General features: G+C 39.2%; 32 protein-coding genes. 18 read left to right on the top strand and 14 right to left on the bottom strand.

Going from position 1 to position 55,547, the window contains the following annotated elements:
* Positions 1-135 precede the first annotated feature (135 nt).
* The 3 genes from CWB85_RS17090 to CWB85_RS17080 form a co-directional block, all read right to left on the bottom strand.
* On the bottom strand, positions 136-3,285 hold the full coding sequence (locus tag CWB85_RS17090; protein ID WP_138555534.1) for a DEAD/DEAH box helicase: 3,150 nt from the start codon (positions 3,283-3,285) through the stop codon (positions 136-138).
* A 416-nt stretch (positions 3,286-3,701) separates the two neighbouring features.
* Complete coding sequence (locus CWB85_RS17085) at positions 3,702-4,664, bottom strand: transcriptional regulator (RefSeq protein ID WP_016706540.1); 963 nt, start codon at positions 4,662-4,664, stop codon at positions 3,702-3,704.
* 15 nt (positions 4,665-4,679) lie between these two features.
* Positions 4,680-5,918, bottom strand: coding sequence for an AAA family ATPase (locus tag CWB85_RS17080; protein WP_016706541.1), 1,239 nt, complete (start codon positions 5,916-5,918; stop codon positions 4,680-4,682).
* Positions 5,919-6,691: 773 nt separating this feature from the next.
* Between CWB85_RS17080 and CWB85_RS17075 the strand changes: the two genes are divergently transcribed.
* Positions 6,692-7,906 (top strand): hypothetical protein, encoded by a 1,215-nt coding sequence (locus CWB85_RS17075; protein ID WP_016706542.1) that lies wholly within the window; start codon positions 6,692-6,694, stop codon positions 7,904-7,906.
* A 59-nt stretch (positions 7,907-7,965) separates the two neighbouring features.
* Here CWB85_RS17075 and CWB85_RS17070 read toward each other — a convergent pair whose 3' ends face one another.
* A complete protein-coding gene (locus CWB85_RS17070; RefSeq protein ID WP_138555533.1) occupies positions 7,966-8,841 on the bottom strand; it encodes a DNA replication terminus site-binding protein in 876 nt (291 codons plus the stop codon).
* Positions 8,842-10,199: 1,358 nt separating this feature from the next.
* On the opposite strand from CWB85_RS17070, the gene CWB85_RS17065 reads away from it, so the two are divergent.
* Positions 10,200-11,549 (top strand): class II 3-deoxy-7-phosphoheptulonate synthase, encoded by a 1,350-nt coding sequence (locus tag CWB85_RS17065; RefSeq protein WP_029215964.1) that lies wholly within the window; start codon positions 10,200-10,202, stop codon positions 11,547-11,549.
* A 106-nt stretch (positions 11,550-11,655) separates the two neighbouring features.
* On the opposite strand, the gene ppsR is transcribed toward CWB85_RS17065, so the two are convergent.
* Complete coding sequence (gene ppsR, locus CWB85_RS17060; protein ID WP_016706545.1) at positions 11,656-12,465, bottom strand: posphoenolpyruvate synthetase regulatory kinase/phosphorylase PpsR; 810 nt, start codon at positions 12,463-12,465, stop codon at positions 11,656-11,658.
* A 152-nt stretch (positions 12,466-12,617) separates the two neighbouring features.
* Here ppsR and ppsA point away from each other — a divergent pair, with 152 nt between their 5' ends.
* The gene (ppsA, locus tag CWB85_RS17055) at positions 12,618-14,993 is read left to right on the top strand and encodes a phosphoenolpyruvate synthase (protein ID WP_138555532.1); all 2,376 of its coding nucleotides are present in this window, start codon (positions 12,618-12,620) and stop codon (positions 14,991-14,993) included.
* A gap of 68 nt (positions 14,994-15,061) precedes the next feature.
* Here ppsA and CWB85_RS17050 read toward each other — a convergent pair whose 3' ends face one another.
* Positions 15,062-15,271, bottom strand: coding sequence for a PGPGW domain-containing protein (locus tag CWB85_RS17050; protein WP_080571507.1), 210 nt, complete (start codon positions 15,269-15,271; stop codon positions 15,062-15,064).
* A gap of 151 nt (positions 15,272-15,422) precedes the next feature.
* Here CWB85_RS17050 and ydiJ point away from each other — a divergent pair, with 151 nt between their 5' ends.
* A complete protein-coding gene (gene ydiJ, locus CWB85_RS17045; RefSeq protein ID WP_138555531.1) occupies positions 15,423-18,470 on the top strand; it encodes a D-2-hydroxyglutarate dehydrogenase YdiJ in 3,048 nt (1,015 codons plus the stop codon).
* Positions 18,471-18,548: 78 nt separating this feature from the next.
* On the opposite strand, the gene CWB85_RS17040 is transcribed toward ydiJ, so the two are convergent.
* Together CWB85_RS17040 and CWB85_RS17035 are read right to left on the bottom strand one after the other, a co-directional pair.
* Complete coding sequence (locus CWB85_RS17040; protein WP_138555530.1) at positions 18,549-19,745, bottom strand: cation:proton antiporter; 1,197 nt, start codon at positions 19,743-19,745, stop codon at positions 18,549-18,551.
* The gene (locus CWB85_RS17035) at positions 19,746-20,957 is read right to left on the bottom strand and encodes a tyrosine-type recombinase/integrase (RefSeq protein WP_016706549.1); all 1,212 of its coding nucleotides are present in this window, start codon (positions 20,955-20,957) and stop codon (positions 19,746-19,748) included.
* A gap of 132 nt (positions 20,958-21,089) precedes the next feature.
* Here CWB85_RS17035 and CWB85_RS17030 point away from each other — a divergent pair, with 132 nt between their 5' ends.
* The 3 genes from CWB85_RS17030 (at position 21,090) to CWB85_RS17020 (ending at position 22,937) form a co-directional block, all read left to right on the top strand.
* Positions 21,090-21,653 carry a lipid-binding SYLF domain-containing protein gene (locus tag CWB85_RS17030; protein WP_016706550.1) on the top strand — a complete coding sequence of 188 codons (564 nt, stop codon included), beginning with the start codon at positions 21,090-21,092 and terminating at the stop codon, positions 21,651-21,653.
* Between the two features lie 223 nt (positions 21,654-21,876).
* The gene (locus CWB85_RS17025) at positions 21,877-22,158 is read left to right on the top strand and encodes a hypothetical protein (RefSeq protein WP_138555529.1); all 282 of its coding nucleotides are present in this window, start codon (positions 21,877-21,879) and stop codon (positions 22,156-22,158) included.
* Between the two features lie 95 nt (positions 22,159-22,253).
* Entirely contained in the window at positions 22,254-22,937 is a 684-nt protein-coding gene (locus CWB85_RS17020; RefSeq protein ID WP_138555528.1) for a hypothetical protein, read from the top strand.
* A gap of 7 nt (positions 22,938-22,944) precedes the next feature.
* On the opposite strand, the gene CWB85_RS17015 is transcribed toward CWB85_RS17020, so the two are convergent.
* Together CWB85_RS17015 and CWB85_RS17010 are read right to left on the bottom strand one after the other, a co-directional pair.
* Positions 22,945-23,985: a patatin-like phospholipase family protein gene (locus tag CWB85_RS17015; RefSeq protein ID WP_138555527.1), complete on the bottom strand. Its 1,041-nt coding sequence runs from the start codon at positions 23,983-23,985 to the stop codon at positions 22,945-22,947.
* Positions 23,986-24,052: 67 nt separating this feature from the next.
* The gene (locus CWB85_RS17010) at positions 24,053-25,459 is read right to left on the bottom strand and encodes an alanine/glycine:cation symporter family protein (RefSeq protein ID WP_138555526.1); all 1,407 of its coding nucleotides are present in this window, start codon (positions 25,457-25,459) and stop codon (positions 24,053-24,055) included.
* 197 nt (positions 25,460-25,656) lie between these two features.
* On the opposite strand from CWB85_RS17010, the gene CWB85_RS17005 reads away from it, so the two are divergent.
* Entirely contained in the window at positions 25,657-26,367 is a 711-nt protein-coding gene (locus CWB85_RS17005; RefSeq protein WP_249314902.1) for an AraC family transcriptional regulator, read from the top strand.
* A gap of 83 nt (positions 26,368-26,450) precedes the next feature.
* Entirely contained in the window at positions 26,451-27,314 is an 864-nt protein-coding gene (locus CWB85_RS17000) for a DMT family transporter (RefSeq protein WP_138555524.1), read from the top strand.
* 43 nt (positions 27,315-27,357) lie between these two features.
* Here the strand turns inward: CWB85_RS17000 and CWB85_RS16995 are convergent, their stop codons facing one another.
* From CWB85_RS16995 to CWB85_RS16985, 3 genes are all read right to left on the bottom strand, one after another.
* Entirely contained in the window at positions 27,358-28,332 is a 975-nt protein-coding gene (locus tag CWB85_RS16995; RefSeq protein WP_016706557.1) for a patatin-like phospholipase family protein, read from the bottom strand.
* 195 nt (positions 28,333-28,527) lie between these two features.
* Positions 28,528-29,526 (bottom strand): LLM class flavin-dependent oxidoreductase, encoded by a 999-nt coding sequence (locus CWB85_RS16990; RefSeq protein WP_138555523.1) that lies wholly within the window; start codon positions 29,524-29,526, stop codon positions 28,528-28,530.
* A 75-nt stretch (positions 29,527-29,601) separates the two neighbouring features.
* Positions 29,602-30,360, bottom strand: a complete 759-nt coding sequence (locus tag CWB85_RS16985; RefSeq protein ID WP_138555522.1) for a rhamnogalacturonan acetylesterase — start codon at positions 30,358-30,360, stop codon at positions 29,602-29,604.
* Positions 30,361-30,788: 428 nt separating this feature from the next.
* Here CWB85_RS16985 and CWB85_RS16980 point away from each other — a divergent pair, with 428 nt between their 5' ends.
* The 7 genes from CWB85_RS16980 to CWB85_RS16950 all read left to right on the top strand — a co-directional run bounded on the left by CWB85_RS16980 (position 30,789) and on the right by CWB85_RS16950 (position 44,517).
* Positions 30,789-33,503, top strand: a complete 2,715-nt coding sequence (locus CWB85_RS16980; RefSeq protein WP_016706560.1) for a TonB-dependent receptor — start codon at positions 30,789-30,791, stop codon at positions 33,501-33,503.
* 455 nt (positions 33,504-33,958) lie between these two features.
* Positions 33,959-36,985, top strand: a complete 3,027-nt coding sequence (locus CWB85_RS16975) for a TonB-dependent receptor (protein WP_138555521.1) — start codon at positions 33,959-33,961, stop codon at positions 36,983-36,985.
* Positions 36,986-37,188: 203 nt separating this feature from the next.
* Complete coding sequence (locus CWB85_RS16970; RefSeq protein ID WP_138555520.1) at positions 37,189-38,658, top strand: glycoside hydrolase family 28 protein; 1,470 nt, start codon at positions 37,189-37,191, stop codon at positions 38,656-38,658.
* 31 nt (positions 38,659-38,689) lie between these two features.
* Positions 38,690-39,313, top strand: a complete 624-nt coding sequence (eda, locus tag CWB85_RS16965; protein WP_138555519.1) for a bifunctional 4-hydroxy-2-oxoglutarate aldolase/2-dehydro-3-deoxy-phosphogluconate aldolase — start codon at positions 38,690-38,692, stop codon at positions 39,311-39,313.
* Between the two features lie 91 nt (positions 39,314-39,404).
* Positions 39,405-40,853 carry a glucuronate isomerase gene (gene uxaC / locus CWB85_RS16960; RefSeq protein ID WP_016706564.1) on the top strand — a complete coding sequence of 483 codons (1,449 nt, stop codon included), beginning with the start codon at positions 39,405-39,407 and terminating at the stop codon, positions 40,851-40,853.
* A gap of 48 nt (positions 40,854-40,901) precedes the next feature.
* Positions 40,902-43,451, top strand: a complete 2,550-nt coding sequence (locus CWB85_RS16955) for a glycoside hydrolase family 88 protein (RefSeq protein WP_138555518.1) — start codon at positions 40,902-40,904, stop codon at positions 43,449-43,451.
* A gap of 109 nt (positions 43,452-43,560) precedes the next feature.
* Positions 43,561-44,517, top strand: a complete 957-nt coding sequence (locus CWB85_RS16950; RefSeq protein WP_138555517.1) for an alpha/beta hydrolase — start codon at positions 43,561-43,563, stop codon at positions 44,515-44,517.
* Positions 44,518-44,586: 69 nt separating this feature from the next.
* Here the strand turns inward: CWB85_RS16950 and CWB85_RS16945 are convergent, their stop codons facing one another.
* Positions 44,587-46,014, bottom strand: a complete 1,428-nt coding sequence (locus tag CWB85_RS16945; protein ID WP_138555516.1) for a pectate lyase family protein — start codon at positions 46,012-46,014, stop codon at positions 44,587-44,589.
* A 188-nt stretch (positions 46,015-46,202) separates the two neighbouring features.
* Here CWB85_RS16945 and CWB85_RS16940 point away from each other — a divergent pair, with 188 nt between their 5' ends.
* Positions 46,203-49,151 (top strand): TonB-dependent receptor, encoded by a 2,949-nt coding sequence (locus CWB85_RS16940; RefSeq protein WP_138555515.1) that lies wholly within the window; start codon positions 46,203-46,205, stop codon positions 49,149-49,151.
* A gap of 76 nt (positions 49,152-49,227) precedes the next feature.
* The gene (locus CWB85_RS16935) at positions 49,228-55,383 is read left to right on the top strand and encodes a pectinesterase family protein (protein WP_138555514.1); all 6,156 of its coding nucleotides are present in this window, start codon (positions 49,228-49,230) and stop codon (positions 55,381-55,383) included.
* Positions 55,384-55,547: the final 164 nt, after the last annotated feature.

Raw genomic sequence — 55,547 nt, 5'->3', positions numbered from 1 at the left:
AATCATTACTAAAACTAGTAACCAAATGGGAAATCAACATGATGCTTGGGTAAACTGCAATTTAACCACAAGCATAGTAATAGACTAAGCAAGTCAAATTTAGTTCAGAAAAAATTCAATTTTTTATAGATTATTCTAACTTTTAATTAAAGACAGCATTTGTTCTTCATCAAACTTAGTAAAACTCATTGATTTTTCAGTAAATAGTGCATCAACGAGTGCTTGCTTATGTTGCTGCATTTTAAATACTTTTTGTTCTATGGAATTAGCCATAATTAATTTATAGACAAAGACAGGGTTGGTTTGCCCAATGCGATAGGCACGATCTGTCGCTTGTTTTTCAACCGCGGGGTTCCACCAAGGATCGAAATGGATCACGGTATCTGCTTGGGTAAGGTTGAGTCCTGTACCACCGGCTTTTAAACTAATCAAAAACACTGAGCTTGTTCCGCTGGTAAATTCTGCAATCACTTTATCGCGGTGCCTTGTTTGCCCAGTTAATAAGCTGTAATTGATACCAAGCGAGGCTAGCTGTTCAGCAATAATATCGAGGGCTGAAGTAAATTGACTAAAAATAATAATATTACGACCTTCATCTAACATTACTGGTAAATGTGTACTTAACCAGTCAAGCTTTGCGCTTCTGGCCGTAGTACTTTCATCGAGTAAACGAGGGTGACAACATATTTGTCGCAATTTTAGTAAAGCTTCTAAAAACACCAACTTACTTTTTTGTGCGCCTTGTGAAGCAAATAGGTCGACTATTTTCTGTTCTAATGAATGAGTGATGCTTTGATAGAGCTCTTGTTGTTTAGCCTCAAACTCAAACTCTTTTACTAATTCAGTTTTTAACGGCAGTTCTTGGGCAACCTCTGCTTTAGTACGACGCAAAATAAATGGGAGAATTAATGACTTAAGTTCATTAGCACGTTCAACATCAGCATCTCGCTCTATAGGTGTTTGAAAATGTTCTTTAAAATGAGTCTGCGAGCCAAGTAAAGAGGGCATGGCAAAGTCGAGTAATGATTTTAACTCAAATAAGTTGTTTTCAATTGGCGTGCCACTTAAACACAAGTTAAACTGTGCGTTTAGCCGCTTAACCAAACGGGTTACTTGTGCACTGTCATTTTTAATATATTGCGCTTCATCAAGAATAATATTCTCAAAATATAGCGGCGCATAATAAGCGATATCACGCTTCAATAATGGGTAGGTCGTCAAAATACAATCAGCCTGGGCTAGATGCTGTAATTGCTCGACACGTGCAGCTCCAAAAATAGTGGTAACTTTAATACTACTGGCAAATTTACTTATTTCATTTTGCCAATTACTAATCAGACTGGTTGGACACACAATCAAGGTAGGCCCTGCTTGTTCTCGTTGTCGGGAGTTCGCTAAAAATGCAATTACCTGCAACGTTTTACCTAACCCCATATCATCAGCCAAAATTCCACCTAATTGATGACGCTTTAAAAACTGCAGCCACTGTACGCCTTGTTGTTGATATTCACGTAATTTCACACCATCATTTAGGCCATGCAAAGAGATGCTGTCATCGGTTTCAGAGCTATTAAGCTCAGTAAGGTAGGACTCTAAATGATCATCAACAAGCGTAATATCTAAACTACTGCAATCAATTAAATGCACTAAAAAGGACAGTGGCATTAGTAATTCGTCACGGGTTTTTATAAACTCAAAACGTTGCTTAAAATCAGCTAACACATTGAAAGCAGCTTTACTTATAACGCCAAACTTTTTGCCACTCGCATAATAATAAAAGTGTTCACTTTGGCGGTTTAACGATTCAAACTCAGGGTGATCGTTAGCAAGCACGAGTGAAGCTTTAACATCTGGGATCAATATTTTACTAACAATTTGATGACCTTTACCGCGCTTAACCTCTAAGCCAACACTGCTGAGCGACTTTTTAACAACTAGCTTTTTATCAGTTACTTTCCATCCACGTTGTTTAAGGCCTGGAATGACTTCATACTTAAACCAATGCTGATGTATAACTGATTGTTTGTTAAATATAAATTCATTTTGTAAAGCCCCTTTACAGAGTGTAAAGCCGAGGTTTGTAAGCTCAGTTATCACTGTATTTTCAAGCGAGCTATTAAGTAAGTGTACAGGAGCCTTATTAGGAGCGTAATGCTGATCTTGATAATTAAAGTTAAGCGTTAGCTTTAAATCATTATTGGTATTACTAACTTCAACAACCGCTGATGCATCAGCGACACGCTTTATTCTTTTTCGCTCAGATTGTTGATAATGAGGGATCACGCCATCCCCAAAATTAGCCGCTAACTGTTTATATACTCGATCAAAATTGGCGGTATGAATTGCTGGAATAGCACGTATATGTGCAACCTCTTCGCCGCTCAATGGGGTGCGTAAACGACCAATCCGCAATTTTTCAGTATCAAGATAAGTCGGTGGTGTAGTTTTTAATAATAACCAAGAGTCTCTGCTGTTAATAGATACATTAAGCTGTGTCAGGTCATTCTTGTGTGACCAAGAAAAAATAAGATCCTCAGCGCTATCCGCTTTAATTGCTTGTCTTGAGCGTCCAAAAAATAAACGCTGAGAACTGAGTAGCTGTTGTAATGCATTAAAACCCCATTGCCCTTTAAGCTCAAGGTTACCAAGCGCATTTTGCGAGCGTATCCAACTATACAAACGAAAATCAGCTTCGAGTAAATCCGAAGGAGTAACAAAACTATTAAGCTGTTGATCAGTTAAGTTGCGGCCAAGGGTGTAATTATGTTCAGCAGAGAATGCAGCAATTTTAGGAGTCAATATAACTCGTGAGTTTTCCACATCGAGTACAAACAATAAAACATTTTTTGCAGATTGTGATTGGGTTTGTTTAAGCGATGTAAGCTCAGTAAACCAATCATTCATAATATAATCTTGGCCATAATCACCTGAGTGATCAATCTTAAGTTTCAACAACACTGCAGCTAAATGTCGACAGTTAGTTTTAGCATTACAAGAACAATGACGATCAACAGCAAAGCCATTGGCTAATTTTCTGATTTCAATATGCTGAGAAAATGTTGTACCTTGATTGCCTAGCATCGACGCATCAATCACAGAAAAATCATGATTGTGCTCTAACCAGTTAATTTGTCCATTTGCGACATACTCTTTTGCTTTACTGAGCACATGCGGTTTAAATAGTTGTTTAATAAACCGTTCAGATAAAGGGAACTGAGTAGCTTGTTCTTGTTTTATCTCTTCGAAAATAGCGAGTAAGTCATTTTTAGATAAGTTAGCAGACATATTGCTCAAGGCAGTAAAAATCAAAAATAATTTCACCAGTATATGATTTATCGGCGTTGAGCTAAAGCATTAAAATGTTTAATCAGACTGGTTGGATCTGAGAACTTAGTAAAAAAGTGTTCTCAACAAAAATATTTGGCTACTTTTTTAGTTAATCACATTTAACCAACAACTAACACACAAGTTATAAACAACTAAGCAAGAAACGAGGGGGTTTACAGATCATATTTTTACTAAGCGATAAGTTATTTACCGGCAAAAAGTGAAAATAAGGGGTATAAGTTAGTAAAAAAATGATCTGAGAGTTAAAAAATAGGTATTTCATACACTCTAGATCATTATTTTACTAACTTAATGAAGGAGGGAGATCAGTATATTACTAACTAAACCTCACCTTCAGATCAGACTTTTATCAACTAATTAAACGCATTTAATAACTTAGTTAATTGCTCTAAGCGTTTGTCTGTCATCACTTTATTATCAATTTTAATGGAGACATCACCACTTTTTAAATTACGTTGCACACTGATATAGTCATTTTCTAACAAAGCCTCACGACGTTGAGTTGATTGTGGCTCAGTGGTCAGCAATTTAGTGATCGCCATAGCACGTTTATCATCGCCTGTGATCTCATCTAAACTTATATCATCAGTTAATTGATTAACGAGTTGATTAAAAGCGTGTTCATCTCGCTCTTTAGCTGCTATAAGCTTTTTGGCGACTTCTCGACCAACATGATTAGCAGTGGGGTATAACGAAAGCACAGCTGCAGGAAGCTTCTCATAGGCTTTAATTGCATCGGCAATGGCAGTATGTGACACACCTTCAATTGCTGCTACTTCACGGTATGACCCTTTTTTGCCTTGCTCAACTAATTCATCTTTAGTTTGTTGATAAGCTTGACCAAGCTCCCATAAGCTCGGAGCAATATATTGATCCGAAGAGATTGCTAAAATCTTAGCATCCTGTTCGGTAAAGTCCGTTGAACTTAAAACCATATAGTCGGCGTTACCTAAAATACAAGCCATACGACGACGTGAACCGGCCAGTACCAAGGTTTCATCGCCTTTATCCCAACATAGGGCTGGGTGTTGATTACGTCCGTCCTCGCTTATTGCAGGAAGAATATCAGCCACTGATTTTTCATTTAACAGGATCTGTACGCGGCGATTTTTAGCATAGACCTTAGTGCTAGTTTCAATTTCTGCATGAGGGATCACTTTACAAACAAGCGTGATCTGGCGGTTTGGATCACTTGGTGCAGGCATTTTAATTACATCACCAGCACTGGCTTGCTCTAACAACTCATCTAAACTACTGCTACCAATCGAAGTTGCAAAAGGATCTAAGCTGGTGTCATTTTTACGTTTTTTAGCCATTTTTTGTTAACTACCTTACTTAGGTTCATTCAATTGAGATTGGGTTGAAAGCCAATTTGAGCGGATCAACATTTCAAGTTCATCGACCACATCCTTGATATTTTCTTGCGCACGCAATAAAGACTCACGGCTGGCAAGACTGTCAGATGTTTTTTGATCAAAAATGGTATTAAATGATGATGAACTGGCGGTAATTGCTGAACTATGATTAATAGGATAACTCATTACTTGGCGACCGAATGCACTACGAACATCTTTTACAATGTCACGTTGTGAGTGATTACCTTTAACGTAATTAGTCACTAAAAATTGCATAAAATCCCAGCCCTCATGACCTAAAGAAGCCACAGTATGATAAATTTCACCTAATCGTTTAAGATATTTATTGTTTGCATCAAAGTCTACAGCTTCAGGATGAACAGGAATAAGCATAGCTGTTGAAGCCATTAAAGCATTATAAAACATAAAGTTAAGAGATGGTGCCGTATCTATTAAGATGATATCAAATTGATCTTTAACAGGCTCAATTACTTTTTCGAGCAATTTATGATAATGACGCGTAACATCATAACTTGAGCTATCTTTTAACAAGGTTGCTGTTTCGTGCTCAAAGTAAAAATCGTCCATACCAGAGGGTAATATACGAATATTTGGAATATGCGTAGGTAAAAATGCATTTGTAACCAATTGTTGCCAAGTCTCATCAGCATCTAAATCAATACAGTCACGCATTAAATCACCCACAGTGATTGGCTCAGGCTCACTAGGTGGGAAAAAACTTGAAGAAGAACCTTGTGGATCTAAATCAATAATACCAATACGATAGCGCTTGATGTTTGTAGTCGCTAAGGCAGCTGCAATATTAACCATACTAGTGGTTTTACCACAACCACCTTTAAGTGAGTTAATCACGATAACTTGTAATTTATCATCTACATTACGGTGATCAGGCTGAATATCCATGATATCTGCCATGGCAAAAATATTAACTAAGGTATAAGCATAATGACCGTTAGCACCTCGTTTAATATTCAGTTCATCAAAATCGCCATTATCATGTCTTCGTTTTAACGTACGATTATTACAACCTAAAAGATCTGCGGCTGCTTTTTGGGTATAGGTGCGCAGTTCTTTTTCTTCTGATTTTAAATGGGCACGATAATGCTGAATACGTCCTGCTAATGATTTTTCTGCTACTTCTGCAGTTGCTTTTAAAAGCCGATAAGTGGAGAGCGCATTATTATGAATTGACATACTTTCTTCCTCAAAGTTAGGCTTTTAGTATAATGTCCATTCAAATGACTGTAAACAACTATTTAAGGCGACATGGCTTTTAATAACAAGACATTAAATAAACTTATTGAAAATTTAAAATCGCTTAGTATAAATAAAGAAGTTTAAAGGTGGTTAAATATATAAGGTAGTAAAGGTTAAGAGCTTAATATTTACATATAACCATATGAAATATATAAATAATAGTAAAAAAAGCAGATCAGGTTTATACTTGGTTAAGATCAGATCTTTAGTTACTGACAGATCGCTATTTTACTAAGTAGAAATTTAGCTATTGAGTTATGCACAGTTTGAGCACAGTATTATGCACAAAAAATGCTGTTCAGATCAATTTTTTACTAAGCAAATTAAGATGTTATCCACTTAGCTCAGCTAAAAATAATGACTTTAATTAGTATAGATCTGATCTGTAGTAGGTATAGATCAGATCTATGCTAACTGATCGACTAATTATCCACAGCCTAATTAGAAAACACATGATTATGTCGTGTATTTTATTGTAAAAAATGAAAATAAACGGACAAAAATTTAGTTGAGTTAGTAAAATTTAGACTTATAACCGCTCAGTTAGTAAAAAAATGATCTCAAAACATCAAAGATCATGCTATGTTAGTAAAAAAGTGATCTGAAAATATATTTTAAACTCAGATCAAGTTTATACTAACTTAAACATTTAACTTTTACAGTTTAATGTGTTGTTATTAGCTGTCGCAACAAATTTGGAAATAAGAACAATGAACCGAAAGGTCAACATCTCGGTAGATAACTTGCCCGATACATTACGGGGACAGATCCACGGGGTGGAAAGTGCAATTGATAACGAAAGCCTCGCATTATTTACAGATAATAAAGATGTACGCGTATCGCTAGAAAATGCAGCGCATGGCTTACGTGCCTATTCAAATACATTCAATCATTATGATTTGTGGGGACGTTTTGTTCGCTCTGGTCATAAAAAATTACCTCTAGAAGAAGCCCCGAAAAAAACCATTATCACTCGAAAAATATCAGAGAAGGTTGATGGAATTTTATATGATGGTGAAATTAAGATCACACCTGCTGTAGTGAGTAGTCGTAAAGATGGTGAAGATGTTGAATATTTAGTTTGGCCATCAGATCGTGAAGAAAAAGTTGAGCGTGCTCTTATTCGTTTAGCATCAAAAGGCAAAATCGTTAAAATTAATTTTAAGTCCGGTATTCAATATGCTGTGGTTTTTTCGATGAACGAATTGGCCCAAGAACTTAAAGCGGTTGGCCAGTCTATGCCTTACCCGCAAATTAAAGAAGCATTAGAAGCACTGCAAGGTTCAAAATTATCATTTAAGTATTCTGCGACAGATACCAAAAATACAGATATCGATGACTCCTTTTATGAGTCGAATATGAACTTTTTGTCGTCACTTCATTTTAGTGGCAAAAAAGGGCAGGGCGGTAACGTAAAGTGTGTGGCATGTTTGAATGCGTTTGTTCATAACATGATCGATAATCTTGAGTACAAAGGGTATTATTTTAACAGTGCACAAGAATTAAAACGGGGTTTATCCCGATGGATGATGCTTCGCCTTTATCATTTATGGCGGTATGCAGCACCAGGTAAAACATATCACTTCAGATTACTTTCTATCATGGAAAAATATGGTTCAATATATTCGACCGATGATATTACTGAAAATAAGTTAAAAGCATTGCGCCGTGATATGACCACAACAATGAAAGACCTTATTGAGAAAGGGGCTATTTCGGAATATAGCATCACTAATGTGAAAGATGATAAAACCGGAAATATTGTTGATTACACCTATGAGATGCATCCGTCGGATCAATTCTGCGATGAAATACTTACCTTAAACAAGCATAACAAACGTATTGAAATTCAAGGTGGGAAACGTATTGTTGAGAATGCAGTTTTAATTGATGAAGATAAAATTGAAGCTATAGTAGAAGATTGATTTTTATAAATTACGTAATGATACTGTAAGGCCGCTATGTAGCGGCCTTTTTAACATAATCACTTTTCAACTTGCTCCAAGTATAATCTATCAACAAGAAAATCATATTCACGCTTTCGTGGGTGGCTTTGAGGTTTTTGATAGTCTGGTAATGTACCAAGTTTTACATCTGGTTCAGGATTAATCAAAATAAACGGTAAGGCAGCACTTACGTGATAACGGTTTTCTGCCGTGTATCTGACATTGACTTGAGGGCTAACTCGAGTTGGTCGACGAATTCTGAGTTTGTCTTTATCCCCTAAACTGGCAACTCTTAATTGCTCTTGAGCTACGAGCGCTTGCCAACTGTGTTGGTCTATCATGCGCGGATTAGAATAACCCGCTGATTTTTCGAGCATAGCAAGTGCCATTTTTTTGGTAAGTGTTTTTGTTGCATGCTTATGCATCCACGTAAAGCGAACTGAAAAAGGGGAGTTTACTTCAAAATGGATTTTACGATAGGCAGCAAGCGTAATTAAATTTGGGATGGCATTATGGACAGCTTCAAAGCGTGCATCATTGTTATCGATAGCTAAAATACATTCTTTAAATGAAGCCTTTGCTCTATTTAATTGTTGGATACGTGCAACAAGTTGTTCTTGATCTGCATTATCAATTACCAATAGTCCAGGATGACGTTTTAAAACGCGACTGCTTAGGTCTGCTTTTTTATATATATCTTTAAACGAATTTAATATTGATCTGTGAGCTTCATCACCGGTGATTTTATTTACCTGAATAGATTGAGGAATAACCTTCTCATCACGACTTTCAACATCGGGTAGTTGATAATATTCAGCCTTTTTGTAGCCACAAGATTGAAGCTCATCAATAAACAAGTTTGTTAAATCATTGAGCAAATCGAATTGACTTCGAATTTGTACTTTAGTTACCATGAGAACACATCATACTGATTTGATAACAGCAGTCTATCATACTGAATAAAGATTCTAAATTACCCTTCGCACATTCCTTTTGATTATTTTTAGTCAAGTTTTACTCAGTGTTAAGCTTATTTTAGTATTCAAATAAAGTATGATGTGTTCTTTGTTGTCTTTTAAATAAATCTTGTCTTACATGGCAACTGAGAGTTAAATTAAAATACCCATAAAGTGGCTGTTATGTATTGAGTTAAAATGTAATCAAAAAGGATTTATTAACGAGAGCAGATATAACAAAATACTTTAAAGGTGTATGGTAGGAATAATACAGAGCTTGTCGTAATCATTAAGCTAAAACTGTGCAAGAATGAGATTGGAAACAAATCTAGCATACAAACAAAAGTAAAAAGCTGTAAGACAAAAGTTAGTAAAACACAACTCAGTGCTTGGTAAGGCCTAGAGAGTAGGTGGTGGCATTTAACATATATACTGTGTTATCACTCATCATTTAACGTAATTCACCAACTAAACAATGATTATTAATATCGAGAAGCTGACAACGTGTTGAGCGAGGACTTCAACCCTATTTGGAAAATCTAGTTCCTCAGGTTCTGTGGCGTAATTAATATTCATGAAGCCTGGATGTATGCATTGTCCAACTGTAAGCTGTACATAAATCCGCTTAATACCACCAACTTAGCAAACAAAGTAATACTGGTGAAAAACAAAGGGCTTTACACTCCGTAGTAATATTTAAGTAGTAACGGAAGTTGTTATATAGTTCCTCACGACGCTAGTTAATGCTTACTGGGGTAATATTGTTGTAGAAACGTCTTCCTAATCATGATTTGGCTATTCAAGAGTCGCAACTTTGCAGAGAGTATATATAGTGCTGTAACCGCGTATTATCATTCTACAATATAAAGATTTACACACGAGCAATGATGAGTAGGTTCCTTTTAAATTGGATGACGATTATTTTAGCGTGTTGATCACAAGTTACACCACCCTTAGCACATAAAAACAAAACCATCCACAACGGTATTAAAATAAATCAAAGCTAGCTGTAAAGACAAGATTACATAGCAATGAATATATAGTATGATGTGTTCTTTTACGGTTGTATTGTGCAACTTACTCGAAAAACAATGCGTGGGAAGGAGTTAAATAATATAAATGTTTTAAAAAACATTGGCTTATTAGTAAGAATAAAAACCTTCTAGGCTAAAAAAAACCAATAAAATACGAGTAAAATTCAATAATATTTATCTCATAACTAAATAATTGATAATTAGCGAATATAGTCCTTGAACAGGGCCACTGCATACGTTAATTTTCACCTATCAGGTAAATGTAGGAATGAGGAAATTAATATGCAGTCGTGGAACCCAAATAGCTGGAGAGAACTCCCTATACTTCAGCAGCCACAGTATCCGGATCAAGAAGCACTGAAAACTGTTGAAAGCCAATTAAAAAGTGCACCGCCATTGGTTTTCGCAGAAGAGACCCGTAGCTTATTTAAGCAACTAGAAGATGTATGTGAAGGCCGTGCCTTTTTACTTCAAGGCGGTGATTGCGCAGAATCATTTAGTGATTTTAATGCAGCTAACATTCGTGACACTTTTAAAACAATTTTACAAATGGCCGTAGTCTTAACATATGGCGGTAAGTGTCCTGTTGTTAAGATTGCTCGCATGGCGGGTCAATACGCAAAACCACGTTCTGCTGATCTAGAGACTATCGATGGTGTTTCACTACCTTCGTACCGTGGCGATATTATTAACAACTTCGAGTTTACTGAAGAAGCACGTATTCCCGATCCGCAACGTTTAATGACAGCCTATCACCACAGTGCTGCAACATTAAACTTGTTACGTGCCTTTGCACAAGGTGGACTTGCTGATTTACATCAGGTAAACCGTTGGAATATGGGCTTTGTTGCTGCAAATCCTCTAAAAGAAAAGTATCAACAACTTGCCGATAAAATCCAAGATGCTCTTGAGTTTATGGAAGTGTGCGGTATTAACTCAACAATTGCACCGAGCTTAAAAGAAACTGACCTATATACTTCTCATGAAGCGTTACTACTGGGTTATGAAGAAGCGCTTACACGCCGTGATCACTTATCAGGTGATTGGTATGATTGCTCTGCACACTTTGTATGGATTGGTGAACGTACCCGTCAATTAGATCATGCGCACATTGAGTTCTTTAAAGGCATCAAAAACCCAATTGGCGTAAAAGTAGGTCCTGGTATGGACCCTGATGACTTAATTCGTTTAATTGATGCATTGAATCCAGATAACATCCCAGGTCGTTTAACGTTAATTACACGAATGGGCGCAGACGTGCTGCCAGAAAAATTACCTGCACTTGTCCGTAAAGTACAACAAGAAGGCCGTAAAGTCATTTGGAGCTCAGATCCAATGCATGGTAATACCGAAAAAGCGACTTCGGGTTATAAAACGCGTAGCTTTGATAACATCCTACGTGAAATCAGCCAATTCTTCGCTGTACATAAAGCCGAAGGTTCATATGCCGGTGGTGTTCATTTAGAGATGACAGGTCAACATGTAACTGAATGTACCGGTGGTGCCTATGGGTTATCGGATGATGATTTAGCACAGCGTTACCGTACGCAATGTGACCCTCGCTTAAATGCTGACCAAGTATTAGAGCTTGGTTTCTTAGTGGCAGATCTGTTAAAAGACGCTCGAAAGTAAGCTATATACAAAAGTAAAAAGCCGCAACAGCGGCTTTTTTTATGTCCGATACTAATATTAAGCCCTGTAAAGGCTGAATCTGCATCTTGAGTTGGCTTGGATATAGTTAGTACTTACGACGCTCAAGCCCTGTATCAGAAATGATTTTTGCTGAAATTTCTTCAACAGAATGGTGTGTTGAGTTTAAATAAGGCAACTTATGCTTTTTGTACAGCATTTCTACTTCACGAACTTCAATCCGACACTGCTTAAGCGATGCATATTTAGAGTTTGCCATCCGACGTTGACGAATATCAGCCAACCGAACAGGGTCAATAGTAAGCCCAAACAACTTTTGCTTATATGCAGTTAAACAATCCGGCAATTTACCTGTTTCCAAGTCATCTTCTGTAAGCGGATAATTTGCTGCTTTTATACCGTATTGTAGTGCAAGGTATAAGCTCGTTGGTGTTTTACCGCTTCTACTTACACCTACTAAAATAATATCAGCCTCAGCATAGTTTTTAATGTTCGCACCGTCATCATTAGTTAACGCGTAATTAACCGCATCAATTCTAAAGTCATAGCTTTTTTCGTGCATTGAGTGAGTACGATGCACTTTTGGTACAGGAGCCACTTTCAGCTCATTTTGAATTTTATCGCTAAATGTAGTGAGAAAATCATAACTTACAGCATCTGCAGAACGAATTATTTCACTTAATGTATGATTCACAAAGGTAAAAAATACCAGGGGTTTTTCACCTTCACGTTGCGATGTTGCATTTATTAAGGCTTTTACTTCTTTAGCTTTTGCCTCAGTTTCTACAAATGGGATAGTTTTATGGTTAAATTCGACGGGAAATAAAGACAAAGTCGCATGACCAAATACTTCAGAAGTAATGGCTGTGCCGTCAGAAATATAAAATGCAGTTCTCATATTAACCTTTTTCTTACGTTAAAGAGTAAATTGGGGTCCTTACGGTTTACGTAAGGTCTATTGCCAGTGTAGAATGAAGGGGACCTTTTTAGAAGGTTTTCTTTCTTAACTCTCACAGTTAATACGACAATTTGTTTTTTGGAGAAAGACCCGTGCAAGAATACGTTCTCTGGTATCAAGAGCTTGGTATGCAAGATGTTCCACGAGTTGGTGGCAAGAATGCCTCACTTGGTGAAATGATTTCTAACCTCGCTAACGCTGGTGTACAAGTGCCAGGTGGTTTTGCTACAACTGCCGACGCATTTAATGAGTTTTTAGAGCAATCAGGACTCAATGCAAAAATTCACAATATCCTCGACACCCTCGATGTTGATGATGTAAACACACTAGCCAAAGTAGGTGCTGATATCCGCCAATGGATCATCGACACACCATTCCAACCTAATTTAGACCAAGCAATCCGCGATGCATACAGCCAACTCCACGGCGACGCAACAGCAGATGTTTCATTCGCAGTACGTTCATCAGCAACCGCTGAAGATATGCCAGATGCATCATTTGCAGGTCAACAAGAAACCTTCTTAAATGTTCGTGGTATTGACTCTGTAATGGTCGCTATCAAACATGTTTTCGCTTCATTATTTAACGACCGAGCCATTTCATACCGCGTTCACCAGGGGTATGATCACCGTGGTGTTGCATTATCTGCGGGTATTCAACGCATGGTTCGTTCTGACAAGTCAGCTTCTGGCGTCATGTTTAGTATCGATACAGAATCAGGCTTTGAAGATGTCGTTTTTGTAACATCAAGCTATGGTCTTGGCGAAATGGTAGTGCAGGGTGCAGTTAACCCTGATGAATTTTATGTTCATAAACCAACACTTGCTAAAGGTAAACCATCAGTAGTGCGCCGTAACATCGGCTCTAAAGCCATTCAAATGATTTACTCTGCAGATGAATCGCACGGTAAGCAAGTTGAAATTGTTGATGTTGATACCTCACTTTCAAACAAATTCTCGATTACAGATGCCGAAGTGGAAGAACTTGCCAAGCAAGCTGTGATCATCGAAAAACACTATGGCCGTGCGATGGACATCGAGTGGGCCAAAGACGGTAACGATGGCAAACTTTATATCGTGCAAGCACGTCCAGAAACAGTTCGCTCAAACGAAGATACTAATGTCATGGAGCGCTTCCAGTTAAATGGCAGCAGCAACGTGATTGTAGAAGGACGTGCTATCGGCCATAAAATTGGTTCAGGTACCGTACGTGTTCTTAATTCAATTAGCGAAATGGACCAAGTACAAGTTGGCGATATCTTAGTAACAGATATGACCGACCCTGATTGGGAACCTATCATGAAACGTGCAGCAGCGATTGTTACTAATCGCGGCGGCCGTACTTGTCATGCAGCAATCATTGCTCGTGAACTTGGTATTCCAGCTGTAGTTGGTTGTGGCAACGCAACTGACTTAATTAAAGCGGGTCAAGATGTTACAGTATCATGCGCCGAAGGTGATACCGGTTTCATCTACGAAGGTATTTTAGATTTCGAAGTTCTCACCTCACGTGTTGATAAAATGCCAGAACTACCAATGAAAGTCATGATGAACGTTGGTAACCCTGATCGCGCATTTGATTTTGCACGTTTACCACATGCAGGTGTTGGTTTAGCACGTGTTGAATTTATCATCAACCGTATGATTGGTGTTCACCCTAAAGCATTGCTAAATTTTGATGCACAAACTGATGCATTAAAAGCAGAAATAACTGACATGATTGCAGGTTACGAATCACCTGTAGAGTTCTATATTTCAAAATTGGTTGAAGGTATTTCTACTTTAGGTTGTGCATTTGCACCTGAGCGTGTAATTGTTCGTATGTCTGATTTTAAATCAAACGAATACGCTAACTTAGTTGGCGGCCAGCAATACGAGCCAGAAGAAGAAAACCCAATGATAGGTTTCCGTGGCGCTGCTCGTTATATCTCAGAAGATTTCCGTGATTGTTTTGCTCTTGAGTGTGAAGCTATAAAACGTGTACGTAACCAAATGGATATGACTAATATTGAGATCATGATCCCATTCGTTCGTACTCTTGAAGAAGGTAAACGCGTAATTGAATTACTTGAAGAGCACGGCCTAAAACGTGGCGATAACGGCTTAAAAGTGATCATGATGTGTGAACTTCCTTCGAACGCACTATTAGCTGAAGAATTTTTAGAGCACTTTGATGGTTTTTCTATCGGCTCTAACGATTTAACTCAGTTAACACTCGGACTAGACCGAGATTCAGGCTTAATTGCACATCTTTTTGATGAGCGTAATCCTGCTATTAAAAAGCTTTTATCTATGGCAATTCAAACCGCTAAAGCAAAAGGCAAGTATGTAGGTATTTGTGGTCAAGGGCCTTCAGATCATGAAGACTTTGCAGCATGGTTAGTAGAGCAGGGTATTGATTCTGTTTCACTAAACCCAGATACAGTGATCGAGACTTGGTTATACCTTGCTAAAAAATTAGCAAAATAACGAGCTAAGCTCAGTCATAAAAATGCCAGCTACTTTGCTGGCATTTTTGTTTTTTATTATCACTAAGATTAACGGGCTAATTTCTTATCTAAGAATGCACATGATTTTGTCAGTGCCTTTTGACATAATCGCAAATAATGCCGTGCCTTAGGGTAATAAAATGAAAAACACATTAAACCCGCAATAAAAAATATCAATGATGGCCCAGGTACTACAGCAAAAAATAATCCCAATAACATACACAGGCTACCTAACAATATTAATAAACATTTTTTCATTTTATAAATCCGAGTAACTAAGCGTTTAAACATGAGTATAAGTAATTTGCTTATTATTACGACAAAAAGAGTGTTACAAACTGTAAAATCTTCAATTTCTATTGCGCTTTAGCATGATATAATCGAGCAAATGCCTTAATTTATCACCGTCATGATAGCAACAATAAGCCAACAAGATGCCGCGACCGAATTAGTCGCAAGTTACCTAAAAACAATAACTAAACAAGGATTTACTGGCGATACTGATGCAAGTTACGGCACCCGTCTAACAGCATCAACCGATAACAGTATTTACCAGCAATTACCTCAAGGGGTCATTTTTCCAAAAAACGAAAAAGACATCCAAATTGCCCTACAAACAGCTGCTCACGATCCGTTTTTATCGTTAACATTTGGCCCGCGAGGCGGTGGTACAGGAACGAATGGTCAGTCTTTAACACCTGGTATTGTTGTTGATTTATCACGTTATATGCGTGAAATTCTAGAAATCAATGCTGAAGAAGGCTGGGTACGTGTACAAACCGGCGTTATCAAAGATCAACTTAATGATTTTTTACGCCCTTATGGCTTCTTTTTTGCCCCTGACTTATCTACCAGTAACCGAGCAACCATAGGTGGTATGGTTAATACCGATGCGTCTGGTCAAGGTTCATTGGTATATGGTAAAACCAGCGACCATGTTTTAGGGCTTACCACTTTCTTAGTTGATGGTACAAAAATGTGTACCAGCCCAATCGAGATTGAAAAAGCTAAACTGATTGCTGAGCAAGACACCACAATCGGAAAACTGTATTCAACGGTGTTGAATATCTGTTTATCTGATCGCGAAGCAATTTTGGCCAAATTCCCGCGTTTAAATCGTTTCTTAACTGGCTATGACCTAGAGCATACGCTAAGTGATGACTTACAAACTTTTGATATGAGTCGTCTGATCACAGGTTCAGAAGGCTCGCTTGGTATAGTTACTGAAGCCAAACTAAACATTACGCCGATTGCTGAATTTAAAACCTTGATCAACATTAAGTATGACAGTTTTGATTCCGCGTTGCGCCACTCACCATTTTTAGTCGAAGCACGGGCAACCTCTGTTGAAACAGTTGATAGTAAAGTGCTCAACCTTGCACGTCAGGATATTGTTTGGCATTCAGTATCGGACTTAATAACCGATGTTGAAAATAAAGACATGCAAGGCCTCAACATGGTTGAGTTTAACGCTGTATCAGTCGACGACATTAAAGACAAGGTTGATACATTATGTAAGTTACTCGATGATTGCGTAACACAACAAAAAAATGGTGTTATAGGCTATCAACTTACCAGCGATAAAGCAGACATTCTTAAGATTTATGGAATGCGGAAAAAATCAGTTGGCTTATTAGGTAATGTAAAAGGGACTCAAAAACCGCTTGCATTTGCTGAAGATACTGCAGTTCCCCCAGAAAACCTCGCTGATTTTATAGTTGAATTTAGAGCTTTACTCGATAGCCATAATTTACAATATGGTATGTTTGGTCATGTTGATGCTGGCGTATTACACGTACGACCTGCACTGGATATGTGCGATCCAGAACAAGAAAAATTACTACGGGTGATCTCCGACGCTGTTGTAAAACTTACAGCTAAATACGGTGGCTTGATGTGGGGTGAGCATGGCAAAGGCTATCGTAGTGAATACGGGCCTGAGTTTTTTGGAGAACATTTATTCAATCAATTACGCCGGATTAAAGCAGCGTTTGATCCAAACAATCGTATTAACCCAGGTAAAATATGCACTCCTATTGACAGTGAAGACTCACTAGTCAGTGTTGACGATCAAAAGCGAGCTTGGTTTGATAGGCAAATTTCAGTCGATGTTAAAACCAGTTTTAACAATGCCATGACATGTAATGGAAACGGAATTTGCTTTAACTATGACGAAAAATCCCCCATGTGTCCGTCGTATAAAGTTACCGGGGATCGCCGTTATTCTCCAAAAGGACGCGCAAGTTTAATGCGTGAATGGCTACGGTTACAACAAACTAAAGGCATCGACTTATTAGAAGTTGAAAAAGAGCTTAATAAAGGTGAAGTGATCACTTGGTGGGAACGATATCAACACAGTCGTGATAAGAAAAAAGGCGTTTACGATTTTTCCCATGAAGTAAAAGAGTCGATGGAGGAATGTTTAGCGTGTAAAGCTTGTACCACTGCCTGTCCTATAAAAGTAGATGTACCTACATTTAGGTCTCGCTTTTTAAACTACTACCATAGTTATTATGCTCGCCCGCTGAAAGATTACTTAGTGGGTAATATTGAAAACAGCGCGCCAATTATGGCTCGCTTTTCACGCGTAATTAATCCAATTGTAAAAACTAAACTTGCTAGTTCGTTGATCAAAAAAACGGTGGGTTATGTAGATACACCGTTACTCAGTACCCCGTCACTCAAACAGCGTATTAAAAAACAACACCAGTTTAATTTTGCACAATTGCAGTCACTAAGTGCAGAACAGCAAAGTGACTATGTATTGATTGTTCAAGATCCATTTACAAGTTTTTATGAAGCAGAATTGGTCGAGAGTTTTATAAAAATTATTTCGGCGCTAGGCAAAAAACCCATCCTATTGCCATTTTTACCGAACGGGAAACCACAACACGTAAAAGGATTTTTGCATGAGTTTAAAATTACCGCTAAAAATGCCGCAGCATTTTTAAATTCATTGTCAGAAATAAATGCGCCATTGGTTGGTTTAGATGCATCTTTAGTGATGTGTTACCGTGATGAATACAATTCTATTTTAGAAGATGAACGCGGAAATTTTGAAGTGCTACTTGCTCATGAATGGTTAGCGACACAATCATTTAAACCGCTAGCAAACAAAGTAACTAGTGACACATCGTTTACTTTGTTAAGTCACTGTACTGAAACAACGGCATTGCCAAAAGCTGCAAATGTTTGGCAAACTATTTTTTCTGATTTAGGTTTAACACTTATTACTACGGCAACAGGTTGTTGTGGTATGGCCGGCACATATGGCCACGAAGCTCAAAACCAAAATAACTCCCGCGCTTTATACGAACTGAGCTGGCAGGGTGTAGTTGAAAAAAGTTCGCCAGAACAATTATTGGCAACTGGTTTTTCTTGTCGTAGTCAGGTAAAACGTTACGAAAAATTTAAACCGAAACATCCAATTGAATTGCTAGCAGCAAAGCTTACCTAACTTTTCACTTACTAGAAAAACGGCGAACTACTCAAGTAGCTCGCCGTTTTATTTTATCTGTAAAAAGTTATTTTAAATTTATTTTCTTTTTGAAAAACTAGCAGCAATCGGTTTAGTCGTCATGCCATGAATAAATACACTTAATAAAATGGTGGTCATCGCAATCGTAGCTATTTGGTATTTATTTTCAATAGCCGTATCAATAACCATCAAGGTAAAAACGATTGAGGCTAAACCTCGTGGGCCAAACCATGCAAACGTTAATCGCTCTTTAAATTTCAAGTTGGTAAATTGTAGCGATAACATAACCGGAATGATTCTGATCAGCGTGGTACTTAGAAGTGCAAACACAATCACGGTCCAGCTTATATTTGGTAACACTAAATAACTGCAAACAAACCCAAACAAACACCAAATAAGTAAACCTGTAAAATCTGCAATGTGTTCGCTATCTTCAACGAGCTTTTCCCTCAATGGTTGCGCTGTATATTTATCAAAAATTAATCCGGCAACAAAAACTGCAATAAAACCGCTACTGTGAAAACTCTGGGCAATTGAAAATATAGTCATTGCCATACCAACAACTAGAAATGGACTCGTATTGTTTGAAAAATAATGCCGCATCATTGCAAATTTTATTAATGGAATAATTACCGCCATAGCTAGCACTGCAATAATAAGTGCAATACCGAGTTCACGGGCAAAAACCAGCACGGTATCAGCCAAAGAAAATGTAGACGTTGGCTCTTGCGCTAATAACATCAGCACTAAAAAAATCGGCACGCAAAGCCCATCATTCAAACCACTTTCAGTATTTATACCCTCACGAATTTTTTCTGGTACTGCACTGCTATTGAGTAAGCCTTTACTTAATGCCGCATCTGTTGGCGTTAAAATAATTGCCACTAAGGCAGCTTGCAACAAAGTTAATTGGGTAAACATTAAACTAGCAATAACAATGCCTGCCATTAATGTCAGCGGTAAGGCAACGAAAAGTAATAAACTAGGATACTGAAAACTATGTTTTAACACAGATAGTTTAGTTTTCGCTGCATCTGTGAATAAAAAAATGCTCAAGGTTAACTCAATCAGTGGCAACAAATGATCCATATCACTTTTTAAATAAGCAGTTTCATTAGGCAATAAAAAAGCAATTGCGCCACCTATAACAACAAAAAACATCGGGCCGGTAATTTCAACGCGTTCAAGTTGTCGCATTGAAAGTGAGTAAATTAAAAAAGCTAAGCCAACGCAGGCCAATATACTGTATTGCATTTAAATTTTCCTTTTGAGTCCAGACTTTGCACGTTCCTTTATATTAGTTTGAATATAAATTTGATCGGTGGTCGCAATTTTTGCATGACCTAAATCTTCTGATAAATGTTTAAGTGGGCGTGTTTGTGCATCATGAGTTGCTCCCGTATGACGAAGCCAATGTGCAGTGGCAGCTTCAAGTTGTTCAGCATCATCTTTAAAACCATCATCAAGTAAAGATTGTTTTGCTAAATCAAAACTTTGTTGCACTAGGCGACGAATTTGTCGAACGGTCATGCCACCTTGACCACGAATTTTATGCACTAATGGTTCGGCCTCATCAACACGGGGGAGGGCGGGCAACCCTCGGTATAATCTATAACGTTTTAAATAAGTTACAAAATCATCACTTAACGTTACATCCCGTAATTTATTACCTTTTCCCATTATGCGTAAAAACCAAAAACCATCATTGTCTTGCCAAAAATGTGACATAACTGGTGACCACTGAGGTCGCTCTGATAATTCAGAAATGCGTAAATAAAGACCTTTTAAACAAGCTAACGTGAATAAATTTCTTTCTAAATCAGGTTGATGCTCACATTTATCACGCGTTACCCCAAATACATATTCCCATTGAATATCGCTTAAAGTATCCGGTATTTTAATCTGCGATTGCACCACTAAGTACGGGCTATTCTTTTTTACAACAGGAACAAAGTTAGCAAACGTTTTTTCTTCTAAAATGGCAAATTTATAAAACACATTTAATGCGGTAAACATAGCAGCTAATGTTTGTTGACTGGCAATGGATTCTTTAAGCATAAAAGGGCGCCAGTTTTCGTTTAATCGACGAATACCTTGCTCATCTTTATAACGCCATTGTACTGATGTCATAGTCCATTGTTTATCTGGCTCAACCATAAAATCAACATAAGCTTCGATATCTTCACGCTTTAGTTCAAATACTGACTTTTGTGCAATTAACCAAGACCATAAATAAAAGCGCTCAAGCTCATTGCGAAAACGATTAAACGTCGCCTCTGATTTACGGCCATAAACATAAAGAAATTGGTACAAAAAAACTAATTCTTGCTTTGATTCAGCGACAGTCAAGCCAACTTGCTGTATAAAGGTGGCAAGTTCTGGGTATTCTGATTGCAGTGTATCATCTTCAAGATGAGCAATTTGATACCGTAATTGTTTTAATGTATCGACCAAAGCTACAAGCATATTTGAGTTATTTCTAATAAAATAAGATAGTTATAGTCTATATTTTAAGTCCGATACTGTCTAGTATTGGACTTAACGCAGTTGCAAATTAGCCTAACTCAAAAGATAACTTTGGTTGTTTAAGGAAAGCATATGAAAAAGTTAATAATATTAAGTCTAGCCGCACTAACATTAGTGCTATCGGGTTGTGCTACAACGGGCAGCGCTTCACCAACTGAAAAACGTAACTTAGTGCAAAACATGCGTGCTGATACACTAAGTAAATTATATAAAGAAAAACCTGATGTTAAACAACAAATTGCTAATGCAGCCGGTTATGCAGTCTTTGATAATGCCAATGTAAATGTGGTACTGGCAAGTTTTGGTGGTGGCTATGGGGTTGTAAAAAATAACCTAACGGGAAAATCTACATATATGAATATGGGTGAAGCCGGTTTAGGCCTTGGTTTAGGTGTTAAAGATTTTAATGTTGTTATGGTTTTTCATAATCAAGCCGCGCTAAATCGTTTTATCGAGCACGGTTGGGCTTTTGGCGGTAACGCAGACGCAGCCGCAAAATACCAAGATACCGGCGGTGCAATCACTGCTGAGGCTATCGCCGATCAAGTTACTGTTTATTCATTAACCGAAAATGGCCTTGCATTACAAGCTGTATTAAAAGGCACTAAATTTTGGGTAGATTCTGAGCTAAATTAAGCTTTTAAAACCCCTCTAAAAGTGGGCTAGTTTGTATAACTACGCCCACTTTAATTTACTTTAATCTATTTAACATAACATAACTTATGGGCCATTTAGAATACCACAACAATACATGATAACTACCTTTTATTCGTAAAACTCACCCCATATATCATTTAGCTATATACATATAACAAATTAATGGTACAATGTTTATACAAATAAAAATTAGGAAATCCATATGCAAGAACATTCGTTAGTATTACTAAACCTCTCAATTCGTAAAGAGTATGGAGAATATATCAAGTCTTCTACTTACGGTTCTGAAAACCAAATTGTTGGGTATACATATCAATCTTTCGAGGTTTATTGTCATACCTGCAGTTCTGAATTCTTTGCATACAGAGGTGAGGATTTTAGCTCTACAAGTGGTAGTGAAGGTGTTTATAATTTCAAGTGCTCCCATTGTGGACAGCAAGATGCAGTAAAATCATCTCAAATTAAAAAACATTTTGGACGATAAATACAATCTGTCACAATTTTTAGTTTAACATCAGTATGTAGCCTGTATTATCGAATTGTATCTATAATATGAATTAATAATAGAAAGGAAGCTAAATGTTTATAAAAACAGATACTAACCAATTATTAGTATTTAGGACATGTGAAAAAGAAGTATATGATTCTGTAATGAATACAGGGTCTTTATGGCTTAGAACTTCTCATTATTATCAAAATATTGAAGAAGATATAGCCCGTGAAGATAAATTAGAGGGTTTGAGTACATCAAAAATCAGTTTACCCCTTATTTTTGAATCAAGTCGTTCAAATACTGCTCTAATTGAAGGTGAAGGTTTTATCGGTGAAACTCCTGAAAAAGCCTATATCATATCCTTTCATGGTATTTCTATTGAGCAAAAAACAAAACGAGGTTTCGGACCTAAAACATTCGGTATTTATAATATTGAAAAATTTATAAAAAATATTCTAATTGAAGCAAAAAAACAGCTTGATATAAAAAGGTATATATTCGGTAAGGTAATTTATCAGTATTCCCCTGTATTTATAGCCTCAAGTAATTTAGGTGGTTCTTATAAATTAAATGAGGAAGAGCACTTATCTATTTTTGATCAGAATCTTCTTAGAAAACGCCCTGTTGAACCATTTACCCTTCAAGATGAATTTAGACTCGTTTTATTCGTTGATGAATATATAAATAATAATTTTGATTCAATTTTAAAAATTAATGTATCTAATAAACATTTTTATGATTACAGTGAAAATCATTTCTATATCAAGTGATTATTTATTAGACAATCACACTTAGCTTTGCGTTAGTCAACTGTTGATAAAACGCCTCTGCCAACTTTTCGGTTTCGCTGAATACTGTGCGCCAGTATTTAATTCGGGTGTCGGCGTCGAGATCAGTGAAGTCGGTTCTGTCGGGGATTTTGCCGTAAGGTAATCCGGCTATAAATTTTTGAGACGGGGTGATCATTACCACGTTGTCGTAATTTTCAGGGGCGACGCTGCGTTTTAAACTTTTATCAAACCACCCTGCTTTTGGTGTTGAATTAAAATGTGGATATAAAATTAACCCTGGGTTGTTAATTTTTAAATCAAAATGGTAATCAATGATTCCGCCGTCGCGGTACATACCCGGTGGTGAACCCGCAATATTTTTTATGCCTTGCATTACAAGGGGAATTGACCCCGATGCGAGTAATGCATCTTTTAAATTATCGTTCGTTAAATCTAGTTGTGTGGTTTTAAATTTATAACTGTCTTCAATGGCTAAGTCGCTATTTGGTGCTTGATAAATAAAGCGCTCATATTGCTTGGTTAAAAAGCGGCGATGCACTCGATTACTTAAATAGCTTTTGGTTAACCCCAGTAACTGTAATGCTTTTTTCTCACTGGCTACCAAACCATTTGATTTTGCGACAATAAAATGTGATTTAAACACAGGGTTATTAATTATTTCAGCAACGCCATTATCACCAAAAACATCTTCAAGTAATGCCCGTGCTTTTAATGTAATTTCTGCTGGTTTTGGTTTATTGGTCGCGTAACGAGTTTCACTGTAGGATTTTGCTAACCGTGTAATTGCTGCCACAGGATCATTTTGTGAAAAGCATGCCGCGCGAAATGCTCCCGCAGATGAACCAATTAAGTTTAATTGCTGCGTTCTACCTTTAAAAAATTCGCCAAAAAGGTATTTATCTAATCCAAATAAGGTGAACCATTTTGGCCCACCACTTGCGCCTAAAAATGATGTAAAAAGCTCAGGCTTTAAGCCTTGCTCGTTTATTATTTTTGCAGCCGTTTTACCGGCGTGTATTTCAATCATCAAATATCTTAATCTACTTAACGTTCAAACTGCATAAGTATTCAGTTTGAACGTTTTTAAAAATGAGTTAATGCCAAATACCTTTTTCTGTTTTTCCCTGAATTTTAACCTTGTTTGCATCAAATTCGGGCTCGGTATTTTCTGCTCTTTGCTTATTATAATCCGCAGTCACAGCGAGTATTGTTGGCGTTAAGATGATGATAGCAATAACATTAACCACCGTCATTAACCCTAACGCAATATCGGCTAAATCCCACACTTCTTTTAGTGTGGCCGATGCACCCCACATCATCATTGATAAGTATAAGAGTGTATAAATACCTCGCCCAATTTTATTATCGAGCTTAAATAAATGCAGGTTACTCTCGGCATAAGCATAATTTGCCACTACAGAGGTAAATGCAAATAAGGTAATAGCGGCTGCAACAAAGTATACTCCGCCTTGTGCTAAGTGTGCAGTCATGGCTTCTTGAGTTAACCGAATGCCTTCCATTTCGCCACTGATATCAACATCAGCTAATAATATGATCACTGCGGTACAACTACACAGTACGATGGTGTCAAAAAACACCCCCAACATTTGAATGTAGCCCTGAGTAACGGGATGGTTTGGGATTGGAGTCGCGCAAGCAGAAGCGTGAGGCACACTCCCCGCGCCGGCTTCGTTTGAATACAGCCCTCGTTGAATACCGTTTTTAATTGCTGCGCCCATTGCGCCGGCACCTGCTTCTTGCAAACCAAATGCTGATAAAAAGATATCTTTAAGCATCGCAGGTACTTGGGTGAAGTTTATTAGGGTGATGATCACCGCAGCTAATACAAATACAATGCCCATGATGGGCACAACGCGCTCAGCAAAACGGGCGATTGCTTTAAAGCCGCCGAGTATAATTGACCCAGCAAGAATGGTAATAACAATACCAGAATAAAAGGTTGGAATTTCAAACGCGTAATTAAGTGCATCGGTTATGGTATTTGTTTGCATTGCACTGAAGGTAAAACCGTAACCTAAAAATAAACACAGAGCGAATGCGATGGCGAGAGTTTTGCTGCCTATACCTTGTTGAATATAGTAAGCAGGCCCACCTCTAAATTCGCCGTTACTATCACGCACTTTGTACACTTGACCCAGTACGCTTTCGGCAAACCCCGTGGCCATCCCTAAAATAGCAATCATCCACATCCAAAATATCGCGCCACTGCCTCCCAATGATATCGCAACGGCAACACCGGCTAAATTACCCGTGCCTACTCGCGCGCTTAGACCAGTGCACAAGGCTTGAAATGAACTAATATCGTTTTTATCGCATTTGCTGCTTGTGCGTAATAACGAAAACATGTGTTTAAATTTTAAGATTTGAATAAGCTTTAAACGCACTGAAAACCAGATACCCGTAAACAATAAAATGTAAATGAGTATTTGCCCTTCGCCCCACAGTAAGTTGTTAATGGTGCCTACAATCAAATCAAACATGCTTTCCCTTTATAGTTTTTATAAAACAACTTCAGAATATTAATTCTTTATTTAAGAATATTTAATTACAATCACTTTATCTTTATCGTATAAATTAGCAAGCACTTATTGGATGCTGCTACTTTAAAAAAGAATGTTTACAACCCACTACTATTAGCTTCATCATAGTGAGCATTGCTTATATTAATATCATGTTTATGAATAGTTTATCTGTTAGATACTACACCCGCACAATTCAAAGCCACCAGCATGACTATCATCAGCTTGTACTGCCCTTGTTCGGCTATATTGAAATTGAAGTAGCTAATGTTGCAGCTCGCGTAGGTGTGGGGCAATGTATTGTGATCAAAAAAAAGCAACTGCATGCATTTAAGTCTGATGAGAACGCGCGGTTTATCGTCGCTGATCTAGATAACTTACCAACTAATCTACTAACGATGCCATCTCCTTGCTTTACCATTGATGACAAATTAATGAGTTACTTAAACTTCATTGATAAACAATTACATAGCAAAGCAGCTGATGATGAGAGTCATTTAGCATTTGAGCTTTTTTTACTATTACTTAGTCAACAAACTGCTGGCAACTACATCGATCCTCGTATTAATAATGTGCTGTTATTGTTAAAAAATAATTTAGCTAATAGCTATACTCTGGTTGATATGGCAGATACCGCCTGTTTGAGTGTTACTCAGTTTAAAACGGTTTTTAAACAATGCCTGCATACAAGTCCTGTTAGATATTTAACTCGTTTACGAATGGAGCACGCAAGATCACTGCTGTGTAATTCTGACTTACCTATTGCGATTATTGGCCAACGGGTCGGTTATGAAGATCCATCGGCTTTTAGCCGTGCATTCAATCTTTATTATAAACAAACACCGCGGGAGTTAAAAAGGCACCTTTAAGCCAACTAAACCGACTTTATAGCACATTAATTTACTGACCAATTGCTAAACTCAAACTATCAAATTTTAACAATGAGTTTTATATGTCGACCAGTTTAGGGATATTAGCAATTATTTTGTGGGGTGCATTAGCGCTGTTGGGCAATTTAACAAAGTCTATACCGGCTTTTCAGTTACTGTTTATGTGTTTTTTTATCTCTTTTTTATTGTTATTCATAAAAAGAGTGCTCAGTAAGCAAGCTTTATTTACTGCGCCAACACTTAGTTTAACGCAAACTGTGATCGGCATAACAGGGTTATTTGGTTTTCATTTTTGCTATTTTATGGCTTTGAAATACGCTCCTCTCATAGAAGTCAGCCTAATCGTTTATTTGTGGCCGCTGCTACTAGGCGTATTTGTGGCTAAAGCTGCAAGTAAGTTAAATGCAATTTTGGGTGGGTTGCTCGGATTTATAGGTATCGCTTTTTTAATTTCAGACGGCAGTGGCTTTTCTATCAGTACACAGTATTGGCTAGGTTATTTTTTTGCTGCAAGTTGTGCTCTGCTTTGGTCTAGCTACTCATTTATGATGTCTGGGTTTGATAATGAAGTTGATGACATAGGTTGGCTTTCACTTTATGTTGCAGCACTTGCCTTTTTAGCACATATTTATTTTGAAACTACGGTCATCAGTTTTACTGTTAATGAATTACTTGGCGTTGTCCTGCTCGGCTTAGGACCTGTAGGTGGCGCATTTTATTTGTGGGATAGTGCATTAAAACGAGGTAATAAAACATTATTGGCTTCGTTAAGCTTTTTAACGCCGCTGCTCTCTACCATTATATTGGTTTTAGCTAAACAGATTAGTTTTTCCTGGTCGGTTGTATTTGCCTTAGCTTTTGTATTAGTCGGCGCGGCTATTAGTAATGTTAAACCCGCAAGTAATAAAAACAGCGAGCCCATATAGACTCGCTGTAATTTTAAAGTGCTGTTAGTTTATAACAGGATGATTAACCGTAGTATTTGTCAGCTTGCTGATATTGCTCAGTTAAATAACAATTACCCGCCGCTAGGCCTAATTTGTAGTCATTACGTAAATCTGCATCGGTACTGCCAAGTAACTTACTATGTAATTTGCTGCCAGCAAAAATCTGTATTACTTCGAGATCTTCAGGCGGGTTTTCCATAAAGTTTAATTCGTCTAAGTAAGCCTGCTCATGCTGTAGTAGATAATCGAGTGATTTAGGGCAGTAACCTGATGCGCACACAAAGGTTTTCAGTTTATTCACCCAAGCTGATTGTATTGGCAAACTGGCATCAACGGTACGAATAACAACTATCTTGCGCGCACCGCGATTATAAGCCTCTCTTACAGGCAATGGCGCAGCAAGCCCCCCATCCAAAAAGAAGTCATCATCGGCTAACGAACATGTTTCGCAGTCTAACGCTTCATTTGCAGCTGTTTTATCAAACCAAGGGGTTAATCTAACACCTTGCTTATATAAAAACGGTAACGCGCTTGACGCTTTTAGTAACTCACGCCACTGCTGCGCCTCACCAGTTGGTGTCAAAAAGTATGGTTTTCTATCACGTGCGTTTGTGGCTGTGATCAACAACTCTCTTTGACCTAAGCTAGATTTAGCTGTTTTAAAATCAAGGGCACGGTTAAACTCGGTGGTTTTATCAAAATACCAATCAAGATCGACAATGCTTTTTCCAAGTAAACCACGACCAAGCTGAAAAAACCGTTTATGCCGTGATAAACCTCTAATGAGGCGTTTAGCGTAGCCTTTTTGACGCGCTAAAAAACTCGTTAAGTTTTGTGAGCCGGCGGAGGTACCAATAAACAGATCAAAGGGGTCATAATTGTGCTCAAGCCACGCATCAAGCACGCCGGCTGTAAATATGCCTCGCTGCCCACCCCCTTCTGCGATCAATGCTGTTTTATTGAACGTGTTTGAGATTGTAGCGTCTTGAGGTTTCACTGTCGGCCTTCCTTTGATTAATTTTGCTGGTTTATACCTTTATTTTAATGAGTTTTATATAAACGTTAAAATTGATTATATAAATTGAATTGATTAATAAAACAGAACGGAAATCAGGATGATCACCGTACTGTCTAGTGAGATCAAGCATAACAATAATTAAATGTATGCCTGCTTAATTTAGTCTTGGTTAATTTAACTATTTTTTAGGTCTGATAAGATTTCAAGTGCGCGATGTCTATCTTTACTTTCATATAAGTCATTAGTAAAAATAAACTCATCAACACCAAGCTCTTTGGCTATCATCTTTAATTTATGAGCAACAGTCACAGGGCCGCCCACCACCGACAAACCTAAAAAGCTTTCAACCTGTGCTTGCTCTTGCGTGTTCCAAAGCCCATCCATCGTTTTTACAGGCGGTGTTAACCATAATGGATCACCTCTTAATAAAGCTAAAATACGTTGTTTTGAGGTGGTTGATAAGAATGCGGCATGCTCGTCGGTATCGGCTACAACAACAGGTAACCCCAACATTACATAGGGCTTATCAAGAACATTTGATGGTTGAAACTCACGACGATATAACGCAATAGCATCATAAACAAAGCGTGGAGCAAAGTGCCCTGCAAACGCATAAGGCAGGCCTTTTTTAGCCGCTAATTGGGCGCTGTATAAACTAGAGCCGAGCAACCAAATGGGCACATTAGTGTTTTCGCCAGGTATTGCGCGTACTGGGGATACACCATCACTTGGGCCTAGTAATGATTGCAGTTCAGTAACTTCATCAGCAAAATTTTCAGCTCTGCGCTCATCGCGCCTAAGTGCTCGGCAGGTTATGTGGTCGCTGCCAGGGGCACGGCCTAACCCTAAATCAATACGACCCGGGTATAAACTTTCAAGCGTACCAAATTGTTCCGCAACGATAAGTGGTGGGTGATTCGGTAACATTACGCCACCTGCTCCAACACGAATGTTTTGTGTTTGACCCGCAATATGACCAATTAATACCGATGTTGCAGCACACACAATACCCGGCATATTGTGATGCTCAGCCATCCAAAAGCGATTAAAACCCAGTTCATCCGCTCTTTGTGCATACGCAACACTGTTGGCAAGTGTACTTGAAACTGTCGAACCTTGTTGCATCGGGCTTAGTTCAAGTAACGAAAACGGGATTGCTGCGAGCTTAGGCATGCTTACTCCTACCAGAGTTTGATTAAATTCATTAAATCGTACCTCAGTAATGGGTCCTGATTATCAAAATTCAACTTACTTTAAGTGCTTTGGATCTGGTGTGCGTAATTGCATTACTAATGGATGTTGTAGGTTTCGCATTTCACGTAACACAAGTTGTGCTACCTCTCTTGCCCCTAATTCATTAAAATGAGTATCATCTTTAACACCAATAGGGTAATTAGGGTGCAGCCCTGCATCTAAATGCATAAAGCGCAAGCGTGAGTTCAATTCTCCCATCGCTTGAAAATGCTGCTGTGTTACTCGCTCCATATCAATAAAGTCAACCCCAGTTTCACGGGCGACATCTCTGACAATATCAGCATAGATAGGATGCGTATCTTTGATTTTCCCCTCGTCATTAAAATAACGACGTGTTACCGGAGTCATCAATAATGGGAATGCCTGCTTAGCTCGCACATCAGCTATGAAGTTGCTCAAGTTATGCTTGTATTGTTCTGGAGACGTGTAGCGATCTATTTTATGCTTAGACTGATCATTATGACCAAATTGAATAATAACATAATCACCTTTATTGAGTTCTCTGATAATACCGACCCATAACCCTTCACTAATAAAAGTACGCGTACTGCGGCCATTTTTAGCACGATTTTTAATTTCAATATTATCATTAAAAAATATACTAAATGGCATCCCCCACCCTGTTTCAGGGTAATCTTTGATCTCTTTAATCGACATGGTTGAATCCCCTGCCATAAAAAGTTGTATTTTATTGGTTGCTGCCATGTTCGAAAAACTCATGATAAAAAGTATAACTGCTATTAATTTACCCATTCTACTCACTCTATCTTGTTTAAATAAATCAGTTTTAGCTAGGCTGAAATTATTTTTTACGCGTAAATAAAAAATATTTTCAGTAAAGACTTACGTAAATTAAAACATAACACCAACTGCCACCGGTGGCAAATGATAAGTAAAATCATAGTGCTAAATTAAATTTTCGTAATTGGTGATACCGTTTTTCGGTAACATAAATGTAAATAAACAATGAAAAATGTAATTTTTTGCGTTTGACAATCAGTAAAATAAGCTATAGGTTGCTACTTGTGCCACCGGTAGCAAATTGATGTATTAGCTTTATTAACACCAAAGGTTATTACATTTCCTATTTATAATTATAGGCTTATGCATAAGTGGCAAAATAAAAACAAAAGCACAAATCAACAGCATAATATTACGTATGTAATAAAAAGGAACACACAATGAAGACTGCAAGTAAATTCGCGCTAAAGCCATTAAACTACCTCATAAGTGCCTTACTGTTAGGATCCACCTCTTATGCAATGGCAGCAGATGAACAGCCGCAAAATACCACCAAAGCAGACAGTGATATCGAACTCATTCAAGTCACTGGATTTAGATCATCATTAAATAAATCATTAGCAACTAAACGCTTTGAAGTGAATACCACTGAATCTATTGCTGCTGAAGATATAGGTAAGTTTCCAGATCTTAACATTGCAGAATCGTTACAACGGATCCCTGGGGTTGCGATTTCGCGTGAAGGCGGCGAAGGCCGTCAGATCACGTTACGTGGATTAGGCCCGGCATTTACCCGTACCACACTCAACGGTATGGAAGTCCCAGCAAGTACAGACGGAACCGATTCAGGGGGGGGTGTAAATGGAGGCCGCGCTTTTGACTTTAATATATTTGCATCAGAGCTATTTAATCGTGTTGATATTCAAAAAACCCCTACCGCAGCTACAGAAGAAGGCGGTATCGCAGGTACGGTAGATATGTATTCTGCACGCCCTTTTGATTCAACAGGATTTCATGTTGCTGCATCAGCACAAGCCGGTTACAACGACTTAACAGAAGAAGTAGACCCACGCATGGTGTTTATGATCAGTAATACATTTGCTGATGATACGTTTGGTGTTTTATTCTCAGTTGCTAAATCTGAGCGCACAGTGCGCCAAGAAGGTTTTGGTACAGTGCGTTGGACAACGCCGGTTCTAGATGGTGGTGGCATTTATGCTGATACTTCTAATACTGAAGTTATAGGCGCGACAAATACTGGAAACTGTGAGTTCGAAGGACAAACGGTTGATGCCGTAAACTGTTTATATACCCCACGTCTTCCGCGTCCTGACTTTTTTGGTAATGAACAAGACCGTTTAGGTTTTACAGGTTCATTACAGTATGCACCAAATGACGATCTTGTGATTACCCTTGATACGCTGCACAGCACACTCGATAATGACCGTACTATGTACAACTTTTTTGAGATGTTTAGAAATACTTTCAGCGAGATCACTCCTGAGTCAATTACCGTGGCAGAAAACGGCAAGCAGATCCAAGCTGCAACTTTTAATGGTGTAAAATCTCGCGTTGAAAGTCGCCAGCAAATTTCAAAAACAGAATTTAAACAATATGTGTTATCAGGAAAGTACCATTTATCTGATTACCTAACGTTAGATGCCATGGTGGGTACAGCTGAATCCGATGCTCGCTCTGAGCAGTATCGTTATAATATGACCAATAACACACCTCATAGAGTGTCAATGGACTTTGGCACCACTAATAATACAGCGACTATGGATTATGACTATGACACATTAGATGCCAGCTCATTTGATTTAGCCGATGGCCGCTTAAGAGCAACCGATGTATTAAGAGAAAATGATACTGCAAAAATTGATTTATCTTATGAGCTAGACAGTATGAATATACAAGGTGGTATTGCTTATAATGATAGAACCGTCAGCTATGATGAGTCGCAAATTAATGGTTTTCCTGATCAAGATTCTGCTGTTGGGTATTCCCATATGATCCCATACGATGATTTTGGTACTGGCTATGATGGGAGTTTATCACCTTTTTTAGTTGCTGATTTTGATGCCATCAACTCACAGCTGTTGGTTAAAGAGTGGGTACCGCGCAGTGCACAGAGTTGGAAAGTAGAAGAAGAAACCATGGCTGCCTATATCGAGACAAATTTTGAATATGAAATTTCCGATATGTTACTTCGTACCAACGCAGGTGTGCGCTATGTTAAAACTGAAACAACCTCTACAGGGTTTATTCAAACAGACCCCGTTTCAATTGAGAATAGCTATGACAACGTGTTACCGGTATTAAACTTAGCACTTGATGCAACTGACGATGTTATTGTAAGGCTTGGTTTGTCTAAAACAATGACACGTCCGAGCTTAAGTTCATTAAACCCGGGTAACCCATCATTTTCTTATCTAAATGGTACTGTTAGTGCAGGTAACCCATTTTTAGACCCATTCACCTCGACCAATACTGACTTTGGTGTTGAATGGTATTTTGAAGAAGAGTCGTTACTTGCAGCAACCGTGTTTTATAAAGACATAGGCTCGTTCATCACCAGTGATACTGAAGAAAAGTTAGTTGATCCTGCCTACTTACCTTTTATTGATAACGATCCACAATATGACCCATCAAGTGCACTCGATCCACGTACAACGCCATACACACACTATGTACCTGTTAATGGTGAAGGCACTGTAATAAAAGGGATAGAGCTGATTTATCAACAACCTTTCACATTCTTACCTGGCTTCTTACAAAATACAGGCTTAGTTTCAAACTATACCTATGTTTCTGCAGGTGAAATTACTGGCTTGTCAGAAAATTCATATAACTTTACCTTGTACTATGAAGTAGAAGATTACGGTATACGTGCATCAATGAATAAACGTGACAACTATATTACTGATTATACAGGTAATAATGGGAATGCAGAGGAAGCCACCACAGGGCCGACTCATTTCGACCTTTCAGCATTTTATAACATCACTGAAAATGTAACTGTGACATTAGAAGGTATTAATCTGACCGATGAATATGAGCGCCTTTATACTACAGGTGATGGTACGTTAGATTTACCTCGCGAATATAACCACACAGGAAGACAGTTCTTCTTAGGTATACGCTATAACCTATAAGTAGTGTTTGTCTGTGGTCATTTACACAACCATAGACATTCAACATACTCGTTTGTATACCCATTTTGTAGCAAGCTTGCCAGCCCAATTTGGCAAGCTTGTTACGCTTCTCTACAATGGCCATTTTAATATTATTGAAAGTGACATTTCCCCCCCCCCTTCTAATGAACCTTAATAAATCAATATATTTACTGTTATTTTTTGAGCAGCACAAAAGAAGCACCTTGTGTGAATGAACTGTTAACGATGTAATTTATAGTTTGACAACTAATGAAATTGGTTATACCTTTAATTGCCACCGGTGGCAGAGGAATAATTAACTAAACACACGATCGCTTTCCTGTGTGTGATTAGTGACTTAGGTACGAGTTACAGAAAAGATAAGCAATCTAATAATGATCATTAACACTGTTGCTTGTGTTAATTTAATAACAATGACTCTTGATGGACCCAATATGACAACCAGCACACATAATTTTCAATTAAATAAGCTCATGTCTTGTTTACTCTTAAGTGGCGCAATAACGTGCGGACAAAGCTTTGCTGCACAAGAGAATAATGAAATAACAGACACTGATATTGAAGTAATACAAGTTAAGGGCTATAGAAGTTCAATTAATGCCGCATTAAATTCAAAACGTTTTGCCGTAGGTTCCAAAGAAACCATTATTGCTGAAGATATTGGTAAATTCCCTGATCTTAATGTCGCTGATTCTCTCGCCCGTGTGCCTGGTATTTCAATTGAAGAGGATGCTGGTGAAGGTCGCCAGATCACTGTACGAGGTTTAGGTGCTCGTTATGTAAAAACAACTATTAATGGCATGGAGTCAGCTTCTGCTGGTGCAGCGACAGATGGCGCAGGCGGCTCTAATACATCTCGTGCTTTTGACTATAATGTATTTGCATCTGAGTTATTCACACAAATCGATATTAATAAAACCTCATCAGCAGAGCTAGAAGATGGCGGCATAGCAGGAAATGTAAACTTACAAACGGCACGCCCTTTTCAATATGACGGCTTTAAAGGCGCGTATAGCGTAAATGGTCGCTACAATGAAATATCTGAAGATTTAGCCCCTCGAGCATCGTTTATGCTTAGCAATAACTGGGATAACACTTTTGGTGCTTTATTTTCTGTGGCTTATTCTGGCGGTACAGTGCAAAGTGAAGGCCCGACCACGGTACGTTGGACTGTTAACAATCCAAACTATTCAGCAGATGGCTTACCGGTTAATCAGGCAGGTGGAACTAATTATCTAACCGCCAGCCCAAAAACTATTCTAATGGAAAATGGTAATTACACTGACGATAACTTGGATGGCTTATATTTACCACGCATTCCACGTTACTCAGTGTTTTCTAAAGATCAAAAACGTTTAGGTGCAACAGCGGCTTTTCAATACGCCCCCACAGATAATTTATCGCTGAACTTAGATATTTTACATGCCGATTTAGATACGACAATGGAAGAATATCAATATTCGGTGTTATTACGCGATCAAAAAAATATTGTCCCTGAAAACATTTATACTGATGAAAGTAATACCATCGTTGCAGGCTCTTTTTCTAACGCAGTGATCCGCTCAGAAGCCCGTGAAGACAAATCAGAATCGCAGTTTGATCAAGTTACTTTAACCGGAGACTGGTTTATTAATGATCAATTAAGCCTCAGCTTTTTAGCTGGTAAAGGAAGGTCAAACCTCGACATTCCCTACACACGCACTTTTGCATTAGACAGTGAAGGATCAACGGTGGCTTATAGTTATGATGGTAATATTGATCCATTAATGCTCATCAATAATACTGGTGGAGTCGCCATAGGTAATGGCACTATGACGACAAATACCCCCTCCTTCGCTTTTGCTGCGGGACAACAACCGGGCGGCACTTACACTCAAGCGCAAATTCAACAACAAATGCTTGATGCTAATAACTATACAATGGGCCTAACACGTAACCGAGCACAAACTATCGAAAGTGAAAATAGCTCGTTTAAAGTTGATTTAGCCTATGAGTTTAACTCTGAGCTTACACTTAAGTTTGGTGTCGGTAAGCGCGCATTTATTACTGAGCAACATGACTTTAGAAATGCATGGAAACAGCTTGATAAAGAAACCAATAAAACCAGCGGTAAAAGTGCCGAAACACAAGTTGTTGATCTAGATCCGGCGCTTATCAATGGGAGTTTATTTGCAACGAATTTAGATCAATTGGGAGTCTCTTTTGGTAATAACGTTGATATCCCAAGTACTTCAACATTAGTAACAAGTACGTGGTTAACACCTGATTATAGCGCTGCTATAAATGCCTTTGGCAATGCCTCTTTCTTTGAGGCAAAAGAAGAATATAAACGGGCCTATTATATAAAAGAAGAAGTAACCTCTGCCTATCTACAACTTGATTTTATCAATGACGTGTTTGATCGTGAACTTCGCGGTAATATTGGCGTTCGCTATATTGATAACAAAAATACCAGCAAAATTGTTAATTTAGATCATATTTATAAAGATGGCTACACTGCAGGCTTTGGTGATGGTGCTAATTATGCTAATGGTTATGGTTGGCGCACAACAGTGAGTAAAGGTGATGATTTTTTACCCTCGTTGAACTTAGCGTATGACTTAACAGAAGCGTTAATTGCCCGCTTTAGCTATTCACATGCCATAACACGCCCTAAGTTATCTGATTTAAGTTCAGCAATTAGTGTTAATGTCCCCGATGCAGAAGACCCCAGTGCAGAAATAAAAATGGGTGCAGGCCCGACACTTGAACCTTATAAATCCAAACAATATGATGCAGGTTTAGAATGGTATTTTGATGAAGAGTCATTACTGGCTGCCTCTATTTTTATTAAGGATATTTCTGGCTTAACAAAAGCGTCTTCAGATCAAGTACTCACCCAAGCACAACTTGATGAATTAGGCATCGATATTGGTTCGCAAGATCCAAGTACAATAACTTGGCAAGTAACTCAGCTTACCAATACTCCTCCTGAAAATATGTGGGGAGCAGAGTTTATTTACCAACAACCTTTTAGTTTTTTGCCTGAGCCATTTAATAACCTTGGATTACAAGCAAACTATACCTACATAGATTACACGCGAGACATTGAAGACCCATTCTATGGCACGCAACTTAATTTGGTTGAAGAAGAAACATCAAAAAACACGTATAACTTAACACTTTACTATGAAGTAGATAAATGGTCTGCACGCTTCTCTTATAATTACAGAGGTGAATACAATAAGCAGTACCTCAGTGAATACGCTGATGAGTCAACATTTGTTCGTGGTTACGATGCTAAAGCCAAACTTAACTTTTCAAGCCGCTATAACATTAGTGAAAACTTAAGCATTAACTTTGAAGCTGTAAATTTAACTGATGCCTCACAAGATCAATGGAATGATATTTACACTAAACGCCCTTATGAAAACTTGTCAACGGGCCGTCAATTTATCTTCGGTTTAAGAGGCTCGTTCTAGTACTTTGTTTTTTCAATACTCTCCCCTGCATAATCGGTGGTTTTTATCACCGATTATTTTCGCAAATACGCATTCGTCACTTAAAAAATAACCATTAAAAATTTCAAAAACCACATTGCCACCGGTGGCATTAACTGTTATTGTTTAGCTCTATAATAAAACCTCTCATTGATTTAGAGAGTAATAATTCAGCAGGAACTTTTATGAACAATCAACGCAGGTACTTTTTAAAAGCATTAGCCTCAAGTACTTTACTAACTGCAACCTTAGTTGGCTGTAAATCAGCACCATTATTAACGGCCTTTGATGCACCAATCAGTGCAGATGATTGGCAATTAGCTGAAGATATAAAAGCCGCGATTATTATTCCTAGCTTTGCAAATAAGGTATTTAATATTAAAGACTTTGGTGCTAAAGGAAATGGCCAATTCGATTGTACACATGCAATTAAAAGCGCCATTGAAGCCTGCCACGCACAAGGAGGTGGTCAGGTATATATCCCAGATGGCCGCTATTTCACAGGCGCTATTCATTTACTTTCAAACGTTAATCTACACTTAGCAGATAATGCCATACTTAGTTTCAGTACAGATCCTAAACATTACCTACCAGAAGTATTTACGCGCTGGGAAGGCCTTGAAATGATGGGGTATTCACCACTTATTTATGCCTATGAACAAGAAAACATCGCCATCACGGGTAAAGGCACATTACAAGGCAATGGCGATAATCAAACTTGGTGGCCTTGGAAAGGGCCACATAAAGAAGGCCATTGGGATTTAATTAAAGATAAGCAAGGCAATGTGCTTCATCAACGCCAAGCTCGAGATTTGCTAATGGCTGATGCTGAAGCTGGGGTACCTGTTCGTGAACGCATTTACAGTACCGGTGCTTATTTACGCCCTCCTTTTATACAGCCTTATAAATGTAAAAACATTTTAATTGAAGGAGTGACAATCAAAAACTCACCGTTTTGGTTAGTTAACCCCGTTTTATGCCAAAGTGTTACGGTTGATAACGTGAACTTTTCCAGCCATGGACCTAATTCTGATGGTTGCGATCCAGAAAGCTGCGATCTGGTACACATTAAAAATTGTGTATTCGATACGGGCGATGATTGCATCGCAATTAAATCTGGTCGTAATGCCGATGGCCGTCGTGTAGCTGTTGCCTCCCAAAATATTGTTATTGAAAACTGTCATATGAAAGAAGGTCATGGTGGGGTTGTTATTGGTAGTGAAATATCAGGCGGTGTAAACAATGTCTTTGTACAAAACTGTACGATGGATAGTCCCCATCTTGAACGTGCTATTCGCATCAAAACTAATTCAGTTCGCGGTGGTTTAATTGAACATATTCGCATTCGAAATGTTGAAGTTGGTACAGTTAAAAACGCTGTTGTGATCAATTTCTATTATGAAGAAGGTGATGCTGGGCAATTCGATCCAACGGTTCGTGACATTCAAATTGAAAACTTACATTGTAAAAACGTACTGAGTAAAGCGTTTTATCTTAATGGCTTTGAACGTGCGCCCATAAGCGATATTCATTTCACAAACTGTCACTTTGACCTCGTTGGCGATGATTCTATCGTAGCACATGTGAATAATATGAGCTTAACCAATGTCACTTTGAACAAACAGCCGTTAACTATGGCTCAACTAAACAAATAATTGTTAATTAGGATTTTCAATAGGATAAAGTATGACGGCATTTTCAACATTATTAGGCACGCAACCCATACTGCCTATTATTCAAGCAAATAGTACAGAAGAAGGTGTAGCAATCGCTACTGCAATGCACAAAGCTGGCATTCATTTAGTTGAAGTAGTGCTTCGTACTCCCGCATCTCTTGATGCGTTAATTGCGATTAAAAAAGCACTACCAGAATTATGTGTTGGTGCAGGTACCATCACAGATCCTAGCTTGCTAACAAAAAGTATTAATGCAGGCAGTGACTTTATTGTCACACCTGCAGTATCGCCACGATTATTAGATGCCCTGACGCAATCACCGATCCCTGTAGTACCTGGTGTTTCAAATACCGCTGATATTTTACTTGCTAAAGAATTTGGCTTTACTGAGCAAAAACTATTTCCTGCTTCTTTATGTGGTGGTGAGCAATTCTTAAAAGCGGTGAGCAGTGTATTTGCTGATATTCGCTTTTGCCCAACAGGCGGCATTAATGAGCAAAATTATCAAAGCTACTTAGCGCTCAGTAATGTTATTGCCGTAGGTGGTACCTGGATTGCACAATCACAGTGGGTGCATAATAAACAATTTGAAAAAGTAACCCAAGCTTGCCTTCAGGTATTAAATAACCATTAATTCTCATATTGACTGCCGTACATTGCCAGTTTAATTTAGCTTTCAATGCCACCGGTAGCAAGTGATAAGTAGAACAATTAAGGAATCTTCTATGTCCAGCAATATTGAACCTTTAGAATTGCACCCAGATCGTTTATTTTCAAGCGACCCTACCGTAGTTAAAATCGCTAGAAAACTTTATGAATCAATTAAAGACTTACCTATCGTTAGCCCTCATGGTCATACTGATCCACGCTGGTTTAATGAAAACAAAAATTTTGGTAATGCAACAGAACTCTTTATAAAACCTGATCATTATGTGTTTAGAATGCTCTACAGTCAGGGGATCCCAATGACCGACTTAGGTGTACCAGAGCATGGCCTACAAGGGGATATGGCACGCGCTAAAGCAGCAGAGCCGGAAAAGGTCTGGCAAATTTTTGCTGATAACTATCATTTATACGCAGGCACTCCTAGTGGCTATTGGCTAGATGCCGTATTCAGCGATGTATTTGGTTTTACTCAAAAGCTATGTACTGAGAATGCACAAGAGTACTATCAAAAAATCACTGCGGCACTGGCCACCGATGCATTTACACCACACGCATTGATGGACCGTTTTAACATTGAACTGATTGCTACAACCGAAGGTGCTCTTGATCAATTACCTCATCACCGCGCAATTGCCGGTACTGGCATGGCAAAAAGAGTGATCACCACTTTTAGACCCGATGATGTGGTTGATGCAAGCCGTGAGGATTTTATTGAAAATATTGCTAAACTCGGGGACATAACCGGTCAAGATACCAGCACTTGGCAAGGCTATTTAGCAGCTATTCAGTTACGTCGTGATTACTTTCGTATTGAAGGGCGTGCAACAGCAACCGATCATGGCCACCCTACGGCATTAACTGCTGACTTATCTACCGCTGAGTGTGAGGCACTATTTGAAAAATGCCGCACGGGCAATTCGTCAGAGCAAGAACAAGAGTTATTCCGTGGCCAAATGCTCACGGAACTTGCTGGAATGAGTATTAAAGATGGCTTGGTAATGCAAATACACCCTGGAGCACATCGTAATCATAACCAAGCGGTATTCGATCAATTTGGCCGTGATAAAGGGTGTGATATTCCAAGCCAAACTGAATACGTTAATGCGTTAAAACCGCTATTGAGCAAGTACGGCAACCACCCTGATCTAAAAATCATCTTATTTACCTTAGATGAAACAACCTACAGCCGAGAACTTGCACCACTTGCAGGACATTATCCTAGCCTTAAATTAGGGCCAGCTTGGTGGTTCCATGACAGCCCAGCAGGTATGCTACGATTTAGACAACAAACAACGGAAACAGCCGGATTTTATAATACCGTTGGGTTTAATGATGATACTCGTGCATTCTTGTCAATCCCCGCACGGCATGATGTTGCGCGACGTGTCGATTGTCGCTATTTAGCGGAGCTAGTTGCCAATCATCAGATCAGTGAAACAACAGCCCAGACGCTAGCTTATCAACTAACCTATGGGCTAGTTAAAAAAGCATATAATCTCGATAAATAACAACAATAGAGCCACTTGAATGAGTGGCTCAATCATTGAGGACACACAATGACTTTAAAAACAGCACTGTTATCAAAACGCGTTATGATGGGAACAGTTCTTGGTTCAAGCCTATTATTAACGGCCTGCCAAGAACAATCTGAACTGAGTACACCACTGCAAGAGAGCGAGACCAACACCCTTGGTAGTGCGCTCGTTGCAAAATTAGACATTGTTAATCCGTCATCATTTAAACGTCCTGATGAACCTATTTATATAAGCTATTACGACTTAGGCCTGAGTCAAGCCGCTGCATTAACAGTGAAAACAGCCGAGCAAGTGGTAGCAAGTCAAGCTGTCGATGTTGACTCTGATGGTGAACTGGATGGTGTGTATTTTATTGTCGATTTAAATGATAAACCTATTGAAGTGACTATCACTCGACAAAGTAAACAACCTCTCACTAAGCAAACAAAGCGCGTTCAGGCAGATCTTGCCCATAAAGAAGGCGGCGAATGGCAGCCACATTCTCGCCCACCCAAACATCAAATTGGCACTGGTAAAAAAGAGTACGTTGGTGGTCGCTTCAAAAATGTTAATGAGCTTACCCCACCCGCTTATTACACCGATCATTCAAACTGGATCCGATATGAGGGCCCTGGCATAGAGTCAGATAAAGTCGGTTATCGTTTTTACCTTGATTGGCGCAACGGTTTCGATATTTTTGGTAAATTGACCACGAAACCTGTATTACACACTGTTGGTCTTGATGGCTATGATTCGTATCATGACAAACAAGACTGGGGAATGGACATTCTTAAAGTCGGTCATTCACTCGGTGCTGGTGGCTTTGGCCTTATCAATGAAGATGATCAACTAGAACATGTTGCTGAAGTGGCATCACGGACAGCCAGAATTCTTGACAATGGAGATTTACGAGCGAGTATTCAAATTGATTATCAGGGCTGGACTAACAGCTACCAACAACAAAATTTAACCGCAAATATCAGTATGCATGGCGGTTCACGCTTAGCACATGTACAACTGAGTACGGATAAAGATTTGCCTAATTTAGTCGCCGGTGTGGTTAAACACCCTGACACTGAGTTTATCCAAGGCGATCTCGATGCAATGAGTAATTATGGCTACAGCTATATTGCCAGTTGGGGTAAACAAAGTTTAGATAAATCATCACTTGGGATGGCCGTTTTCTTTAAAAAAGGCGATGTTATTGACGTACGCCAAGACAAAAATAACTACCTTGCAGTGCTAAAGCCAAAAGGCCACACGACCCAACGAACAGACTATTATTTTGCCTCTGTATGGCAGCCAGAAAGTGGCATCAATGATAAAGAAAGCTTTATTGAGTACCTTGATCAACAAGCCCAAAGGTTGACTATTAAACCGCGTATTACTTTGCATACCACAGTCACTGCAAAGCAAACAACACAGAAACTCAATGCCGTAGCTGCAATTAATTGGGCTCGTGCCCTTGGGGATTCTGAACTACAGAGAAAAACGCTGAGCTATCAGGCCAACGGTTGGGATGTTAACCGCAAACGCACTCCAAAATTTGAATATGACATTATAGGCTTACAGCCATATGCATATTACCAGTTGGGGGTAGCAACTAATGAGCAAGTATATAAAGACGTAATAACACAAGTTACAGGCAGTTTTATTGATCAACAAGGGAAGATCAGCGCTTATAAACAAAGCAATTATAATATTGATAACATTCCGCCTGGACGCAACTTGATCCAGCTATATCAAGACACTAAACAGCCACAATACTTAACGGCTGCGAAAGCCTTACGCGAGCAATTACACTTACAGCCTCGTACATCACAAGGCGCATTTTGGCATAAAAATAAATACCAGCATCAAGTATGGCTTGATGGAGTTTATATGGGCATGCCTTTTTTAGCTCAGTATGCCAGCTTATTTGAAACGGGCCACCAGCAACAAGAAAGCTTTGCGGAGGTGGTCAATGAATTTAAGCTAACTCGTGAAGCACTACGCGATCCAAAAACAGGACTTTACTACCACGGTTGGGATGAATCTAAACAGCAAGCATGGGCTGATAAACAAACGGGTGTTTCTGCAGAGTTTTGGGGACGTGGTATGGGGTGGCTTGCCATGGCTGTTGTTGATGTACTTGACTACATTCCTGCACAAAACACGAAACAGCGCGCAACCTTGCTTGCTATTGTAAACGAATTGGCCACAGATATTGCCAAAGTGCAAGATGCTGAAACTGGTACATGGTGGCAAGTTTTAGATAAACCAAGCGCTTTGGGGAACTACCAAGAATCAACAGCAACCGCCATGTTTGCTTATTTTTATGCCAAAGCACTTAATAACGGATATATCAATATAGATTATAAAGACACTGCTCTTTTAGCATACCAAGGATTACTTAACCAATTCGCTTTAGTGCACAGCGATGGCACAGTGAGTATGACCAATCAATGTTATGTTGCAGGCCTAGGCTTCGGCCGTGATGGTAGTTACCATTATTATATGAGTGAGCCGGTCAGTAAGAATGACCCAAAAGGAAATGGTCCATTCATTCTTGCAAGCCTTGAAGTAGCAAAACTTCTCACCAAGTTAGACTGAACCATAATTAACACTCCCAGTGAGCATATTACAAATATGCTCATATCACCATCACATCTATTTGCAGATTTTTACCTTTCATGTGATATAAGCTGAGATCTCATTGAATATGTTTAATCATCAAAAACTGAGTGTTTTTACCTTGCTATTACTGTGTTTTAAGCCCTGCACAGCCGCAGATTACACAGTTGCAAACACCTATAACAAACTCGTTAAGCAGTATCCACAGATCCAGCTCCCTGACACCGAGCTACCGAACTCAGTGATAGCACATAAAGCACTCTCCTACAAACAAACTAAAAGCAGTACACAGACTATCGATATTTATCAAAAAAATAAGCAAAGTAAAAAGGCGCCACTGATCATGTTAATCCACGGCGGTGGCTGGCAGTCAGGCACACCAGCATTGATGGCAGCTCTTGCAATTAGTCTTGTAAAACGAGGCTATATAGTTGCCACCCCAAGTTATCGCCTCAGTGATGAAGCGCCTTACCCAGCTGCCCTTGAAGATATAGCGGATGCGTTACTGTGGCTTAAAAAATATGCCTCACGGTATAACATTGATAGCACTAAAATTGCATTAGCAGGTGGCTCTGCGGGTGGTCAATTAGCCGCACTATTAGCGTACAGTGGTGGCATTATTGATGACAGCAACACAAACGCACAGCGTATTAATGTTCAAGCACTTATTAACATCGATGGATTAAGTGATTTTACCTCGCCAGAAGCATTACCGTTTGAAAACAATCCAAATAAAGCAGTCACTTCAGCAAGTAAATGGCTGGGCGGGCGCTACGAATCCATACCAGAGCAGTGGCGCAGCGCTTCCCCTCTTTTCTATATTGATCAAACAGCCCCAGCAACACTGTTCATTAATAGCTCAGTGCCACGTTTTCGCGCAGGCCGCGACAGCGCCATATTAAAATTAAAAGCATTACACATAAGCTGCCAAGTTTATCAATTTAAAGACGCACCTCACTCATTTTGGTTATTCGAGCCCTGGTTAACGCCAACTTATACTGCTATAGATGACTTTTTAGACCGTCAATTTAATAATGGTTTATAGACTACGGTTGGCTATAATTTATAGGCACAATGCCAATTACAGCTAATGTTGTAACTGGCATTAATAATATTACTGAGTCAACGAAATTAAATAGCTGGATAAAATTTGCTGTGCAGTGGCACTTTTAAATTGCGCTTGATGTAGCTTAAACCAGTTATCATCAATGCCATCTTGATCTTCATCGTTAATTAAGCTGAAACCTGCAAATTCTTTTTCATACGCCTGCCAACTGCCTATTAATTCAAACTCATGATCTATTAGGCCATTGTTCTTTATCGTAATACTATCGGTTAACTGCTGATAAACTATCGAATCAACACTGTCATGAAAAGGGCCATGGGCATTGCGGCTTGCACCAATGTCTTGCAGTTTTATTGCATTATCAAATGCTTGCTCTGCACTAATATAGTTCAGCGCTGTTTGCTCTGTAGAGGGAGTAATTGCTTTAGCGCTTAACCAAGGGCTCGTCGCAGTACTGAGTGTTCGCTTAGCTTTTTTAGCCTTTCGGTAATTAACCCCTAAATAGTTATGCTCAGTCAATTGTGGGTTATTTTCAAGTACATTCCCCATAATATATGCTTGATTTTCTTTGATCTGTGGGGAGTACCAAATATCGGCAAACTGCATGATCTTGCTTGCTTTACCTGGCTTATAGTAATTATTGATCAGGTTAAAACGACCATTTTCAGATCCATACACATTATTATGCCCCCAGTTAAAAATAATATTATTGATAAGCTCAACAAACTCATCATTTTGCGAGTACGGTGATTTGAGCCGATGACCATTGATCCTAGGTGTTCGGCTGGCATGATTGGCAATTATATTATTAATAAAACTGGCGTTGGCGCCCCCCCAAATACCACCATAACCATGATCTCCTTTAGGGTGAATCGAATGGCTTAAACTATGCGAGATAATTGAATTTTGTAGGGTAAAGTTTCGATTATTATAAAAACTCGCGGTTTCATCAACTGACCAACTTAACGAACAGTGATCAATAATGACATTATTACTATTACGCACCGTTAATGAATCATCAGCATAGCCAAAGGTGCCTAAGCGAAAGCGTAGATAACGGATGACGACATTGTCAGCAGCGGATACTGTAACAGGAGCACCTACAATTGCGATCCCGCCCGGTGAACTTTGCCCTGCAATGGTGATATTGCCGTGTGATATTTTAAGCTCCCCAGCTAATTTGATCACCCCTGATACTGCAAAAACAATCGTACGAGGATGTTTTTGCTTAATTGCATAACGAAGACTACCTGGTTGCGGGTTTTCTAAGTTATCGTCTAATGTGGTTACTCTATACAGTGTGCCATTAATGCCACCACGGCTATATTTGCCAAAGCCTTTAGCCGTGGGAAAAGCCAGATGCGCATCAACCTGCCCTGCATATAAATTGGTCGATATAGCAATAAACAGCAAGACTACAATACTAAGTAACGCACTGCTTAGATATTTTAAATTATTATTTTGCAAAGTTTGCATAATATTCCTTAGATAATTCGTTTTAAATACTCAATTAAAGAAAAAATTCTCGGTATGAAAATTGACAGCTTCATTAATACAGTGTTAACTTCATGTTATTCCATTTTGCCACCGGTGGCAACTGGGAATTAAAATCAACAGGAATCGCATAACTTGCACACAATTATAAGCCTGAAAAAGGAATAAAAATGAAAAGCATGAGTTTAAGCACGATCGCGACGGCATTAATGATGGCAATGCCACTTTATGCCCAGTCAGCCGATCCTGCACAGCCTAAAGTTGAAAATGATAAATTAACAACTAACGCTGAAAAAAAAGTAGAAGCTGATGATGATATTGAGATTATTGCCGTTACAGGCGTGTATCAAGCTGACTTAAAAGCACGCGCAATGGAACGTGATAGCAAAGCATTTAGCTCAGTTATTGCAACCGATGATATGGGCAATTTCGTTGACCAAAATGTCGCTGAATCACTTCGCAGGATCCCAGGTGTCACTCTGGAACGCAGTGAAGGGGAAGGTAAATATATTGCCGTTCGTGGTCTTGGTCCTAAGTTTGTCTCTGTGAGCATGAATGGTGCAGAGCTATCTGGTGCGGGTGACGACCGCAAAATAGGTTTAGATGGTATTACCAGTGATTCACTTGGTGCTATCGAAGTTTTTAAAACCCTCACCCCTGATATGAATCTAAATTCTATTGGTGGTGCGGTTAACGTTAAAGCAATCTCAGCGTATGAACGTGGTAAAAACACATTAAAAATCAAACTACAAGATTCGTACAATGAACTAAGAGAAGAACAATCACCTAAATTCAGCCTTGACGGTACACAGTTATTTTTAGATGAGAAGATTGGCGTTGGTTTTGCTCTTTCATATGAAGATAGAAAAACACAAGTTGATGAAGTACGTCATCATAGCACTCGTGAATTAAACTTTTTGCAAGGTGGTATTGGTCTCAGCGAAGAGGAACTCAGTGTAGCGCCAGAAATCTTAATCCCTGCTCAACTTGAGAATCGTCGTGAAATTGCTGATCGAGAACGTACAACCGCAACAATCAATGTTGAATTTAAACCTAACGAAGACAGTTTTTATTACATACGTGGTAACTACTCAAATTACACCGATGGTGATGTAGCTCAGCGTGAGTTTTATAACTTCTACAATGGTGATTTAGCCGATGAAGTTATTTACGTTAACCCACAAACTAAAGAGTTTGCCCTCTCTGATATTGATGTATTCAATCAGTACTTTATCCAAGAAGGTGAAACCACGACCACAAACTACAGCTTTGGCGGTGAAAACTATTTTGCTGACACTTGGCGTGTTGATTATGAATACGCGTATTCTAAAACAGACGATGAGTCTGTTGGCGATCGCCGCGCCCAATTCCGTGAACGTGAGAACATTGTTTATGGTCAAGCACGCAGAGACAATATCATAGCTAAAGTACTGACCCCAGCTGAAGCCGCCGCCCTTGGTGGATTTGCTCTTAAAGATGACGAAGATGTATTTGCAGGTGAAGCAGATGGTGATTTAAGCGATTTATCGAATATGGAATACGATAACTTGTTTATGGAAGACAGCACACGTACAGATGAAATTACCAGTATTAAACTCAACCTACAAAAAGATTTTAATTACGAATACCTTAATTTCGTGAAAATAGGTGGAACCTATAATCAACGCGAACATTACAATAATAAAGACCGTTGGAGTTACACTGTCGATAGTGCCGATTGTGGTGGCGACCAAACCTGTATGGATGTTGCAACATCAAATATTACAGATTACAACTATGCAGTGCCTGAAGGTGATTTATTCACCTACCCGTTCGTGTCTCAACAAGACGTCGAATATATTGTAAATTCAACCAAAATTACACGCGACAGTGCCACCGGTGGCGAGGAGTCCATTGATAGTACGAAAGAAGACTATACATTAACCGAAGATACCTATGCAGCCTATGTAATGGCTGAAATTCCTCTGTCTGAGCAGTTAACAGTAATAACGGGTGTTCGCTATGCCCACACTGAGTTCTCATCTACCGGCTTTATGTCACTTGAAAACGATGATTGGAATTTTGGTAATGACAAGATGCTTGATATAGCAGTGCCGCTACCTGAGTCATCGATCACTTACAGTGAGTTTTTCCCAAGCCTCCATGTGCGTTATGAACCAAGTGATACTGTATTAGTTAGAACGTCGTTATGGACCAGTTATACCCGCCCTTCTTTTAAGCAAGCCCGTGGATTTGCAAAGTTTGACGATGATATTAGCTTATGTGACCCAACAACCAATGAATGTTTCAGCACACCAGATGGCCAAAGTGCGATTGAATTACAAGGTTATATTTTAGGTCCTGATAATTCAGTTCAAGTGGGTAACCCCAATTTAGTTGCAATGACATCCGACAACTTCGATGCATCATTTGGTTGGTATCCATCAAAAGAACTCTTTATGGAAGCAGCGGTATTTTATAAAAATATCGATAACTTCATTGTTGATGTTACCGGCATTCAAATGGGTATCGATGAGTTGCCACTGACTTTACCTGTAAATCAGGTCTCAGACTTTGCCATTCCACAAGATCTCGTATTAAACCAAGTGGATATTACACTCAATGGCGATAAAGCAACCGTTTATGGTATTGAGCTTAGTTACAATCAATTCTTTGACAATGGATTATTTTGGCAAAGTAATATGACCTTTGTTGAAAGTGAAGCAGAACTTGATGCCACAATCCGTCAAAGCAAAATGCAACTACCTGGCCAAGCTGATATGACCGGTAATATCTCGGTTGGTTGGGAAAATGAGTCATTTTCATTTCGGCTAATTAGTAATTACCGCTCAGACATCCTCGAAGAAGTAGGCTCTTGCCCTGTCTCTGCCTCGCTATCAGATCCTCACGCTTGTAAATCGTGGGCAGATATCTACCAAGACGATATTTTAACCTTTGATATGAAAGTTAAATATGATTTCACAAAAAATCTAACTGTGTACTTTGATGCCATTAACTTAACGGATGAATCCGATTTACGTTACTTCAAAGGTAATGATTTAGCGGGAGGCGAGATCCTCTATCAACGTGAAGATTATGGTCGTACTTTCCAATTAGGTATGAATTATAAATTTTATTAATAATCAATGAATAACAAAACGTTAATGCCACACACAATTAACGCGTAAATGACACGCTTCATCCTTGGAGGGATGCATGAATAATACAATAAAAATACCATCGTGTTTGCTGATCACAGCGATCTTGGCAGGCTGTGGTGAAGAAAGCTCTATCAATGTCAAAGAAGCCCCTTTGCCACCTATTCAAGGGGTATTTGTTGACAGCCCAGTCGCTGGTTTAACATACAATAGCCCGTCGGTTACTAATGGAGTAACAACAGCCGAAGGACAGTTTGATTACTTTAGAGGTGAAGCTATCGATTTCTCAATCGGTGCTCTTACCTTTCCAACGGTTTCAGCTGCTAATGTACTCACGCCACTGGCTTTATTTTCTACAGATACCGTGTTTCACCCCGCTGTTATTAATAGCCTACGTTTATTACAGTCCCTTGATGTCGATGGTGATCCTAGTAATGGGATTACAATTAGCGCACAAGCGGCACAAGTTGCACAGATGTCTTTAGCAGAAGGACAAACAGTAACTGACTATTTTAGCAGTGATGAATTTGAGGCCAACGTAAATGCGTGGCTAGCGGATGCAGGTTCCGTGAATAGTACTTTGATCCCAGCAGATCAAGCAATTGTGCACTTTGTTGATTTTATTTTTAAACAATATAACAGCACACAACCTTTAGCATTTAATACCAGTGATTTTACGGGTACCATTTACAACCCGCGAGTTCAAGGCAGTGAAGCAAGTATTGCTCAGTTAGTGTTGACACCTGACGATGAATTAAACTTAGCAGGGACTTTTAGCCATGTTGCTGATGGAGAAGAAACCACAACGGGCAGCTATGCATTCTTATTTGGTAACCGTGTTATTGCGCTTACATCAGGTGAAGGAGAATCTGCAACTACGCAATACATTGTTTCTCGCTCACATAATACTGTAAATAATACCTATAGCGTATGTGCCACTAGCGATCCAAGCGCACTGGCAACACTTGTATTAACGTGTGATAGTAATGATGATGCTAAAAACAATATTTTAGCCTTTTCAGAACAACAAGCCCAAGAAGAGCTGGTTAAACTGAACGATTTAGCACAACAAGCGGGTTTAGCTTTAATTGAAGAGTTTGATACCGATACTGAGACATTCTTCTCATCAAGTTACAAGAGCTTGTCAGATGAGCAAGGTAGCGGCCCGTTATATTTCAAAAGCGGCGGTAGTGCAAAAATTGACGATGTCGCAGGCCAGCTTATTCTTGAAGGTGACCGCATAACAATCGGTAATACCCTACCCGGCAAAGAGTCAGCAGCCTCTGATAGCTCCGGTGTTGGTATTTATAATTTAAGCGAAGGCTTTACCATAAGCTTTGATGTTATCGCCCATAACAATGCGGGGGGATTATCGCTGTATGTTGATAATAATACTGCCAGTCAAAGTAATTCTGTTCACGGTGGTGCATCTAAGTTTTATGGTAAAGATATCAACGAGACCAATACCCCTGTAGGTCAGCGTTTTTCTTATACCTATGTGCCTGGCGAAGATGTCAACACTGGTGCTGATCTCACGCATGTTGATGCCCGTGGTATTTTGAATCCAGATATTAAAAACTCGTATTTCCAAATACGCACTGATTCAGCTGCAATGATTGTCATTGATAATTTAACCATTGAAACAGTGGCGACCGATGTGCCTGATGTTGAACCACCCGTTGAGCCCCCTGTTGAACCGCCCGCTCAAGGTGAGATCCCAACAATAGAATTACCAATCACCACTGACTTTACTATGCTTACAGCAGATATTTTCTCTGTTGATCATCAAAAAATTATTGATGCTAACGGCGATGAAATCCCCATGTTTAGCAAAACGGGTGGCTCAGTTACTGTCATTGATACAGGTTTAGAGCTCAATGGAGGTCGTTTTACATTAGGCAACACCACCCCAGGTATTGAAACTGCAGCAACGGATACCACCACCAGTGGTGCGCTGGATTTATCTCGCCCGTACCAAGTGGTGATGGATATCGTGAGTGTAAGCGACCCTGAAGGTGATAATAAATTCCAAATCTATGTGGATAACAACTCCTCAAGCAGTTCTAAATCACTACTCGGTGGCGACTCTCGTTTTTATAATGAACTAATCAACTCGTTAACGCCTGGCCAAACTTTAACTGTACCAGGCCTACTTGCGTCTAAAAATTCATTTTTACAGTTACGCACTGAGACAGGTGGCACTGTGGTGATCAATAACCTCAGAGTTGAATATGTAAAAGATCCATCCGTATTTAGTTGTGACGACGCTCCCCAGTTGTATTTTTGTGACGACTTTGCCAATGGTGACTTAAGTAATTGGCAGATTTTAGCCAAGCCAGATAACATTGAAGCTCCAATGGGTGAGTTTGATGTGCTCGACATGATGGGTAATAGCATGATGCGTTACACAGCAGGTGGTGCAGGTGGTGAAATTATTTTAGCCACTGAAGAAGCGATGGCTAACGTGCCGACTACAGGTAACTACTTTGTTGAAGCGAAAATTCGTCCACGTCAAAATAGCACCACGGCCAATAAGCAAATTTTCCTAATGGCTCGCTACTTAAATGCTGGTAATTGGTATGGTGGTGGCTTAAATGTGCAAAACTCATCAAGCAGCACCCAAGTAGAAGTTGCAGTCAGTAGTGAAGGCTCAATCTCACGCCCAGTGCAAACGAAATCGCCTATTTTACTCGGTGAAAAAGGCGCTACTGAAGACGGTGTGTGGTATACAACACGATTTGAGATGATTGATGATCAACTCACCGTATATTTAAATGGTGAAAAAATGGGTACTGCTAGTGATAGCAGCTATACTGCGCGTGGTTTGATCGGGATATTCACAAACAACCGTTCGTTTGAAATTGATGATGTTAAAGTGGGCGATCCGAGCATCAAACCTATCCAGCTAACCCTTGATTACAAAGAGCCTGCTTGGGATACCAGTACCACTATGGACCCACTTGTGATCAATGTCACAGCAATCAAAAACGATGGTATTACAGCCGATACCTACACTGTCACATCAAGCAATGATGCGGTGGTCAGTGTGACTATCGATGCAAATATGATCACCCTAACGCCTATTGCTGCAGGTGACGCCACTGTGACGTTTGTATCTGATTCTGATCCAACCATCACTCGAACCATTACAATCTCTGTCGCTGAAGGCTTCGTTATGCCAAATGCTGACTACGGTGACTTAACAAGTAAAGTGATGCCAGCGATTGCTAGCGATAGTCAATTTGTTGATACTCAGTTATCGATTACTTTTGATAACGCGCCCACTTTCGGCAGTTTAGGTGAAGTACGTATTTATAAACAAAACGACAACACCCTAGTTGATACCCTCAAAGTGGGTAAGAATGTCGATGTGATTGGCTACACAGGCCAAGATAAATTGCGCTCTGTGTATTACCACCCTCTTACAATTGAAGGTAACACCTTAACCATTAAGCCACATAATAATGTACTTGAATATGGCCATACCTATCGCGTTGTCATTGGGGATGATGTGGTAATTGGCGCTCAATTAAATGGCGCTGACTTTGTCGGCTTAGGTGATAACAGTCAATGGACATTTACTACTAAAGTAACTACACCTGCGAGCAACCAACTACTGGTTGATGATGACGGTGTTGCTGACTTTAGAACTGTGCAAGGTGCCCTCAACTTTGCGATGGCAAGCCTTGATAAAGATGAGCAAACAACGATTTCTATTAAAGATGGCATCTACAATGAGTTGCTGTTCCTACGTAATAAAAATAATGTAACGTTACAAGGACAAAGTCAGGACAATACCATCATTCAGTATGAAAACTACGAAACACTCAATGGTGGCTCTGGTGGCAGTGCGCCAGTCAGCTCAGGCACACCCGGTGGTGGTCGTAGTGTATTCTTGGTTGAAGGCGCTGATATGTTAGTGATCAACAACCTAACATTGAAAAACACCCATTTGCGTAACAAGGTTGACTCAAACCAAGCAGAAACGATTTACTTTAATAGTAATGGTCGTTTGGTGGCTAATAATGCCCGCTTTATCAGCGAACAAGACACCTTGTTACTTAAAGGCTACACATGGTTTTACAATACCTTAGTCGCTGGTAACGTAGACTTTATTTGGGGCTATCCTGTTACTGCACTCTTTGAACATAGCGAAATTCGCACGATTGGTGATTCTAAAGACGGTGATCCAACTAAAGACTCATCAGGTGGCTATGTACTGCAAGCCCGTGTGCCAGTACCAACAGATCCTGGTTTTATCTTCTTAAATAACCGTTTTACTCATGGCCCAGGCCCAATTGGCAATGATGTGCTTGATAACTCAACCTATATTGCACGCAGTGGTGGCAACGATACATATTTTGATAACATTACGCTTATCAATAATAAGTTTGACACTCACATTGCAACCTCAGGTTGGTTATTGGACAAGGTTCCAAATCCTGAGATTGCCACAGCGACCAGTGGCTGGCGCGAATACGGCAGCATGGACTTAGCAGGTAATGCGCTTGATTTAAGTGCTCGTGTTGGTGGTTACATTATGCAAGACAGCGACGTGGTTAACTTACTTGACCGAAATGCAATTTTTGCCAACTTTAATGATGGTCAAGGTTGGACACCTGAACCTCTTGCCATACCAGTGTTACCCGATGAGCCTGTAGCAATAACGCCTGTGAATAATAGCCTTGGCTTTGCCGGTTATAATTTTAACCTAACCGGTGGCGCTGGTGGAACTGTAGTAACGGTCGATAATGGTGCAGCGCTTAAATCAGCTTTAGCTCAAGCTAAATCTTCTGGTGTTCCTGTCACTATCTATGTAGATGGTGTAATTACCGATGCAAACAGTGGCGGCGACAACACATCAATCGAAATTAAAGATATGGATAATATCTCAATCATTGGTGTTGCAGATCGGGGGGAGCTCAGTGGCATAGGCATCGCAATTCGTCGTGCTAATAACATCATTATCCAAAACTTGAAAATTCATGAGGTACTTACCGGTGGGAAAGATGGTATTTCAATTGAAGGTGATGAAAATAAACCGACTGCCAATATCTGGATTGACCATAACGAACTTTACTCATCGTTAAATGTTGATCAAGACTATTATGATGGTTTAGTTGACTCTAAATCAGGTGCGCAGAACATCACTATTTCCTATAACTACATTCACGATAGCTGGAAAACATCGCTGCATGGTCACAGTGATGATGACTCAAGCAGTAATAAAAATCGCCATATTACATTTCACCATAACCGGTTTGAAAACATTGTATCGCGTGTTCCATTATTTAGATTTGGTTTAGGTCATATCTTCAACAACTACTATAACAATATCACCTCAAGCGCGATTAACTCACGAATGGGCGCAGAGCTACATATTGAGAATAACTACTTTGAAAATACTAAAAACCCTGTAGTGTCATTTTATTCAAAAGTCATTGGCTACTGGAATACATCAGGCAACTACCTCGGTGAAGGTGTAACTTGGGGCGATGTAGCTGATGGCGATGTGGCTGCAGAAGTAACGCCAACAGGTTTAACACCTACAAGCTCTTACCAAGCGCCTTATGACTATACGTTAACACCCGTAATGGATGTTAAAGCCCATGTAATTGCTCATGCCGGTATTGGTAAGATTGATCAAAGTGATTTAGAGATTCCTGAGATTGCTGCGCCAAGTGAGCCGCCAGTACAAGAGCCCCTTGGTTTACCATTTACTGAGAACTTCTCAGCAGCGAATACTGACGAGTTCTTTAGTAATAGTTACCGTGATTTATCAGGCCTAGCCGGCTCAGGCACGCCTCTGTTTCATCGTGTTACAGGCAGTGTGGAAGTATCTGCTGGGCAATTAACCATGACTGGAGCGCGTATTAGTATTGCCAATACGACACCGGCGGTGGGTACAACCTCAGCAGATGCAAGTACGACGGGCTTACTTGACTTAAGTAACAGTTATCAAGTGAGCTTTACAGTGGCGGATGTTACAGGTAATACCGCAAAAAGCTTCCAGATCTATGTAGATAACAATACTTCTGGTAGCGCTAATTCAATCCACGGCGGCTCATCAAAGTTTTATTCAGTTAAACTTGAGGAGCTTGTCCCTGGGCAAACGTACACAGTTGATGGATTGGTAGCCACAGCGACCTCATTCATCACTATCAGAACGGAAAGTGAAGCCACTATCACACTGGATGAGATAACCATTCAGTAGTTGTAATGAGAGCAGCCAAACGCTGCTTTCATACCAATCGTGTTAAGTTACTGACCATTTATAGCGACAGATAAATGGCGTGATAACAAGGCATAAATTTTGACATATAGTTGTTCTCGGCATGTCCTTCTGCTTTACTCTAACTCCTGCATCCATGCAGTCCT

Origin of the sequence: Pseudoalteromonas sp. S1727 (genome assembly GCF_005886375.1) — a bacterium.
In the GTDB taxonomy this organism is placed as follows: domain Bacteria; phylum Pseudomonadota; class Gammaproteobacteria; order Enterobacterales; family Alteromonadaceae; genus Pseudoalteromonas; species Pseudoalteromonas haloplanktis.
Note: the sequence above shows the minus strand (reverse complement) of the source record. Positions and strands in the feature narration are given on the sequence as shown.

Bases quoted from the DNA above. Each gene is read 5' to 3' on its own strand.
- CWB85_RS17090 (WP_138555534.1), bottom strand. From the start codon at position 3,285: ATGTCTGCTAACTTATCTAAAAATGACTTACTCGCTATTTTCGAAGAG.
- CWB85_RS17085 (WP_016706540.1), bottom strand. From the start codon at position 4,664: ATGGCTAAAAAACGTAAAAATGACACCAGCTTAGATCCTTTTGCAACT.
- CWB85_RS17080 (WP_016706541.1), bottom strand. From the start codon at position 5,918: ATGTCAATTCATAATAATGCGCTCTCCACTTATCGGCTTTTAAAAGCA.
- CWB85_RS17075 (WP_016706542.1), top strand. From the start codon at position 6,692: ATGAACCGAAAGGTCAACATCTCGGTAGATAACTTGCCCGATACATTA.
- CWB85_RS17070 (WP_138555533.1), bottom strand. From the start codon at position 8,841: ATGGTAACTAAAGTACAAATTCGAAGTCAATTCGATTTGCTCAATGAT.
- CWB85_RS17065 (WP_029215964.1), top strand. From the start codon at position 10,200: ATGCAGTCGTGGAACCCAAATAGCTGGAGAGAACTCCCTATACTTCAG.
- ppsR (WP_016706545.1), bottom strand. From the start codon at position 12,465: ATGAGAACTGCATTTTATATTTCTGACGGCACAGCCATTACTTCTGAA.
- CWB85_RS17050 (WP_080571507.1), bottom strand. From the start codon at position 15,271: ATGAAAAAATGTTTATTAATATTGTTAGGTAGCCTGTGTATGTTATTG.
- ydiJ (WP_138555531.1), top strand. From the start codon at position 15,423: ATGATAGCAACAATAAGCCAACAAGATGCCGCGACCGAATTAGTCGCA.
- CWB85_RS17040 (WP_138555530.1), bottom strand. From the start codon at position 19,745: ATGCAATACAGTATATTGGCCTGCGTTGGCTTAGCTTTTTTAATTTAC.
- CWB85_RS17035 (WP_016706549.1), bottom strand. From the start codon at position 20,957: ATGCTTGTAGCTTTGGTCGATACATTAAAACAATTACGGTATCAAATT.
- CWB85_RS17030 (WP_016706550.1), top strand. From the start codon at position 21,090: ATGAAAAAGTTAATAATATTAAGTCTAGCCGCACTAACATTAGTGCTA.
- CWB85_RS17025 (WP_138555529.1), top strand. From the start codon at position 21,877: ATGCAAGAACATTCGTTAGTATTACTAAACCTCTCAATTCGTAAAGAG.
- CWB85_RS17020 (WP_138555528.1), top strand. From the start codon at position 22,254: ATGTTTATAAAAACAGATACTAACCAATTATTAGTATTTAGGACATGT.
- CWB85_RS17015 (WP_138555527.1), bottom strand. From the start codon at position 23,985: ATGATTGAAATACACGCCGGTAAAACGGCTGCAAAAATAATAAACGAG.
- CWB85_RS17010 (WP_138555526.1), bottom strand. From the start codon at position 25,459: ATGTTTGATTTGATTGTAGGCACCATTAACAACTTACTGTGGGGCGAA.
- CWB85_RS17005 (WP_249314902.1), top strand. From the start codon at position 25,657: ATGAATAGTTTATCTGTTAGATACTACACCCGCACAATTCAAAGCCAC.
- CWB85_RS17000 (WP_138555524.1), top strand. From the start codon at position 26,451: ATGTCGACCAGTTTAGGGATATTAGCAATTATTTTGTGGGGTGCATTA.
- CWB85_RS16990 (WP_138555523.1), bottom strand. From the start codon at position 29,526: ATGCCTAAGCTCGCAGCAATCCCGTTTTCGTTACTTGAACTAAGCCCG.
- CWB85_RS16985 (WP_138555522.1), bottom strand. From the start codon at position 30,360: ATGGGTAAATTAATAGCAGTTATACTTTTTATCATGAGTTTTTCGAAC.
- CWB85_RS16980 (WP_016706560.1), top strand. From the start codon at position 30,789: ATGAAGACTGCAAGTAAATTCGCGCTAAAGCCATTAAACTACCTCATA.
- CWB85_RS16975 (WP_138555521.1), top strand. From the start codon at position 33,959: ATGACAACCAGCACACATAATTTTCAATTAAATAAGCTCATGTCTTGT.
- CWB85_RS16970 (WP_138555520.1), top strand. From the start codon at position 37,189: ATGAACAATCAACGCAGGTACTTTTTAAAAGCATTAGCCTCAAGTACT.
- eda (WP_138555519.1), top strand. From the start codon at position 38,690: ATGACGGCATTTTCAACATTATTAGGCACGCAACCCATACTGCCTATT.
- uxaC (WP_016706564.1), top strand. From the start codon at position 39,405: ATGTCCAGCAATATTGAACCTTTAGAATTGCACCCAGATCGTTTATTT.
- CWB85_RS16955 (WP_138555518.1), top strand. From the start codon at position 40,902: ATGACTTTAAAAACAGCACTGTTATCAAAACGCGTTATGATGGGAACA.
- CWB85_RS16950 (WP_138555517.1), top strand. From the start codon at position 43,561: ATGTTTAATCATCAAAAACTGAGTGTTTTTACCTTGCTATTACTGTGT.
- CWB85_RS16945 (WP_138555516.1), bottom strand. From the start codon at position 46,014: ATGCAAACTTTGCAAAATAATAATTTAAAATATCTAAGCAGTGCGTTA.
- CWB85_RS16940 (WP_138555515.1), top strand. From the start codon at position 46,203: ATGAAAAGCATGAGTTTAAGCACGATCGCGACGGCATTAATGATGGCA.
- CWB85_RS16935 (WP_138555514.1), top strand. From the start codon at position 49,228: ATGAATAATACAATAAAAATACCATCGTGTTTGCTGATCACAGCGATC.